Genomic DNA, 57,270 nt, shown 5'->3' on the forward strand with positions numbered 1-57,270 from the left:
AATTGAATTTAGACGGTAGGATTTCACTGGCTACAAAGGAAGTACAACGCTACGCTTCGGCCCTTCGCCAGGGCTTTTTGCGAATAAGCCAGGCCGGGGTGATCACCCGCCGTCACATTCTGGACATACAGGCCGAACTTGAACAAAACAATGCAGGTGTAAGAGCCATTCCTGGTACCCAACTAAAAAACGACCGTACGGGAGAGGTGATTTATACGCCCCCACAGCATCCTGCGGAAATTAATCGGCTGATTGACAACCTGCTGGAATTCATCAACGACAATGAATTATCAGATTTGGACCCATTGGTAAAGATGGCCGTGATCCACCACCAGTTTGAATCCATACACCCCTTTTACGACGGCAATGGGAGGACGGGGCGCATTCTGAACATTCTGTACCTGGTCAATCAGGGCCTGCTGGACTTGCCTATCCTGTACTTGAGCCAGTACATTATTCAGAACAAACAGGAATACTATCACCTGCTACAAAAGGTGCGTGACGAAGGCGATTGGGAAACTTGGATAACCTACATAGTACGTGGAGTTACGGCTACAGCGGCAGATACGATACGCTTGACCCGCGACTTAAAGTCCTTAATGCAGGAATACAAGGTCACGCTGAGGAGACAGGAGCCACGGATCTACTCGCAGGATTTGTTAAACAATATTTTCCGCCACCCCTACACGAAGATTGAATTCGTGATGAATGATTTACGCGTAAGCCGCCCCACGGCGACCGCTTACCTCGGTAAACTATCAGGTTTGGGCATTCTGACCAAGCATAAACTTGGTCGCAGTCATTTCTATGTCAACGACCGACTAGTCAGCTTGCTCACCGACCGCTAACTGCAACGCTTTCACTCTTAGGACGCTACCTTCCACGCCCCCAACCCCCGCTCGAACATCAGCGCCTCCGTACCCCAGGTCACCAGGTCGAAGCCGCGCTCCCGCATGACGCGCGCGTCCTCGGGGCGCACCGTAAAGATGCCGGTAAATAAGCCGTGCTCCTGCCCGAGGGCAAGCACCCGATCCATCACCTCCTTCAGTTTAGAGTCGGCCAGGTTCCCCTTCTGTTCCAGGCCCAGGCTGACGCTCAGGTCCCACGGACCAATATAGAGCCCGTCCAGGCCCGGTACGGCCGCGATGGCGGTCAGGTTGTCAACGGCGGCGGCGGTCTCCACCATCGCGAAGCAGACCGTAGCGTCGTTGGCATCCGCGAAATAGTCACCCTCGTGCAGCATCCCGGCCCGGAAGGGACCGAACGAGCGATTTCCCGCCGGTGGGTACTTCGCGGCCCGCACGAAGGCCGCCACGTCGTCCGCGGTCTCGATCATCGGGCAGATCAGCCCCTCCACGCCGTAGTCCAGCGCGTTCATAATCAGCTCCGGGCGGTTCCAGGCCAGCCGCGCCAGGGCCGGTACTCCGCCCGCCGTGATGGCCTGCACCATGCCCAGCAGGTCACCGTTCTCGATGTAGCCGTGCTGCAGGTCCAGGGTCACGGTATCCAGGCCCGCACGGCCCATCCGTTCCGCAAGGAGGGGGACCGGCAGCGTCATGAACACGTTACTGACGGCATCCGGCCCGCACAGTCGTTTCTTCAGAGTCACCGGACTAGCGCTTGGAGGGCGTAGCGGGTACCACCGGCACCCGGACCACGCTGGGGTACTCGGCCGAGTGGTGGATGGTGTTGTGGGCGATCACGCCCTCCCGCTCGCTGTGATTGTCGCCGCCGGTGTTCAGGTTGCGCTCGAAACGGGGGAAGTTGGAACTGCTTACCTCGATACGCAGCCGCTGTCCGGCCTTGAACAGGTTGCTGGTACTTAGGGGCGTTAGGTCTACCTTGTATACATTGCCTTCTTCCATGAAGACCTCCTTGTCGTAGCCCTCGCGGTAGCGCACGCGCTGGATGGTTTCGTCGAGGTTGTAAGCACCGCCGTCCTCGTCGACCACGATCAGCTTGAGCGTCAGATCGGTGTCCTTTGCATCGCTGCTCAGGTACAGGGTGGATTCGATGGATCCGCTCACTTCGGTGTCCTCGGCGAAGGGTTCGGAGGTGTAGACCAGCACGTCGTTGCGGGTTTCCATGCGGCGCTGGTCCATGGATCCGCCCTCCACGGCATCGCCGGTGCAGCAGACGTTGCCGCCGTAGCTGTACACGGGGTTCATGGGATCGTAGAGGTAGTTGTCGGCATTATCCTTCTTCGGTGCCTCCGTGACCAGGCGGCCGTCGCCGTACAGCGTGTTGGCGCCGCCGTCGCTGTCGAGGTAGTAGCTCACCATCTCGGCGCTGGGCGGGGGCCAGGCGGAGGTGGTCTGCCACTCGTTGCTGCCCATGGTGTAGTAGGTCACGCGGGCGAGGGTATCGATGATTTCGGCGGCCGGCTCCTCCTTCAACCACTTATCGAACCAGCCGTAGATGAGGGCGTCGTAGTCGTAGCGGGCATCGCCTACGCTGCGCTCGCCCACGATGGTATTCTCCGTGGCGCGGGTATAGGCGCAGTGCAGCGTGGGCGCGATCCAGACGTACTGGTTTTCGCGGGACTCCTCGGATTCGGCGTTCGCGTGCACGTGGTTGAAGAGGGCCAGGTTGGGACTGATCGAGACGTCGTACCAGCTTGTGAACCAGAAGGTGGGCACGTCGAAGGGCATATCATCGTGGTAGAGCCCACCCTCGTACCAGGCCGGGTCGTTGGGCTTGCGCTTGATCATCCCCTCGTAGATTCCCTTAGGGCCGTGATTGCCGGCGATGACCGAGTCTACCGGCAGGGTGCTCAGCATTTCCATCGAGGAGATTTCGGGGTACTCGGGCGACATATCGTAGTAACGTTGCAGGCGCAGGATGTCCTCCCGCGGCAGTCCCTCGGCCAGGCGCGGCGCGGCGGGGTCGTGCTGCACGTGGTACAGCCAGCTGGTGAAGAGCATCTGGTGGGCACCGCCGCGGTACCAGTTGCCCTGCTCCATGAACTCCCCTACCCTGCCCACGCCGGCTCCGTAGCCCATCGGCACCATGGCCTTGAGGGCGGGGTGGCCCAGGCTGGCGACGGCCATCTGCCACTCGGCGGTGGAGCTGCAGCCGTAAAGGCCCACGTTACCGTTGCTCCAGGGCTGGGTGCTCATCCATTCGATGGCGTCGTAGCCGTCGGTGAGGGGTACGCCGAGGATGTCCCATTCGCCCTCGCTGTAGTAGCGGCCGCGCTCGTTCTGCACCACGTAGGCGTAGCCGCGCTTGACGGCTTCGTAGGCATTTTGGTACAGGCGCTCCTGCTCCTCACCGTCAACCCAACCGTTGAACTGGTAGGGCGTACGGACGAAGATGATGGGTGCCTTGGCTACGTCCTTTGGCCGGTAGACGTCGGTGGCCAGTCGCTTGCCGTCGCGCATCGGCACCATGATCTTCTGTTCGATATCGGCGATGGCGGCAAGCTCCCGGTAGGCCTCCGATTCCTGGGCGCGGACGCAGGTGCAGAGTAAAAGCAGAAGCAGGAGGAGGTGGTTTCGCATGGCTGTGTGATTCGATTGGGGCGGGAAGATACGGGCTACGTGACCGGCGTGGATGGTGAATGCGTCACTTGCCGAGCGTGTCGATGCCCGCGTACCGTGGCCGTTTCTGCCCCACCGGATGTCATGCCGCACAACGGGTAGGTCAACTCACGCCCGTCGGCAGTCACCCGGAGCCGGTCCTGCGGCTAAGACCGGGAGACATGCAATTATAATATATGTCTACCTAAGCCGAACAACATTTTTTAATTTTATAAAATTCTAAAATATAAATATATATTCTGCATTATTTTTTATTTACCGAACATAAGCCTACTCCAGCCGGATATATAGTCTTAGTTCCCCGTACCGTCGCGGGAGTCTTTTAACCCATGTAAACGTAAAACCCATGTTCAAAAAACAATACTGTATTCCGCTGCTATTTCTCTTGCTGCTGACATCCTGCGAGAAGGATTCTGTAGGGTCGGAAGTGCAAGCCCCCGCTGACCAAGACCTACTAATGGTCAACGAAGAGCTCGCCCGGATGGGCCTAATTTACCTGCCGGCCGAAAGCGAGCAGGCCGGTGAGATGTACTTCGGAGAAAAGGCAGATACTAAGTCAAGCGCTGCTACTTACTCCGTGTACGCCTATCAACCAAAAATTGGCCCTGGCAAAGCAATTACCTCCGGCGGCGGCACCCTCAATCCGGCTCCCACGGCCAAGGTTATTATACAAAAGGTCAACAACGTCAACTACAACACTTATCAATTCGTAGGAGATAAGGTAGAGCAGACGTCCCAGATAACCATATATGCGAAAAGCAACAACATGGTAGTTAACCTGACCGCTTCCAGACAGATCTACGAAATCGCCTTAAGTACCGGCAGTATCAATCCGTACCGGTACCCCACTGGCGTGGACGCTCCCGTGAATAAATCGCTCGGCCCCCGCAGAAACGGAGAGACCTTCGGTGGTTGCTTCAGCCGCAATTGGATGTCTTTTTGTGACGATTTCAGTTCCTGCATGGCACAGGCCACCAGCCCGGTGGCCGTCGGTGCTGCCATCGCTATCTCCTGTATTTAACTTCGGCAACATGAAACGCCTCCTCACCCTGCTAGTGGCATCCTCCCTGCTAATCACGGTCGGCGCCTACCTCAAGGTCTCCTCTCCCAGCGCGGCCGGCTACGCTAGCTACGTCATGGGCTTCGGTTTACTAATGCTCGCGTTCTGCCTCGGCGCGATGATAACGCGGGATCGTACTTCAACGCAAAGATCACGCTGACCGTCCGAAAACCTCTTGCTAGCATACGGCGGCTGACGAGAAAGGACGTCAGGGAAAAACGCCCCTCTGGTATGGAATACCCACCCCGAAAGTGATCGGGGTGGGTATTCCTGTCCGACCGCGACGAGCGATGACCAATTTCGGCCAATAAGCGAAGACGCTTACCTCAGGTCGTATTTCAGAAATGTACTCCCATACGCAGTTCAACGCCGGCGACTCCGGCGGGTCGGGCGTAGTTCGTCCGAAACGGCGGCGTCAGTTCCGGTAGCGGCTCGTTCAGCTTACCCAAGCTGAAGACCGGGCCCAACTCCAAATAGGCGGGCCGACGGGCATCGCGTGAGCTCCGCAGTCCCAGTCCAATACCAACGATCGATACCAGAGAACGGGCCCGTAATTCTCCAGGATAACGGCTAACCTCATTTCCACCGCTATCACGTCCTACTTCCGCTCCGCTTACACTAGCGTTCAGGTTGATCAGCAACGTGTGGTGCACCACCCCGTAGAGTTTGTCGGCGGGCGCCCGAAAGCGTATCTCCAGATCCGTCGGGAGGGATAGGTACTGCATCGTCATTTCGACGTTGAGGGGCTGCGGCGGGATCATACAGTCCTGGCCGATTAGCCGACAGGCTACGGTTCCGGCATCCGACCGTTGGCCGACGTTGTACAGGGCATAGCCCACTCCGGCCCGGACCGCCACCTGCTCGCCGATGGGTATGCGCCGCTGTAACTCGACTGCGATGTCTAATCCACCGCCGTAGGGATTGGCGTAAGCAACATCCTTCAATCCGCTAGCCCACACTACACCAACATTCAGCTGGGCGGTGAAACTGCCGGGATAGATATTAGGCGGGTCGGCCTGAGCGTACAGCGGGCGAACGGCAAAAGCGAGCAGCACCGCGAACATCAAAAAGAGACGAAAGCGCATCAGCCAGGGGATTTGATCCTTTAATATAGCGTCCTGCGGACGGCCACCCCCCGGTGCCTTACCACGGTAGTAAAAGCTTAACACCACTGGAGCGATGTGCCCGCAAGCCTACAGGTCCCAGCCAGTGAATTTATGGGTGTCGCCTTCCCTCTCCGTCACCCCCCGGTTTTCGGGCTTCGCCCCTAGTCCGCCACCCGGAAGACCAGGTAATCCCCCACCCGGTGCAGGGCCTCGGAGTCTATTTCCGGAGGAAGCGGCTCACCCGAGCTGGTCACGTAGTAGCGGAGCGGGGCACCGCCCCACAGTCCGGCCCCTTCGGATTCGCGTTGCTCCCACAGGTATCGCGGATAAAATGCCTCGTCGGAGAAGCTTGCCGGGGAGCCCGCAGGTAAATCTTCCAGCAATTCCGTGGCGGCACGGTACCCACCGGCCATATCGTAGTAGTACAGGTGCAGGTTGAATTGCGCCGGCACCCGGGCAACCAGCAGGGAGGTACCCAGCAGCGCGGTGACGGTGGCCGTACCCGCTCCGACCTGCCGGGCCAGACTCACGATCAGGAATACCAGCCCGAAGCTCGCCTGTAGTGGAAGCGTGCGGTGGAAGGGGACGGCGCGCATCCCGACCGCGGTGAAGACCACTGCCAACCAAAGCAGTATCCAGAGGGTAGCCAGCCTGCTTGCTTTTTGGTCAGCCCCCAGCCACCCGCGCGCCGCCGCCGCCAACAGCACCAGCGGCAGGAGGAAAGGCCACCCGTTCAGCGGCTCGGGCGAGATATAGTTAAGGTAGCCCGGCACCGTAGGGAGAAACCGCAGTGCAAAATCCAGAAGCCCCTCCGGCACGGCACTAACGTAGCGGTTGGCGACGAAGGCCCTGTCCCCCGAGTAGGTCAGCGCGGGCAGGTGAAATACCAGGACGGCAACCATGGTGGCGACCTGCCAGCGGAGAAACCGCGGGGCCCACGACCGCGCCGATAGCCAGGCGAGGCCGATCCAGACCAGCAGGGCCAGGTGTACGTACAGAAACACCGGTACCGAAGCGTAACCTCCCACACACCCCAGGCTGAACAGCGCCAGGGCTCCCGCGCCGCCTCCGGTGCGGTAGCGCCATAGCCCCACCACCGCCATCCAGGAAAAGAGGTAGAGCAGGCCGTAGCCCCGCGCCTGGGCGGCAAAGCCCCAGACCGGTAGCGTGGCCGACACCAGAAGCACCGTGGCTACCGCCCCGGCCCGACTCCCCAGCAGGCCGCGCAGCCACCCGTACTGCAGGCCGCCGACGACCAGCAGGGAGAGCAGCGAAAGCAGGCGACCCGTGGCGACCAGATCGCCCGTCCACCCGAAAAGGGCGCCGTTGATGACGTTGAATAACAGGTGGTTATTGGGCAGCATGTAGTAACTGAGCGCCCGCCACGGGCCTACCCCCGCGGCGTGGACGGCGGAGAACGCTTCGTCGTAGGCCAACGGAAGCCGGTCCACCGCGTACCCCCACAGACCGGCCTGAACGGCTACCTGCACCAGGAGGTACGGTAGGTCGGCGCGACCGAACGGCAGGATCAGGGGCCGCCGGCCAAATCCCCGTCGCCACCGGCGATATATGAAGTACAGAACGGGGAGTCCCGCGGCGATCACCAGCAGGCACCACCCGTTGCCCCGTTGCTTGGTGAGGGGAGTAAAGAATTCGTCGTCCCAGACCGTCGACCGATAGAAGGGTTCCCCCGCGAGGTAGCCGGCCCGCAGGGAATCGTAATCCTGCAGCAGGTACCAGCCGGCGTACGTGATTCCCGTCAGCAGAAGCAGGGCACCGCCGGCCAAGGCCAGCCGTCCCAAAAACGCGCGTGAGCCGCCGGGTAGGCGCATGGGTTTTCAGGCTAAGGTACTTCCCGGGGTGCCGAAGCCGTACGGCCGGCGGCGGTGATCGATGTTGGAGGGTTCTAAAAGGTGTGGCCCACCCCGACCGAAAAGCGGAATTCCCGGAACCGAAAGCGGTAGTCGGTATTGTCGACGGCCACCGTATGCTGGCCGGCCATCAGCGGCAATTCGACCTCGAGCTGCAGGTTCAGTAGCCGTCCGCGTGTCCGGGCCCCGGCGAGGAGCGAGGGACTGAGCCGGGGATGTACCGCGCGGTAGATCGCGTACTGCAATCCGCTGAGGTCGCCCCGGCCGTAGTTGGCATTGATCCGCAGCATCCCCCCGGCGTAGAATCCGCTGGAGCGGTTGGCGTCGGTACGGTGGGCGCGGTGGGTTCCATAGAACACCCGCACCGGCACGGCCAGGGACGTCAGGTACCCGCCCTGTATCCGCCCCCGACGCTCGACGCCCCCGGACGCCGATGGGGTGGGCGCCCCGAACCGGATGGTCTTAAAATTGCGGGACGACAGGCGGACGCCGGTTTCGAACGACCACTTGCCAAAGCCGTACCGCCGGTAATTCACCTCCGCCGCGATTGCGGAATTCGGTTGGTAGAACTGCACCCGGTCGGTGCCGAAGGCCTGCTCCTCCCCATTGTTCTCCATCACCGATCCTATTAGAAAGGTGGACCAGGCGGTGGACTGACCGCTGGCGGCCACGGAAAGCGTAACAAGGAGGGCGCACAGCGCCAGGAAGCGAGCAACATTCATATCCTCCGAACGAATGTACCCCCGCCGGATAGTTCTAAGGGCTTGTTAAAGCGGAAAAGTAGGAGACCGCAGTCAGTAGTCTCCCGCCGGATTCTCCGTCTCGCTCAGGAAGCGCTCGGTCTTGGCGCGCTCCACCTTATTGTAGAGGCGTTCGGATTCGTGGCGGTCGCGGACCACCTTGGCCAGCGTAAAGCAGGCGCTGACGGTAAAGACGAAGCCCATGGCCAGGAATCCCTTGGTGGCCGGCGGGGCGGCGAGGAGAATGATGCCCGCCAGCGTGCCCCCGCAGGCCAGCACGAAGGCGATCCAGGCCATACTGTGGAAGGCCCTGCTGTTGGAATGGTCGATGAGGGTATGCGACATGTCGGTTGCGTTAGGTTCCGGATTGGATGATCGGGGAAAGGTGGGTAGCTGACCGGGCGACCCCTTCCGTTTATCGACCGAAACGGGTTCCAGCCCGACGGAAATCGTCGCACCCGCGCCCCGCCGCGAAAAACCTACACGCGTTACGTGCCGTTTTCCCTCTTTGCCCCTTTACCAAAAACAACTGCATGCGTTTCCTGCTCCCCCTCCTGTTGCTGCTCGCTACCCCCCTGCTGGCCCAGCAACAGCGCCCCATCACCCTCGAGGATATTTGGGCTACCTACACCTTTAATCCCGCGGGCGTAGCCGGCTTCAACTTTCTGCAGGACGGTCGCTCCTACGCCCGCCTGGAGGGCAATGCGGTAGTCACTTACGACATCACCACGGGCAACGCCACCGACACCCTCGTCGAGGGCAGCGCGCTACCCACGGAGGGGGGCTTCAATGGCAGCATCGATAATTATACGCTCAGCGACGACGAGGACCGTATCCTCATCAGCAGCGCGACGGATCAGCTGTTTCGCCGCAGCTCGGAATCCTTCTTCTACGTATACGACCGGTCCGCCGGCACCCTCACCCCCGTGTACCCCGATGCCAAGATCCGCCTGGCCACCCTGGACCCCGCCGGAGAACGGGTCGCCTTCGTGGTCGACAACAACATCTACATCCGCGACCTGAGCAGCGGCGACCTTACGCAGGTGACCGAGGACGGCGAGACCAACACCATCATCAACGGTGCCAGCGACTGGGTCTACGAGGAAGAATTCGGCTTCAGCAAGGCGCTGTACTGGAACGCCGACGGCAGCCGGCTGGCCTACCTCAAGTTTGACGAGCGGGCGGTTCCCGAGTTTACCTACACCAACTTCCGGGGCGACATGTACCCCGAGTACGAAACCTTCAAGTACCCCAAGGTCGGGGAGGAAAACAGCACGGTCAGCCTGCACGTCTACGCCCCCGAGACCGCCTCGACTACCGATCTCCTGACCGTCAACGGGGCCAACAGCGGCGACTGGCACTACCTGCCCCGCGTACAGTGGACCCTCGACCCCGACGAGCTGACCGCCCAGCGCATGAACCGCCACCAGAACGACCTGGAATTGCTGCTCTTCGACCTCGGCAGCGGCGAGCAGCGTACGCTGCTCGAAGAGAAGAACAAGTACTACGTGGACGTGACCGACAACCTGACCTTCCTGGAAGACGGCTTCATCTGGACCAGCGAGCAGGACGGCTTCAACCAGATCTACTACTACAATATGGACGGCGGCAAGCCGCAGCAGCTGACCTCCGCGAAGTTCGACGTCACGGAGTTTTACGGGGTGCACGACGGGCGCATCTACTTCCAGGCGGCCGGGCGCGACCCGATGCAGCGGGAGGTGTACACCAAGAGTCTGAAGGGGCGCGACCTGCCCGGCCCCATAGCGGACGAACGCGGCTACAACGATGCACAATTCTCCGGCACCTACGACTACTTCGTCCTTACCCACTCCACCATCAACGAGCCGCCAACGGTGCGGGTGATGGACAGCCGGGGCAGCGAGGTCCGCGAAATAATCAGCAACGATGCCCTGCGCCAGAAGATCCGGGCCTACGGCTACCAGCCCGTTGATTTCTTTACCTTCACCACGGAGGAGGGCACCGAGCTGAACGGCTACATGATCAAGCCGGCAAACATGGACTCCACCGTTCAGCATCCGCTGCTGATGCACGTCTACGGCGGCCCCGGCAGTCAGCAGGTGCTCGACAACTGGCGCGGACAAAACATGGCCTGGTTCCAGCTGCTGGCCCAGAAGGGGTTCGTGGTGGCCGTAGTGGACAACCGCGGCACCGGTGCCCGCGGGCAGGAGATGAAGAAGCAGACCTACCTCACGCTGGGCAAACAGGAGACCGAGGACCAGATCAGCGCCGCCCGCTACCTGGGTTCTCTGCCCTACATCAATAAGGACAAGATCGGCATCTTCGGCTGGAGCTACGGTGGATTCATGGCGCTGCACGGCATCCTGCAAGGCAACGACGTATTCGCCGCGGCCATCGCCGTAGCGCCGGTGACCAACTGGAAGTGGTACGACTCGATCTACACCGAGCGGTACATGCGGACCTACGCCGAAAACAAGGAGGGGTACGAGAAGAACAGTCCGATCAACTACGCCGACCGCCTGAAGGGCGACCTCCTGCTGGTACACGGGATGGGCGACGACAACGTCCACTTCCAGCACACCGCGGAGATGGCCAACGCCCTGATCATGAACAACAAGCAGTTTGAAACCTACTTCTACCCGAACCGAAATCACGGCATCTATGGCGGTCCCACCCGGCTGCACCTCTACACCAAGATGACCAATTTCCTGCTGAACAGCATCGGGCCGGATGCTCCTACCAAGTAATTTCTGCCCGCCGCCACCGAACTACGGCCTTCGCCGCCGGGTTAGCAAGGGGCAGTAAAAGTTTTACTTATCCAGAAAGGCTACCGTCATGACCCGGCGTAGCCTTTCTTTTTTATATTACCCTATGGCCAAGAAGAACAAGGAAAAAGAGTTCGTCAACCGCAAGGCGCGGTTCGAGTACGAGTTCTTGGAAAGTGTCGAGGCCGGTATCAAACTGGCCGGCACCGAGATCAAGAGCATCCGCGCCGGTCACGTGAACCTCCGCGACGGCTACTGCGTGTTTGAGCGCGGGGAGATGTACCTGCGCTCCCTCTACATCGGAGAATACAAGGAAGGTAACCAGTTCAACCACGAGGAGCGCCGCCCCCGCAAGCTGCTGATGAAACGGCAGGAGATCCGCAAGTGGGAAAAGAAGGTCAAGGAAAAGGGCCTCACCATCATTCCGTACCGCGTCTACATCAACGAGCGGGGTCTGGCGAAGGTGGAAGTGGTGCTGGTACAGGGCAAGAAAGTGTACGACAAGCGCGATACCATCCGCCAGCGCGAGAACAAGCGTCAGATGGACCGGGTCCGGAAGCAGTATCTGTAGGTTGTGGGGAAGAGGTTACGGGTTACGGGTAACCCGCAACCCGTAACCCGTAACCCGTAACCCGCAACCCACCTAAAGACTAGCCACCGCGCGGTACCGGTCGAAGAAGGTGATGAGCAGGCTTTCGCGCAGCGCAACGAAACTCCAGACCGGTTGCTGGTAGACCAGGGATTCGGCGTTCACCCCCAGCAGGATACGGATGGGATCGTACCCCATGATCGTAGCCGTGGCGTAAGCCGCCTCCAGGTTCTCGTCGCGCGGAAGCTCGACCAGGTTTTCCCGGCCCCAGAGGAAGCGCTGTACGGCTTGCTTCTTGTGGGAGGGCACCCGCAGGCGGTAGCCTACACCCCGCGAGGGAATGTAGCCCTGTACGAAGTTGGGATTGAGTCGCCGCAGGGTAGAAAGCCGCAGGTCACACTCGCGGGCGATCTTGTTCAGGGACATATAGCGATGAACGAACACGTAGTCGATGACCTCCGTCTCGTGTGGTACCAGTCCGTGGTCACCGTAGTAGTTCACGGCGTAGGCCGCGGCAACGTAATTGGCCACGTACCGCTGGGTTTCCGAGGGAAGGAAGCGAGCTACCTTTTCGTATTTGCGGGAGTTGGCGGCGCGGATAGCCTGACGAACCCGGCCGTCGCCACAGTTGTAGGCGGCCAGCGCCAGGTGCCAGTCGTCGAACTGCCCGTGTAGACGCTTAAGCATCAGCACGGCGGCCTCGGTACTGCGGTACAGGTCAAGACGCTCGTCGACGATGGAGTCGACCCGCAGGCCCATTTCACGGGCGGTAGCGGGCATCAGCTGCCAGAGTCCGGCCGCACTAGCGGAGGAGACGGCACCGGGTACCAGCATCGACTCGGCCACGGCCAGGTACTTCAGGCTGGCCGGCATGTGGTGCTTGCGCAGGTAGTAATCGAAGATCGGAAAGTACTGATTAGCCCGGCCGAGCATACGTTCGGTGCTCCGATGGCCTAATTCTAAATAATCGGCGATTTTTCGCTTGGTAAAATCATCTGCAGTTGCTACATTTAGCGGCAGATTCAGAAGTTGTACGCGGGATACGATTTTAGAGCGCGTATTCTCGTTAACAGGGGTGGCAGGGGACGCAAAAGCGTCAGCTTGGAAGGGGAGGAGTACCAGTTGCAATAGCATTAACTGGCACAGCACCTTGTGCAAATTGCTCATTTGTTAGTGTCTCGTGAAAAAATACGCCCCCGCCATCAGGCGGGAAGGCGTTGCTGGGATCCTAATCTGCCCCGGCAAATACCTTACAGTGGGTGAAAACCCGATTGCTGTACTTGCAAAGCTAGTGGTGTCGACCCACGCCAATCAAGGGCGGAAGCCGTCAGTTTGTCTTTTTAACAGACTACTTACGTTGGGGGTTCGTCTTTTGGATTTGGGCGACGAAACAACAATCCGACGGAAGGCCCGTAATCCGGCCTCCCTACCCTACTTCTGCCCACCTCTGGTTGCCTTACCGAATTATATTCCCCCGCTGCACTCGGATGGAAGGGGTGGATTTTGCCGTGCGAAAAAGTGTTAAAGTTTTCGTAACCAGTCCGTTTTAACACTTGTTAAGGCCAAAAACCTCTTTCGACGGCGGGGCGTAGCTTTGCGAATCAAGCCATACCCCCATGCTCAAAATCGGATTGATCGGCGTCGGCCACCTCGGCAAGATCCACCTCAAGTGCATCCGCCAGGCCGCCGCGGCCTACGAACTCGTCGGTATATATGACGCCGATGCCGCCCTGGCGTCCCGCGTAGCCGCCGAAGCGGGCGTGCATGCGTTCGCGCGCAGGGAGGACCTGATCGCCGCCGCCGAGGTCGTCGACGTGGTCACGCCGACCTCTACGCACCACGAAGTGGTGCGCGCGGCCCTGCAGGGAGGATGCCACGTCTTCGTGGAGAAACCGCTCACCTCTACCCTGCAGCAGGCCGAAGACCTGATCGCCCTGAGCCGGGAAGTCGGCAAGCTCGTACAGGTGGGCCACGTGGAGCGCTTTAATCCCGCCCTGCTTGCCCTGGGCGACGTACCCGTGCAACCTTACTTCATCGAGGCCCACCGCCTGGCGCTCTTCAACCCGCGGGGCACCGACGTAAGCGTGGTGCTCGACCTCATGATCCACGACCTGGATATCGTACTCAAGCTGGCCAACGACGAAGTAGCCGAGGTTCGGGCCAGCGGCGTGGCGGTGCTCAGCGAGACCCCCGACATCGTCAATGCCCGCGTGGAATTCTGTAACGGAGCGGTAGCCAACCTCACAGCCTCGCGCGTTAGCCTCAAAAACATGCGCAAGGTGCGGCTCTTCCAACGCGATGCCTACATCAGCCTCGACCTCCTGGAAAAGGAAAGCCAGGTCGTGCGCCTCTTCGGCGCGGACGCCACCGACGTACCCGCCGGAGGGCAGCAGTTTCCGCTCGACACGCCGCGCGGCCCCCGTATCATTCACGTGGACAATCCCGCCAGCGGCCCCGTGAATGCCATCCAGATGGAGCTGGAAAGCCTCGCGCACAGCATCACCAACGGTCAGGAGCCCGCCGTGAGCATCGAAGACGGCTACCGCGCCCTGGCCCTGGCCCAGCGCATTTCGGATGCGGTGGCGGAGAACCAGTCGCGCCTCCCCCACCCGCTCGCCTGACGCCATGCTCTACCGTTACCTCCTCCTGCTGTTGCCGGTCCTGTTGCTGACCGCCTGCCCCGCCGACCTGGAAGTGGAGCCTGCTTTCGTGACGGTGGACGGATTTCAGCTGGAAGCGGGGCCCGGTCGGGGAGCCGCCACCATGGACGTGCGGGAGGTCTGGGCCTTCGCGGACGGCGAATTCATCGGCGTGTTTCCCCTACCGGCGCGCATCCCGCTGTACCGGGTAGGGCCGGTTAACCTGCGGCTCGAGGCGGGCATCCGGCAGGACGGGCGTAGCGTCACCCCCGACATTTACCCCTTCTATACGCCCTTCGAGCGGTCCGTCGACCTGCAGAGCGGCGTAACGCAGGAGTTGGGGGAATTGCCCGTCACCTACCGCCCCGAAACCGTTTTCGGCTTCGTGGAGGACTTCGAAGCGACCACCCCCCGCGTCTTCACCGAGGTACTGGCGGGAGCGGGCGGCATCACGGTACAGACCGACGTGGTACGGTCCGGCGCGGCCGCGGGTGCGGTGATTCTGTCGGACACCAGTACGCTCGTGGAGGTAGCTACCCAACGCAGCTACGCTGGCCTCAGCGAAACCCCGGTCAACGTATGGCTGGAGGTCGACTACCGCGGCGATGGCCTGGGCCTCTTCGGCGTGGTGGGTACGCAGGGCGGGCTCCCGGTGCGGGTATTCGACCCGGGATTTTTGCCCCGCGATACGTGGACCAAGTTGTACGTAAACCTGAGTCCCGTAGTGGGGTCGTCGGGCCTGGCGGAGTTGCGGGTGGCCCTGTCCACGGTGCTGCCTCCGGAGCTTGCCCGGGGTACCGTGTACCTTGATAACCTCAAACTACTGTATTTCCCGTCCCGATGACTCCGCCCCTGGAACGAACCACCGCCCTGCAGCCGGATACGGCCGGCCGCCGTCTCCGGCACCGGTACGGCTATGTGGTAGCCGATTTCCTGGCGGCGTGGGCGGCGTGGGCCATCTTCGCTTGGCGTCACGCCGGCGAGGTGACCGGCCCCGCGGCGCTGGGCCCGCTCGTAGCCGTGGCCTGGCTATTGCTGTACGCTCTCTTCGACCAGTACCGCGATATTTATCGCCTCAGCCGCGTCACTACGCTGGTACAAACCCTGGGCCTGTCGGTGGGCGGGGCGCTGCTGCTCTTTTTCCTGCTCCCCCTCGAGTCGTCTTCCCTGAGCTTTGATGCCCGGGAACCGGGGCTCCTCGTTTACCTGACCTGCCACTTCCTGCTGACGGCCTTCGTGCGTATGTACCTGCTCACGCGGGCCAGCCGACGGCTGAAGGCCGGTGAGGTCGCCTTCAACACGCTGATCATCGGGGGTGGCGAACAGGCGGTCGGCCTCTACCAGGACATCGTCGGCCAGCCCAAGGGGCTGGGTTACCGGTTCATCGGGTTCGTGGACGGGCGGGGCCGCCGCGCGCCGGTGTTGCAGGAGTACCTTCCCCTGCTGGGGGGCCTGGGGGAGCTCGACGAACTCATCCAGACGCGCAACGTCGAGGAGGTGATCATCGCCATCGACACCAGCCAGCACGACCGGCTGGGCGAACTGCTCGGCGTCCTGGCCCAGTACGAGCGGCAACTGCTGGTGAAGGTCATCCCCGACATGTACGACATCATGCTCGGAACCGTAAAGATGAACCACGTCTTCGGCGCGGTACTCATCGAGATCCGCCAAAACCTGATGCCGCGCTGGCAGCGCATCGTGAAGCGCCTCCTCGATATTTGCTGCTCCCTCCTGCTGCTGGTGGTGTTGTCCCCCCTGTACGCCTACGTAGCCCTGCGGGTACGCCTGTCGTCGCCCGGCCCCGTGTTCTACACACAGGAGCGTATCGGACAAAACGGCGTCCCCTTCCGGATCATCAAATTTCGCTCCATGCACGCCGACGCCGAGCGGAGCGGCCCGCAACTGAGCCGCGACGAGGACGAGCGCTGCACCCCCTGGGGAGCCACGATGCGCAAGTGGCGGCTCGACGAGCTGCCGCAGTTCTGGAACGTGCTGGTAGGTGAGATGTCGCTGGTCGGTCCGCGCCCGGAGCGGCAGTACTACATCGACCTCATCAGCGCCCGCGAACCCCATTACCGCCACCTGCTGCGCGTTCGGCCGGGTATCACGAGCTGGGGGCAGGTGAAGTACGGCTACGCCAGCAACGTGGACGAAATGATCCAGCGCCTCAAGTTCGACATCCTCTATATAGAGAACCGGTCTCTGAGTCTCGACTTCAAGATCATGATCTATACCCTCATGGTCCTCGTGCAGGGCAAGGGTAAATGAGCCCCCGGGGTCACGCTAATTTTTCGAACATTTAAGATATGTAGCAACATGTGACAAGGTAACCTTTTATGTACCTATACACTATGTATTGCAACCAACCTCATATGCGAACCGCTTTTGCCCCGCACCTGCGCTCCGCCGCCCTTTTCCTGGCGTTTCTCTTCTGTTTCGTGCCCGTGCTCGATGCACAGAATAACGGAAAGAAGGAACTGATGCAAAGCGGCCCGAAAATCTCCACCAAAAAGCCGCTCGATATCCGCCCTACCGGCGACGCTCCGGAGTGGGCCCCCGATATCGACCCGCAGATGCAGGCCGTGATCGAGCAACTCATGTCGTACGAGGCGCCCCCCTTTACCGAGCTCACCGCCTTCCAGGTGCGCAACGCGAAGCTGCCCGCCGAAGCCGTTGCCGATATCCTGAAAAAGACGGGACTGCCCAGTGCCACGCCCAAAGTGGACATATCCCACCGGCTGTTGCCCGTCGGCTCCGACGACGGCACGCTGGTACGGATCTACAACCCCCTCAACGTGCAGGGAACCCTTCCGGTCATTGTATACTACCACGGTGGCGGCTGGGTGATCGCGGACCTGGAAACCTACGAGGCCGGCGCGATGGCCCTGGCGGAAAAGGCCGGTGCGATCGTCGTATCGGTAGCCTACCGGCAGGCCCCCGAGCACGTCTTCCCGACCGCCCACGAGGATGCTTTCGCGGCGTACCAGTGGATCGTGGAGAATACCGACAGCCTGGGGGGTGACCCCAACCGCATCGCCACGGCGGGCGAGAGTGCCGGCGGCAACCTGGCCGTGGCCGTCAGCCTGATGGCCCGGGAGCGTAACGTGAAACTGCCCGTGCACATCCTCTCCGTATACCCCATCGCCGACGGCGACACCGAGTCGGACAGCTACACCAAGTACGCCAAGGCCCTGCCGCTGAGCAAGCCCTTCATGGCGTGGTTCTTCGACTATTACTACCCCAACTGGAAAACCGAGAGCACCCCGTGGATCAGCCTTACCTCCGCCGACCTGAGTGGACTGCCCCCGGTCACCATCATCAACGCCCAGATCGACCCGCTGGAGTCCGAGGGCGGTGAGCTCGCCAAGAAATTCGAACAGGCGGGTATCGACGTGGAGCGCCGCGTGTACGACGGCGTCACCCACGAATTCTTCGGAATGGCCGCCGTACTGGAGCAGGCCGTAGACGCACAGGCCTTCGCCGTCGACCGGCTTAAGGCAGCGTTCAAGAAGAAGTAGCGACCGGATCTCTAACCGTTTACCGTACCGCGCCCGGGGGAATCCATTCCTCCGGGCGCGGGTGGTTTACCCCCGACGGAGGCTGCTGCACAGGATACCCGCGGCCACGGCGGCGTTGAGGCTCTCGGCGTCGCGACCGGGTGCGCGGGGGATGGTCAGCCACCGGCCGACGTGGGGGCGGGTTTCGGGCCGGATGCCGGGCCCCTCGGCTCCGATCACCAGGATACCTGCCGGGGGCGGGTCGAGGGCGTAGATACTCTGTCCCTCCAGATCGGCCCCGAAGACCGGCAGGTCGGGGGCGGCGGCGACCACGTCGGCCAAGGTACCGACCCGGTACTCCACGCGGAGGAAGGAACCCATACTGGCCTGAATGCTTTTGGCATTGTAGAGGTCGGCGGTCCCCGGTCCGCCCGTGATGCGGGAAAACCCGAACCAGTCGGCGATCCGCAGCAGCGCGCCGAGGTTACTGGGTGACTGTACGCCGTCCAGGTAAAGCGACCAGCCAGTGTCCTGCACCGGGGGCGCCACTTCGGGTAGATCGACGACGGCCAAGACCTGGTTGGGGGTGGTGAGCTGACTGATGCGGCCCAGTTCCCGGGGCGTGACCCGGGTAAGCGGAACATCGAAATCCGGTCCCACGTTATGTTCCCAGCTTTCCAGGGCGTACAGGTGATCGACGCGGTAGCGGGACTGCCGCAGCAGCTCTCCGACGATCCGGGTGCCCTCGGCCGTGAATTTGTGGTAATTTTGCCTGACCTTTTTCTGACGTAGGCTGCTTATGAACTTAATGGTACCGGAGCTGATGGGCATGCTGGGAGGGGGTCTGCGCCGCGTAGGTCCGGTCCTGGCGGTGGCCGTCTTGCTGACGTCCTGCAATGTTACGAAATACCTCTCTGAGGACCAGGAGCTCCTCACCGCCCAGCGGGTGGAGCTGGGCAAGGGGAATAAGCTGGACAACCGGACCGAAGTCGCCTACGAGTTATCCTTACTCACGCAGCAAACCCCGAACGGGAACTTCCTCTTCCTCTTTCCCCGTGAGCACTTCTTCCTGGCCAATAGCAAGCCCCGCGATACCACGCGTATCGATCGCTTCCTGCGCAATACTATCGGCCAGCCGCCCACCATTTACAGCGACAGCCTGTCGCGGCGCTCGAGCGCGCTGATGGAAGACTTCCTGCGGTACCGCGGTTACTTCAACGCCACGGCCTACCACGAGCCCGACCGCCGGCGGGAGAAGAAGGTGAAACTGATCTACCACGTGGATCCGGGAATCCGCTACTACATCGATAGCGTGGCGTACAGCAGTCCGGAGGCCGAGATCGACAGCCTGCTGCAGGTACTGGTGACCGACAGCCCCCTGCAGCCGGGTGCGCCCCTCGACCTCAACGCCTTCGACGAGGAAAAGGCCCGCATCAGCCGCTACCTGCGTAATGCCGGATACGCTTACTTCTCCAACAACTACTTTGACAAGCTGGAGATCGATACGACGCATCGCCCCGGCTTCGCCAACATTTACCTCTCCATCCTGCCCCCCCAGCAGGAAGACGCCTACCGGAAGTACCGGATCGGCTCCGTTACGGTGTTGACGGACTACTCGCCCGCCCGCGAAGCCGCCGGCGAGGAATACCTGGCGGATACGACGGTCTCCGGCATCCGCTTCCTCTCGCCCACCGCCGATTTCCGGATGCGCCCGGAGCTGCTGGCGGAAAATATCTTTCTCGACACCGACAGCCTCTACAGCCGCGAAGCCTACGAAAAGACAAATCTCTCGCTTGGCGGACTGGGCATATACCGCTTCGTCCGGATCAATCAGTTGGTGGATCCCAACGATTCGACCGTACTGAATTACGAGATACAGCTGTCGCCGGATAAGCGGATGTCCATCGGGGTCGACCTCGATCTTAACTATACCAACCGCAGTCAGCTGCTCGACAACGACAATACCACCGCTTCCGCCTACAGCAACAACCTGATCGGCGTAAGCGTGAGCCCCAATTTCCGCAACCGCAACGTCTTCGGCGGGGCCGAGCTGCTGTCGGTGGCCCTGCGGGCGGGCGTGGAGGTGAATCCCGGGGCCGACGCGTCCAGCCGCTTCTTCAACACGATCGACCTGGCGGCGGAGGCCACCCTCAACCTGCCGCGCTTCCGCGATTTCGGATTTTACGCGCTGGCCAACCGTACCGGCCTGCTGTCCGATAACTTCTACCGGCAGCTGCGGGAGCGGGCAAGTACCCGGTACAGCCTGGCCTATGAGTACCTGCTGATCCGGACCTTCTACGCCTACACTACGGCCAATGCCCGCCTCGGCTACGACTTCCGGCAGTCGTCCACGACCACCTACCGGATCAACCACGCGGCGCTGGACATCCTCAATTTCGGCATCGAGCCCCAGTTCGAGCGCATCCTGGAAAACAACCAGCGACTGCGGCGCAGCATCAGCGACCAGTACTTCTTCAGTGCCCTGTTCCGCAACCTGGAATACACCCGGGTGGGGCGCCCCGACCGCCTAGGGCGGTCGGTGACCCTCAACGGCCAGTTCGAGCTCACCGGTGGGGAGGTCTGGCTGGCGCGGCAGGCCGTCAGCGGCCTCGACCCCGGCAACGATTTCGCGCAGTACGCCCTGGCGGTAGCCGATACGCGGTACTACAAGCAATTCAGCCCCCTGCGCAGCTTTGCCACCCGCCTGCTGATGGGCGTGGCCCGGCCCATGGAAGTCAACCAGGAAGTGCCCTACGTCAAGCAATTCTTCGCCGGCGGAGCCAATTCCATGCGTGCCTGGGCCCCGCGGGGACTCGGCCCGGGCGGCTATGTCGACAGCCTGAGCATCGACCTGACCAGCGGCACCTTCAACAACAACCTGCGCCTGTACCAGACCGGTGACCTGCAACTGGAGCTCAACCTGGAGTACCGGTTCAACCTGTTTTCCTTCGTGCGTGGAGCCCTCTTCACCGACATCGGTAACGTGTGGACCATCGAGGATGACCCCGACCGGCCCGGTTCCCAGTTCCTGTTCAAGGGGGAACTGCGTCAGCGGGAGGGGGCCGACCCCTTCTACCACCAGCCCTTCTACCGGCAGCTGGCCGTTGCGGGCGGCACCGGCATCCGGATCGACCTGAGCTACTTCATTTTCCGACTGGACGCGGCCATCCCCCTCCGGTACAATTATCCGCAGCAGGGCAACGGCGACCCCATTTCCCCCCGGGAGCCCATCAGCTACCCCGAAAGCGCCTACTGGCGAAACTTTCAGTCTTTCGGCTTCAGCGAGATTACGTTCCAGCTGGGACTGGGCTACCCCTTCTGATCAGTTTTCCACCACTACCGTTACCGTGGTCAGGCGACCGCTTTCGGCAATCCGCAGCGCGTAGGCCCCCCCCGGCAGCCCGTCCAGGGGCAGCGTAAGCCGGCGGGTACCGCCGGTGACCGCCCGCTCCCAGCCGGTCACGCGCCGGCCATCCGCGGCGAACAGGTCGATCCGCAGCGCTTCCGGTCCGTCGGTGGAGAGCGCTACGTTCAGCTGCGTCGAGGCCGGGTTCGGAAATACGCGTACGCTGTGGTTCGCCGGTAGCGCCGCCGCTACCGCTACGGTTCCTCCGGCCGAGGCGTTGATCACTACGCCGGGGCCGGCCACGCTGCTGCTGTCGCGGCTGCCGCTGGTGGACGCGAGACGAACCAGCCCGTCGTAGGCCGTCAGCACAGGAAGGAGCTCGATATTGTCCACGTACCAACCTTCCCCTTCCCCCTCCGCGTCGGAGACGAAGCGGAAGCGGAGGTAGACCGACTGCCCCCGGTAAGTGCTCAGGTCAACGATCGCCTCCCGGTAGCCGTCGCTGTTTCCCCAGAAGGTCGCGCGGCCCCGCAGGGTCGGCTTGCCCCGTGAATCGATCGGGCCCCGGTAGCCGAACCGCAGGAAGCGATCGGCCACCCCTTCCCAGGTTTCTCCGTCGGTACTCACCTCGAGCAGTCCCGCGTCGAAGCCGGGTTCCGTTTCGTACCGGGTAAAGAACCGCAGGGCGGGCGCGGGGCCGGTCAGCTCGATCGGCTCACGCGTTTGCAGTACCTGGTCCTGGTCGGTCGCTACCTTAGGGACAAACCAGGCAGCAGAACCCGAAAACGCATTTGAGTCGACACGTTCCCAGGTCCGGTTTCCCTCCAGGGCACGTACGTCCCATTGCGTGGGGTCATCGGCCTCGGCGCCCGAAAAGAACAGGTTCTCCGGATACCGGGCCGGATCGGTACGGGCGGAGTACCGCACCGTAGCCGATTCGCCCGCTTCGAGGTTCGGCAGGTCGAATACGATGCGGTCCGCCGTGATGGATACCTCCGCACCGCCCCGCACGGTAGCGGGCAGCAGATCGAGGCCCAGGGGCAGCTCATCGGTAACGACGAGCCCGGTAGCCGTGGAATCGGTATCGTTGCGCAGGCGAATGGTGAAGGTGACGGTATCACCGGCGTCGGTATACAGGTTATCCACCTCCTTGCTCACCTTGACCGTGGGGATGCAGGTGGGCGACAGGTCGAACGCCTCCCGGTTATCGTTGCTGAGGTCCTGTTCTCCCTGCGTAGCGGATGCTCCCAGGCCCCGCCGGCGGAAGACGTCCCAGAGCAGGCACTGATTGGCGCCGTCGTTGGTCAGTTGGTCGGCGATCAGGAGCGCGTCGCGGGCGTCGAGGAAACCGGGATCACACGGGGTATACTTCATGCCCTCGATGACCAGGCGTACCGCGGCGTTATTGCCGCCCGTACCGTGGATAAGGTCTTTATCGAAACCGTAGACGTCTACCAGCCGCCAGTATACGTCCCAGAGCGTAGCCGCCCAGATTTCCCCCACGCCGTGCGGTATGGCGGCGGTGATGATCCGGTCGTAGGTCAGGTTGTTGATGGTGCTGTCGGTAGAGTAAAATTGGGAGCGGAACCCGCCCTCTCCGTCACCCGCCGAGGTGGAGTAAAGGCCTACGCCCCGCGCCTCCCGGCCGGTAGGCTGCTCACCCGCCGTCAAAGGCGTGGAGGCAAGCAGGAAAAAATCGGACCATCCCTCGCCCATTTGCTCGTCGTTGAGCAGGCAAGTGTTGGCACCGGGCCCGCCGACCAGCCGGATGCTGACGCCGTGCGCGTACTCGTGGGCTACCACGCCGTTGTCGAAGGCCCCGTCCAGGGGCGGGTCTCCCCGGTCGGCGAGGGTCACCGTGACGGTGCCGCCGTTGCCGACCCGGCTACGCAGGGGGGAGCAGTCGCTCTCGCGGAGCATGACCACCGGTATGGTGACGGGAAAGTCACCATCGTCACTACCCGCCATGGTGATCAGGTCATTTTCGGGGTTGCAGATGATCACCCCGACGGCACCGGCCTGTTCGGCATAGTAGGCCTTTTCCTGAAAGGTACAACTGCCCCGGTCCAGCAGGACGATCTTCCCGGCCAGGGAAGCCGGGTCGGTGAGGGGCCCGCAGCCCAGGGTTGGATTTGCGCTGCCGTCGCGGCCGAGAGCCAGTTCGGCGGTCACACCGGTCGCATCCAGGATAGCTCCGAAGGTCGCCCCGCTGCTGGGCAGGCGACCGGCCAGGTCGTCGGGGCCGGTGATCTCGACCAGGTAACTCGTGGTGCTCCAGAGCGAGAGCTGCATCCGCCCGGATCCGCCGTCGGCGGGTGCGAAGAAGGTCGCGTTGTTGGGGGTGGCGGCATTCTGGGCCTCGGCGAGAACCGGATCGCCCCCCTTTCCTCCTTCGCCGTAGGTATTGTGCTGAAAATTGCCCGCCGCTGGGGTGAATCCATGGTGGTAGGTCCAGTCGTGGAGGGCGTTGGTGCTGTAGAACAGCTGTACGATCGAGGCCGGGACGATGCTGTCCGGCGAAGCCTCCGGCGTGAAGGGAAAGTCGAAGTCCAGTTCGGGGCCCCCATCGGGCCGGAAACCCGGATCGGGCTGGTTGGGTATCGTATCCGCGTCGCGGTAGGCGTAGGCATTGTTGCCCCGCGTATAGGTGAATTCCGGGCCCGGCTCTCCGTTGGTGTCGTGCCAGCCGTAAGGGGAAGCTTCCGGGTCGGCCGGGTCAACGACCAGCGTGCGGGGCCCATCGCGCGGGGATTCCAGGCCGAAGGGATACACGAAGTAGGCCGCGCCGTCCGTAAAGACGGGTGCCGTGGCCGCGGCGGAGGTTTCGAAGATCGTTGCACCCGCGCCGGCCGCCCCGTCTACCGTAGCCGGGTGGCACTGCAGGCTGAGGGTCTCGCGGAGAAGCTCGGCGGAAGTCCCGGCGTCGATCAAACTCAGGTAATGCAGTCCGTCGGTAGCATCTTCGAAGGTGAGCTGCCAGGCGAGGCGCAGGGGGCCGGTCTCGGAGGTGGGATAGTACGTCAGGTCGGATGCTTCCAGCCGTCCGCGGCCACCGGCCAAAGCGACCCGAAAGGCCTGCTGATCCGTAATGGCCGGCGCCGTGGCTACGGAGCGCCCCAGCAAGTCGGCTTGCAGCCGGGAGGTGTGGTACACTACCCGTTCCCCGCGGAGGTGGACGGCCGCCTGGGCGTTGAATACGGGCGTGCCGTACAGCAACTGGGCCACGTATACGTGGTCGGTTCCATCGGGGGAGGCGTAGTGGTCGGTCTCGCGGAGCTGCCGCACGTCGGCCGCTTCAACGCCGAAGGCGTCCGGGTGGTCGCGGATAAAGTCCAGGGCGGGCAACCTTCCCTCCTGGGCGGGAAGGGCGGTCAGGAAAAAGAGCAGGGCAAGGGTGAGCGAGAGACGGGGCATGACCGTAAGATACCGACCCCGGAGGCACTGCGGAACGGTCCCGGCCCACTGCGTCGGGTGCCGGACGCGTGTACACCCTACCGCTCCACGAATACCACCTGTTCGTCTTCCAGCAGCGGTTTACGCTGATACCGGAGGAAAAGCTGGGCGGTGGCGAGCACGTCCTTTTCGCAGTACACGGCGATGCGCTCCACGTCGTCCTCTTCCCAGAACACCCGCCCCACGTCGCTGCCGTCGATATCGTCCTTCGGGCTGGGAAAGCCGAGGATCCCCGCGAGGAGCTTCAGGGAAACGTAAGACTTGCGGTCCCCGAATTTCCACAGTTCCATGGTGTCCACGAGGTGCTTGGTTTCCCAGGGCTTTTTGCCGGAGATGTCAAGCAGGACCGGCATCGGCAACTGGTGGACGACGATGCGGCGGCACATATACGGCACGTCGAATTCCTTGATGTTGTGGCCGCAGATATAGAATTTGTTAACGTCCCCGTAGTATTGGTCTATCATCTCGCTGAATTCCTCCAGCAACTGTTTTTCGTCGCGGCCGGCGAAGGACTTCAGGCGCAATTTCAGCTGCCGGGAATTATCTCGGTACACGGCACCTACGCTGATGCAGACGATCTTGCCGAACTCCGCGAAGATGCCGGCCTTGTCGTCGTACGCGGCCTCCAGTTCGTCTTCGGTCAGGGTCTCGCCGTAACGCTTGAGGGCGGAGGGGGCCTTATACGACCAGAGCTGCTGCAGGTTTTCGTCGAGACTGGTGTAGTTCGGGGAGCCGCTCACCGTCTCGATGTCGAGAAACAGGACTTTCGTAATATCGATCTGATCTACCATAATGCTACCGTAAGAACCCCAAAGGTATAGCTTTTTTGATACAAATTGTTGTTTTGTACGCGAAATGTTTACTCGTTGATGTCGGTTGCCCGCTCCAGGGAACGCAGCAGGTTGGCGACGCTGCTGGTGAATACGAAGTCGATACGCCGGTTAGCGAAGCGCCCTTCTTCGGTAGCATTACTGCGGGTGGGACCATACTCGCCCTGGCTGGCGGCTACCAGGCGGTTGGGGCTCACGTAATAGGCGGTGGCGAGGTCATCGGCCAGTTTGGTGGCCCGCATGGCTCCGTACTGCCAGTTGTTGGTGCCGCGCACGGGATTGGGCTGGTTGTCGGTGTGCCCGACGATGCGGAGTTTGAGAAGGGGATTGTCTTGCAGGGCCTTCGTGACGGCGTTGAGTACGGCCTCGTTTCCGTTGGCGAGGTAGGCCATCGAGCGGGGGCGGAACAGTACGCTCTCCTGCACGCTCAGTACGAGTTCGCCCGGCACCTCGTAGATCTCGTAGAGGTTGCTGTCGACCTTGGTTTCCAGCGAGTCACTCAGCTGGTTACCGGCACTGGTGAGGCCCCCCGCGTAATCGCCGACAATGCGCTCCTGGGTCCGGACCAGGGAATCGCGCAGCCGCTCGCTGCGGCTCAGTTCGGCACGCAGCTCGGTCACCCGCTCGCCCATTTCGGAGCTGGTGGAGTTGAGGTCCTGCTCCAGGGCCTCGATGCGGTCGTCCTGCTCGATGAGCCGATCCTGCAGGCGGTTCTGGGTTTCGAGGAGCATATCGTTGCCGCCGCGGCTCCGTTCGAGGGCCAGGGTAAGCCGGTAGATGGAGTCGGCACGCACGTTGGCGAGGCTGTCCAGGGAGTCGATTTGCGGCTGGTAGCGCTCGGCGGCTTTCTTGGGGGAGATACAGGCCGTTACGGCCAGGGCCAGCAGGCCGATCATTAGTAGACGCATGGGGTAAAATTAGCCTAATACTAACGGATCGAAACGCAGGCTGTTGCCGTGCTCGCGCAGCCATTCGTCGTAGTCGCGGTAGTCGGGCAGGGCCCGGGCTACTTCGGCCCAGAAGCGGGGGGAGTGATCGGCTACCACCAGGTGCGCCAGTTCGTGAATGATCACGGCGTCGAGTACCGGTGGCGGCGCGAGCAAGAGGCGGGTCGCCAGGTTGATGTTCCCGCGGTGGGAGCAGGACCCCCACCGGCTGTAGGTATCACTCAGTTTTACCGCATTGATCGGGCGCCCGAAGTGGGCGGCGTTGAGGGCGTGAACACGTTCGGTCACCTCGGACAGGCAGCGGCCGGCAAAGTGGCGGGCCAGCAACTTGGGAATGACCCGCTGGGGGTGGCGGCGGGCGTCGCGGGTGCTGAGGTGTACCGCAAGCCCGTCGTCTCCGTCGGTTACCAGCCGGTGCGTGGCCCCGTTGTGGTGGCCCATCGTGATCCGGTATTCCCGCTCGCCAAAGGGAAAGGTGTACACGCTGGCGGGCGGCGGCGGCGCGAAATGGGCGAAGGCCTCTGGTTTCTCCTCCGCGGTGCGGCGGGCCCAGGCCAGCATTTCGGTGAGGCGGGTCTCCCGCTCGCGGCTGCTCAGGCCGGCGGGCAGGCGGATGTAGAGGGCCCGCTGCCGCACCGAGGCGATGGTCGACCGGCGGCCCCGCTCGGTGATGATGCGCAGCGGCACGGGGATTCCGTTCAGCTCGAGGGTGGTACGTTGCTCGCCGGTCTTGCGGGTGCGGGGCATGGCGCTAAGGTAGTGCGCACCCGCCGGCTACTCTACCGTGAAGCCTAGGCCGGCCAGATCACGGTAGAAGTCCGGATAGCTCTTCTCGACCACCTCCGGGTTCTCGATCGCCACCGGATGCAGGAGGGCCAGCGGCGCGAGGGCCATCGCCATGCGGTGGTCATGGTAGGTAGCGAAGGTCGGCGTACCGCCCGCGAAGTCGGCCTGCCCCTCCTGGGCGAAGTAGCGGATACCGGTCTTGCCGGTCATGTGGGGCGGAATCTTGTAGAGGCTCACGCCTACCTTTCCAAGTTCGGTTTTCATGGCCTTCACCCGGTCGGTTTCCTTGATGAACAGCGTTTGCAGTCCGGAGTATAGTCCCTGCACCCCCAGTCCCGCACAGGTGCCCATCAGGGTCTGGGCCACGTCAGGGCACTCCACGAAATCGTGCTCGAAGAGAGCCGGCGGCTGGATACCCGCGGGTTTGGTCAGGTGTACTCCCGTGTCGGTGAAGGTCGTGGACACCCCGAATTCCTCGTACAGCCGGTGCACCACGCTATCGCCCTGAAGGCTGTCCGCGAACAGGCCATCGATGCGCAGGTCCGAGGAATCGGCCAGGGCAGCCAGGCTGTAGTAGTAGCTGGCGGCCGACCAGTCTGCCTCGACCGTGAAGTCGCGCCCCTGGTATACCTGGGGGTTGATGACGATCGTCTGCCCCTCCCAGTGGTGCTTGATGCCGAAGTGGCCCATCAGCGCCAGGGTCATCTTGATGTAGGGCAGGCTTACCACCTCGCCCTCCAGGGTGAGTTTCAGCCCGGTGGGCAGGGTCGGGGCCAGCATGAGCAGGCTCGAGATATACTGGCTGCTGGTATCGGCGGCGATCGACACCCGGTCGCTTTTGTCCAGGGCGCTGTAGCCGATCCGCAACGGCGGGTAGCCCTCCTTTTCGGCGTATTCGATGTCGGCGCCCAGCGTGCGCAGTGCGTCCACCAGGATGCCGATCGGGCGCTCCTTCATCCGCTGGCTGCCGGTGAGTAACTGGGTCCCCTGCCGGCGGCACAGGTAGCCGGTAAGGAAGCGGTAGGTCGTGCCGGCCGGCCCGCAGTCGAGTGTTTCGTCCTCGCTCGCCAGCAGTCGCTGCATCCGTACGGTATCGTCGGCCGCCGCCAGTCCGTTGATGGTAAAGCCGCCCGGCGTCAGCGCCTGAATGAGCAGGGCACGGTTGGCGATGGATTTGGAACCGGTAAGGCGGAGGTGGCCTTCGAGGGGGCCGCCGGGGTAGCTGAGCGTCATAACCGCAAAGGTAAACCGGGTAGGAATTAACGAGCGGTGATCGCCCCTACCCTACAGCTTCACCACGCGGATGGCTCCGCCGGGGTGCAGTAGGTAGTAGTTGCCGGGCGTCAGCGCGGACACGTCGAGCCGGAAGGCCGTCTCCGAGATCCGGACCGGAGCGAGCCGCCCCGCCTGCCGCCCGTAGGTATCGACCAGCTTAAAGGGCCCCGCCGCACCCGTGATTAGGATATGGTCGGAAGCCGGGTTGGGGGCGGCCGAAACCGCCGATGCCGCTGCCCCCGCCCGCACCGTCCGTACGGCCGAGTAAGTGGCCGTACCATCGTAATCAACCTGCCGCAGGCGGTAGTAGGTCGGGCCGGTAAGCGGAACATAGTCGACGGCGGAATACTGCCGGGCCAGGGAGGTGTTGCCGGCGCCCGGCAGCGAGAGCATGGACCGCCAGGTAGCCGCATCGTCGGACCGCTCCACCGAAAAGTAAGCGTTATCCACCTCGCTTGTGGTTTCCCACGACAGTTCCACGCCGTCAAAGCGCCGATTGGCTTCGAAGTAGGTGAGCTCGACCGGCAACGCCGGGGAGGCGGCCGGAGTAAAACGGGCAAATACGAGGTTGTCCAGGATCACGCGGTTGTTGCCCGTGGCGTCCAGGGATGTGCCGATGAGAAAGGGGGTGTTGGCCTCCCAGACAAGGCCTCTTCCCGGGGTTTTGACGGGATTGGTCCACATTTCCACGCCGTCAACCGTCAACGTCGCGCTGCCGCTGAGGGGATTGTAAGTGAACCGCGTGGTCTGCAGGACGTGGGTACTTCCGTTATAGGGATAGCTGCCGGATACCACTTCGGTGTAGCCGCCGTTGCCGTTCTCCACCCGGTACTTCACGTACGCACGGTCCGCTTGCCCGAAAACGAAGCCGTTACCCCGGCTCAGAATGGTCCCCACCGCCTCGTCGCGCTGGTAATCGTAGGATACATCAACGCCAACAACGTCAAAATCCCGGTGGTACGGATAACTTAGGTTTAGGTCGGCGACTTCGTTGGCGGGGCCTTTTCCCGGATTTAGGCCGTTGGTCCCCTTCGCGCCGCCGGGGCTGACCTTTGCGTAGGGACTGGCAGTCGTGGCGGCTTTGCCGGCCGGACTAATGTCGGGTTGGGTGACCGAGTTATCCCAGGAGAAGTAGAGGAGGGTATCCTGTGCCGGGAGATTGCCGGACAGTACCGATATACCTACCACAGCTAGGACCTTGAGGATAGTGCGAGTCCGTGGACGTCCGGTTTGGCGGGTAAGCGTCGAAGAATAAGATGAATTGGTCCGCGCAAACGGGGACCGGAGACGGCAGACGCCGTCTGGTGAAATCGATTTGTTCATTGCAGTGTCTTAATCCAAAAAAAACATATCGACCGCGTCTTGCTGGCACCAAATACTAGCCATAGTAGGTACACCAGGAAGCGGCGCTTCAATAGAAGCGGCATGCGGTCGCGCAACCCCGATACACATCGGTGTTGTGGTGATATAACTTTCTAATCAAGAAGGCCAGTATGGCTTCTCTCCTTTTTAACACTAAGCTTGTAGGAGGACCCGGATTTACTCCCGGTAGCGTTGCAATTCCTCCAGGCTGATGCGCCCTTCGTAGATCGCCTTACCCACGATGACGCCGTAGCAGTCCAGCTTTTCGAGGGCATCCAGATCGTCGGTCGTGGTTACGCCGCCGCTGGCGATCAGCTTTACCTCGGGCTGTTCCCGGCGGATGCGGGCGTAGAGTTCGCGGGCGGTCCCCTGCAGCAGTCCGTCCTTGCTCACGTCGGTACAGATAGTGTAGCGCACGCCCTGTTTTACGTAGTCCGCCAAAAACTCGAACAGCTCCCGGTCGCTGGCTTCCTCCCAGCCGCTCACCGCGATCTTGTCCCCCCGCACGTCGGTACCGAGGATGATCCGCTCGGGCCCGTACTTCTCCAGCCATCCCAGGAAGACCTCCGGCCGCTTCACCGCGATGGTGCCGCCCGTGACCTGGTGGGCGCCGGCCTCAAACGCCACGCGCAGGTCCTCGTCGCTCTTCATGCCGCCGCCCCAGTCGATCCTGAGATTGGTACCGCCGGCAATCCGTTCCAGCACCCGGTGATTGACGATGCCGCCGCCGCGGGCGCCGTCCAGGTCCACCACGTGGAGTCGCTCGATTCCCGCCGCTTCGAACTCGCGGGCCACGGCCAGGGGGTCTTCATTGTATACGGTCTTCTGCGCGTAGTCGCCCTGGGTCAGCCGGACGCACTTGCCGTCGATCAGGTCTATGGCTGGGATGATGTGCATGGCGCTAAGGTAGTTCTGTAGTACGGTAGTTCTGTAGTCGCACGTACTAACCTTGAGGCTACAGAACTACCGTACTACAGAACTAATTCACCACCACCGTCCACTCCTTCACCCACCACTTGGTGATGAGCCCCTTGCGCACGTAGGGGTCGGCTTCGGCGAAGGCGCGGGCCACGTTGTCGGTTTCGCCTTCGAAGACGAGCAGGGCGCCGCCGGCGTCGGCGTAGGCACCGGCCATGATAAGCTCACCGCGTTCGCGGTATTCCTTGGCGAGGCGGAGGTGGCTGTCCCGGTAGGGTTGCCGTTTATCGACGTAGCCGTCGACGGTTTCGTAGAAGAGCAGGTAATGGGCCATGCTGCTATATCGCCGCAAGGGAAGTCAGGGTTCGCAATTGAAGAGCCGCTCCTTTACTACCTCCCGGTAACTGCCCCCGATCGGGATGCGGGCGTCCCCGATGTGGAGCTGGTTGCCGTCGAGTACTTCCACCTTATCGGTGGCCACGATGTAGGATTTATGCACCCGCAGAAAGCCGGGCGGCAGGCTCTCCTCGAGCTGCTTGAGCGATCCGAGCGCTACCCGGCGGCCGTCCCGGGTGTGGTACCCTACGTACTCCCGCAGGCTCTCGATGTACAGGATGTCCGCGTAGGGCAGGCGGTAGGTCTTGCGGTCGGCCTTCACGAGCAGGAAGGGCGGCGGGGCGCCGGTGCCGGGGGCATCCGCAAACCGGTAATCCCGGGCTTTCCCCACGGCGCGCACGAATCGATCGAAGGCGAAGGGCTTGAGCAGGTAATCCACCACGTCGAGCTCGAAGCCCTCCACGGCGTAATCGGCGTAGGCCGTCGTGAGGATCACCGCGGGCGGACGGCCCAGGCTGCGCAGGAAGTCGAGTCCCGTCATTTCCGGCATCTGAATGTCGAGGAAGAGCAGATCCACCGCCCGCTCCCGCAGTAGGGTCCGGGCCGCCAGAGGGTGGGCGGCCTCCCCCGCCACCCGCAGGTCGGGCAGCCGTTCGCAGTAGGCACGCACCAGGCGGCGCGCCAGTTCCTCGTCGTCCACGATGAGGCAATTCAGTACGCTCATGGCAGGTCAAGCTTCAGTTCTACGGTAAAGGTGTTCCCCCCCGGCAGGATACGGAGGTGGTGGCGGCCGGGGTACAGGAGCTCCAGCCGCTTGCGCACGTTCTCCAGCCCGATGCCCCCGACCCGGTCGGCCGGTGACGTCCGTGCCGGTACGCTGTTGACCACGGAAAAGGTGAGCACCACATCGGATGTGCTCCGCACATCCGATGTGGTGAGCTTGATTTTCACATACCCGTCCTCCAGGTCCTCCACCCGACTGTGCTTGAAGGCGTTCTCCACGAAAGGGATAAGTAATAAGGGGGCGATACGCAGCTCGGGCCACCGGTCGTCCAGTTCCACGCGGATATCCATCCCGCGGCTGTCCTTGAGCCGCCGCAACGCGATGAAGTCCCGGATGTAGGCAATCTCCCGGCCCAGTGCCACCGACTCCGTCTCCGAGTCGTAGAGCATGTAGCGGAGCATGCCCGAGAGGCGCAGGAGGCTTTCGGGTGCCTTTTCGTCGTGCAGGAGGGTGAGGGTGTAGATGTTGTTGAGACTGTTGAACAGGAAATGCGGATTGACCTGCGACTTCAGGAACTTCAGCTCGGTCGCCAACTGCTCGCGCTGGGCCCGTACCGCCTCCCGCTCGCGGAAGCCGGCGTAGCGCATCACCTCGAAGACCACCGATCCCAGAAGCGAGGTGGCAATGGGCAGTGCGTACCGCAGGGTGCCCAGCCCGAGGGAACGATTGCGCGACATACGCTCGTACAGGACTGGAAAGCGGCGGCCGGAGAAGCCCGCGTTCTGCGCCACCAGGGTAGCCACGATCACCAGCAGGACGGCCGCCAGCAGGTACCCGCCGCGCCGGCCGCGGAAGTACAGTCTCGGCAGCAACACCAAACCGTTGAGCGCCACCACTACACCGATCGTAGCGAGGAGGGGCAACAGGCGCCGCAGCGACCGGCCCGGCGAAGCCACGTCCCCGCCCAGGACGAGGAAGACGAGGGCCCACAGCCCCACCCAGGCCAGGACCTGCAGCGTAAGACGGGAAAGCCGGAGTCGTTCCATGGGGCCAAAGATCGCCCGCCCCGGTCGGCGGTGAAAGGCCGGACCGGGGTGTACGTTGAAGAAACGGGGCCGTTCGTTGAAAAGAGTTGCGGCGCGGGCACCGGAGCGGCACTTTTGTATCCTACCCCGGCGGCAGCGTCCCCCGGCTTATTCATCATCACAACCCGAATTACCATGCCTACCAAAGCCATATTATTCACCCTCCTCGTCCTCGCCGCCGGCACCGCCGATGCCCAGCGCGCCGCCGGGGACCGGCCCGCCCCCGCCGAGCGGGCCGCCAAACAGACCGAACGCCTCGCCACCGTCCTGGACCTCAGCCCCGAGCAGCAAGAGCGCGTCGGCGAGATCAACCTGCGCTTCGCCGAGGACATCCGGGAGGCCCGCGCCGACCGCGAGGCGGAACGCGCCGCCGCCCGCGCGGAACTGCAAGCCGCCAACGATAAGCGGAAAGCCGAGATGAAGGCCGTGCTCACCGAGGAGCAGTACGCCAAGCTGGAAGCCCTGCAGGAACGCCGCCGCGACCGCAGGGAAGATGGCCACCGCCGGGGACGCCGCGGCGGAGACCGCAACTAGAGGATAGCCGGAGCCAAAAGCTCCGGCTATTGTCGTACAGACACGGCACCTGCGGCCCCGCCCGCTAAACCAATTGCCCCCCGCCCGCGTCCTATTGGCTTAAACCTAGCTTTAATGCAACGATTGACCCTGTCGGGCCTGCTGGCCACCCTCCTGCTCGCCGCCAGCTGTACCACCACCCGCACGGCGAGCACCAGCCCCACCACTACCCCCGAGGAGCCGGTAGCCATGGTAGATACCACGGAGCTGCGTAACCTGGATACGATGACCGTCAGTCCCGCCACCAACGGCGTGATCACGGAGGAGGAAATGGACGGCACGAACGAAGCTCCGATCCCCACCACCCTGCCCCGGCGCGCCGTCGCCTTCAACCGCGTACACGACCTGCTGCACACCAAGCTGGAGGTCAGCTTCAACTGGGATAAGGAAATGGTGATGGGCGTGGCCACCCTGCGCCTCAAGCCCCTCTTCCGCCCCACCAACGAGCTGACGCTGGACGCCAAGAATTTTACCTTCAACTCCATCACCCTCGCCGACGGGACCGCGCTGGACTACACCTACGAAGGCGACCAGCAGCAAGTGACGATCGAGCTCGACCGCACCTACACCCGGGGAGAGGAATTCACCGTTGTGCTCGACTACACGGCCACCCCGGCCGAAGCCGGTACCGCCGGCGGAGCCATCACCTCCGACAAGGGACTGTTCTTTATCAATCCCCGCGGCGAGGACGGCGACAAGCCCCGGCAGATCTGGACGCAGGGCGAAACCGAAAACAACAGCCGCTGGTTTCCCACTATCGATAAGCCCAACGAGCGCTGTACCCAGGAAATCTACGTGACCGTCGACGACGAATACGAGACCCTCTCCAACGGCGTGCTGGTGAGCTCGGAGCCCGCCGGCAACGGCCAGCGGACCGATTACTGGAAGATGGACCTGCCCCACGCCCCCTACCTCTTCGCCCTCGTGGTCGGTGACTTCGATATCGTGGAGGACGAAGACTGGAACGGCATCCCCGTCAATTACTACATGGAAAAGGAGTACGCCGACTACGCCACCTCCATTTTCCCCTACACGCCGGAGCTGCTCACCTTCTTCAGCGACCTGACCGGAGTCGACTACCCCTGGCCGAAGTACAGCCAGGTAGCCGTCCGCGACTACGTGAGCGGCGCCATGGAGAACACCACCGCCGTGATCTTCGGCGAGTTCATGAACGGCACGGACCGCGACCTGATCGACGTGGACTACAACCAGAAAGTAGTGGCCCACGAGATGTTCCACCACTGGTTCGGTGACCTGGTGACCTGCGAAAGCTGGGCCCAGCTTACCCTCAACGAGGGCTTCGCCAACTACAGCGAGTACCTCTGGATGGAGCACAAGCACGGTCGCGACGCCGCCGACTATCACTTGCTGGAGGAATGGCAGGGCTACTTCGGCTCGGTACAGAATAATCCGCCCCACGAGCTGATCTGGTACGACTACCCCGACAAGGAGGCCATGTTCGACGCCCACAGCTACAACAAGGGCGGCGCCGTCCTCCACATGCTGCGCAACTACGTGGGCGACGAGGCCTTCTTCACCAGCCTCAAAAACTACCTGGAGCGCTACAAGTACAGCCCCGTTGAGATCGATGAGCTGCGCATGGCCTTCGAGGATACGACCGGTGAGGACCTGGCCTGGTTCTTCGACCAGTGGTACCTCAGCGCCGGCCACCCCCGCTTGCAGATCACTACCGACTACAGCGACGGCAGCGTCTCCGTGAACGTAGCCCAGGTGCAGGACACCGACGACAACGTACCGGCGGTCTTCAAGATCCCCGTCGACGTTGATGTCTACACCAACGGAATCGCCGAGCGGCACCGTATTACCATCGACCAGCGCGAACAGACCTTTACGTTTCCCGCTACCGCCGCGCCGGACGTGGTCATTTTCGATCCGGAGCACCAGCTGCTTTCCCAGACCGAATACAACAAGTCGCCCGAGGAACTCGCCGCCCAGTTCCGCTACGCCCCCGCCTTCCTGGACCGCTACGAGGCCGTAGGACTGATCGGCAGCCTGGACGACCACGCCGAAATGAAGGACGAGATCCTCACCGCCGCGCTTCGCGATACCTTCTACGCCATACGTGGCGTGGCCCTGCAGAGCCTGGAGGCCCCCACCCCCGGCCAGCTGGAAGCCCTGCGGGAGATCGCGCGTACCGACGACCACTCGCAGGTGCGGGCCAGTGCCATCGACCTGCTGACCCAGCTCGAAGACGATGAATTGCCCGCCATCGCCCGCGCCGCCATGGACGCCCGCCCCTACGCCGTGGTAGCCGCCGGCCTGCAGGCCCTGGTAGCCGCCGACCCCGTAGCCGCCAGCCAGGCCGCTGCCCAGCTGGAGGAGGTAGACAATCAGGACATCAGCAACGCCCTCGCCGGGCTATACTCCGAGTCGGGTGACGTGAGCAAACTGCCCTTCTTCGAGGATCGGCTGAACAAAGCCGAAGGGTACGGTGCCATCAGCCTCTACACGGCCTACCAGGCCCTGTTGGCCAAGGGACAGGCCGCCGATCAGACCGCCGGTGTGGCCCGCCTCAAGGAGATTGCCCTGGATCAGTCACAGAACCCCTGGCGCCGACTCGCCGCTACCAAGGCCATCAGTGACCTGCGGAACGACGTGGCCGACCGCGCGGAGGAGTTCGACGACCCCGACGCCATGAACAAGCTCATTATGGAGATGGGGACCAGCCTGGAAACGATAAAGGCCACGGAAACCAACGCCGACCTGAAAAGCATCTACCAGCAGTTCTAGGAGCGGTTCCCCATGGATGGGGTGAGCGTCGTGGGTGGTATAGCTATCTTTGCGCCTGCTAATGCTCACCCCAGCCATCATTACCCTGCTCGTCGCGCTCGGCGCGGTGATCCTCTTCGTTACGGAGTGGTTGTCGGTCGACCTGATCGCCATGCTGATCGTAGTGGCCCTGGTCGTCGGAGGGGTGATCAGTCCCCAGGAGGGCCTGGCCGGCTTCAGCAACGATGCTACCCTCACGGTGGCCTTTATGTTCGTGCTGTCGGCCGCCCTGCTCAAGACCGGAGCCCTGCAACAGATTGCCGGCACCATGGCCATGGGCTTTCGCCGGCGGCCGCGGCGCTCCCTGTTCCAGCTCATCCTGGTGGTGGCCTTCAGCTCGGCCTTCATCAACAACACCCCGGTGGTCGCCGTCTTTATCCCGGTCATCATTCGCATCGCCGCCACGGCGAAGATCCGGCCGTCAAAACTGCTTATCCCTCTTTCCTACGCCAGCATCTTCGGTGGGCTGTGTACCCTCATCGGCACGTCGACCAACATTCTGATCAGTGGCGTGGCGACTACCCACGGCCTGGCGGGGCTCGATATGTTCACCATCACCCCCATCGGCCTAGTGTTGCTGGGTATCGGGGCCATGTACCTTACGTACTTCAGCTCGCGCCTCCTGCCCGACCGGGAAACGGAGGGCAACCTTGAGGATAAATTCTCCCTTCACGACTACCTGGCCGAGATCGTCATTCTCAATCACCCCGATCTCGCGGGCAAGCGCATCATGGATTCGCCCCTGGTACGGGAACTGGATATGGACATCATCGAGGTCCGCCGCGAGAACCAGTCCTTCGTACTACCCCCGGGCGACTTTCGCCTCGTGATGGGGGATACCCTGAAGGTGCGTTGCGACCGGAAAAAGATTCTTGGACTAAAGGACTGGGTCCGCCTCGTGGACAACTCCGGCAGCGTGCGGGTGATGGGCACGGGCCTGGAGCGCGACAACAGCAGCTTGGTAGAGATGGTGGTCACCCCCAATTCCGAGTTCGTGGGTAAGACCCTGCGCGAGGTGGACTTCCGCCGCAGCTACCGGGCCGTCCCCCTGGCGATCCGCCAACGGGAGGAAACGCTACACGAGCACCTTTACCGCCTGCAACTGACGCCCGGCGACGTGATCCTCGCGGAGGTGAAAAGCCACTACGTATCCGAGTTGCAGCACATCGAGCAGGAGCAGGACAGTCCGTTCATCCTCTTGTCGAGCGATACCATCGCCGACTTCCACCGCGGGCGGTTCTACTTCGTGTCCGCCCTGATCCTCGGCGTTATCACCATCGCCACCCTCGGCCTGCTGCCGATCAGTATCGCCGCCCTCCTGGGCGTATGCGTGCTGGTACTGGCCCGCACGATCAACATGTCCGAGGCCTACGAGGCCATCGACTGGAAGATCGTCTTCCTGCTGGCGGGAGCCCTCAGCCTGGGCCGCGCCATGAGCAATAGCGGCCTCGACGATACGGTCGCCGCCCTGCTGACGGGGCGTATCTTCGAATGGGGACCCTACGCGCTCATCGCCGCCCTCTACCTCAGCACCACTCTCCTGACCGAGGTGATGAGCAACAACGCTACGGCCGCCCTGCTCGCCCCGGTAGCAATTGCCGCCGCCGAGCAGGTGGGCATCGATCCGCTGCCCTTGCTGGTCACGGTGGCCGTAGCTGCATCCGCGAGCTTCCTCACGCCGGTGGGCTACCAGACCAACGCGATGGTCTACAGCGCGGGCCGCTACAAGTTTATGGACTTTACCCGTATCGGGGCCCCGCTGAGCCTGATCTTCTGGGTGGTGACCACCCTGGCCGTACCGCTGCTGTTCGGCCTGTAGGCGCGGACGCAGGTGCAAAGAAAAAGCCAGGAAGCGGGGCTTCCTGGCTTAGGTCGGGATGACTGGATTCGAACCAGCGGCCTCGTCGTCCCGAACGACGCGCGCTACCGGGCTGCGCTACATCCCGCAATCGGTCGGCAAAGATAAGCCTTCCTAGGAAACCTTGCACATCGGATGTGGCGGACATCGGATGTCGGGTAACTTTTTCGGCGCGAGCGTTACTATAGGACAAACAACGCTACCATGGCCTCCTCCTAAACCTCCGCCGCGTTTATGCAGGGGTACGCCCCGCTCCACGAGCGCTTCGCCCGTTATTGCGCTGGCCGGTCCCTTGGGCTGGACAGTGCCGACGATATCGCCCAGGACGCCATCCTGAGCGCCCTCGAGCAGTGGGACAACCTGGAAAAGAAAGACTGCCTACTCAGCTATATGATTGGCATCGTCAACAACAGGATGCGGAACGCCCTGCGCTCCCGCCGGGTGCATCGCCGCTTCCTGGAACACCGCCAACAGCTGCTTTCGGAGCGGATTCCCGCGCGTCCGGAACTGGCTCTCGACCTTCATTTCCTTCTGCGGGCCGTCGATCAGCTTCTCGAGCAGAGCCGGGAAGCTCTGCTGCTGACGGCGGTCAGCGGCTTCTCGGTACGCGAGGTAGCCGAGATCCAGCATTCCACCGAAGGAGCGGTGAAAACACGCATCAGTCGCGCGCGCCGGCAATTACACGACACCTTCGCCGAGGATGGCCGTGAGCTGCGGCTCGCCGAGCGCCTCCGGATTTACCGTTCAATACTGCTGCTGTGAATTCCCCTACCGACCGCCTCCTGCGTGAGCTGCCCGAAGTACTGCCCCCTCCCTTCTCACTTCAACAAGTAGAAGGTTGGGTCGAAGTCGGCAGGCCACGAAGGCGCTTCCATGCATTCGTCTGGCTAAGCCGCGTTTTCCGCTTCTCCCTCAGCTAACCGCTCCATATCGCCAATCATCTTTCATCTCCGTGAGGGGAGCGATCCCCCCCATGGCAATACCATTCCGTTATGCAAGATTTCTTTCGCTATGCCGCCCTGGACCATGGCCTGGATGCAGCTTCGATCAGCCGGGTCGCTTCCGCCTCCATTAATCCAACCATCATTGAGGAGCGGCAACTCAACGTAGCCCAGCTCGACGTATTCAGCCGCCTGATGATGGACCGCATCATCTTTTTGGGTACGGAAGTGAACGTCTACGTGGCCAACGTCATCCAGGCCCAGTTCCTGTTCCTGAACAGCGTGGATCCCCAACGGGAGATCACCCTGTACATCAATTCGCCGGGAGGGTCGGTCATAGCCGGGCTGGGCATCTACGATACGATGCAGCATATCAGCTGTCCGGTAGCCACCACCTGTACGAGTCTTGCAGCCAGTATGGCCGCGGTGCTCCTCTGCGCCGGTGAGAAAGGTAAACGGACGGTACTACCCCACGCGAGGGGAATGATCCACCAGCCCTCCGGGGGCATGCAGGGCAAGGTATCCGATATGGAGATCAACTACCGGCTGATCCTCGAATTGCAGGATGAACTATACGAGATCATGAGCCGGCACACCAGGCTGGAAAAAGAAGAGGTACGCCGCAACGCAGACCGCGATCACTGGATGAAAGCGGAACGTGCGCTCGAGTGGGGCTTCGTCGACGAGATTGTAGGCTAAAATGACAAAAGGCCGGCAGCTCTGGGAGCTGCCGGCCTTCTTTGCCGTGGAATAAAGGGGAGGTATTACTCGAGCTGGAATTTCACGGGCAGGTTGAACTGGACGCGAACCGCGCGACCACCCTGCTTACCGGGAATCCACTGAATACCCTTATCGTTCATAAGGTTGACTACGCGGAGGGCTTCCTCACCGGTCTTGGCGCCCGGGTTGCGGACCACCTTGGCATCGGTAACGGTACCGTCCTTCTCGACTACGAAAGAAACTACTGCCATTCCTTCCACACCGTTCTCACGCGCGATGGCGGGGTACTTGATGTTTCCATAGATGAACTCGAGCATCTTCTTGTCGGCGCAGGCCTTCTTTTCGGCGTAGCTGCCAAGGTCCTCACATCCGGGGAACAGCGGCATATTTTCTACGACCTTGAAGATCTCTTCCACTTCGGGAGCGGGCGGCGGTGGCGGCGGCGGTGGCGGGGGGGGCGGTGCCTTGTCCTCCTTCACTTCCGGCGGAGCTTCTTTGATGATAGTCTCCTCGTCGATGGACGTATCCTCGAATTCGGGGGGATCCTCTTCGATCAGTTCTTCTTCCGGCACCTCCTCAATGACGGGGGGCGGCGGGGGCGGAGGCGGGGGCGGCGGCTCAGCCGTCCGCGGGGGCTCCATCTCGATCTCTTCGTCGAGTTCGAGTGCACCTTCGGGAATGACGATCTCTGCTTCGTACTGCGTCCAGGCGAAAGCGAGGAGCGACAGGCCGACAGCCAGGGCGAGACCGAAATTGAAGAAGGTGGAGCTCAGGCCGAAGACATCCACGCGCTCGTACTTGGCACGGTTGTCCAGGTAAGAGTTGTGTTGCTCGGCTTCGGAGTGGAATTCTCCGGCGATGCCCTTTTCGGTCCGGGACTTGTACACGTTCCGCATCAGTACGATGAGGCCGATGAACAAGAGGAGGATGGCTCCGAAGGCAATCGCCAGGGTACCACCTGTAATAGATAGTTGGTCCATGGCAAAAGTTTAAAAAGTTATCGCTACGACCCCGCCGGAGCGAGGTACTTAGTCAAAAGGGGGCGGAGCAGCAGTATTAACGCGGCTCCCAGCAAAGCTCCAATCAGATTGGCTACCATATCGACGGGATCGAAATCACGACCGGTCCCGGCGATGCCCTGCAGGAATTCCATCAGAACTCCAAAAAGGGCGGCGGCCAGGGCGGCCGTTGCCGCCCGCTTCCGGTAGGAAGCCGTGCCTATTGAGAAAGACAATAATACTGCAAAAAAGGCGTAAGCGCCAAAATGTGCAATCTTATCCGGTGAAATTAGCTTGCTCCAGTCAAAAATAGTCGGGATGCGTTGTCCCGGCGCCAGGCTGACGTAAACAAGTAACAGGGTGTAAGCCCCGGTTATCCAACGGCTGTACTGCCTTACTCGAAGGTAAGATGCGGCAGGAGGGGATTTTGGTGGCAGGGGGAAATTTTTTAGGAAATTAATTCCGTGTAGGCCGCCGCGTCCAGCAGGCCTTCCCGGTCTTCGGGGTCGTTCAGCTCGATCTTTACGATCCAGCCCTTGCCGTAGGGATCCTCATTGACGAGCGTGGGATTGTCCCCCGATCCTTCGTCGAGTTCGCTGTTGAATTCGATGACCTTGCCGGCCACGGGCATGAAGAGTTCACTGGTCGTCTTTACCGCTTCCACGGTGCCGAATTCCTCGTTGCGGTTGAGGGTTTCCCCTACCGTATCGACTTCTACGTAGACGAGCTCGTCGAGCTGTTCCTGCGCGAAATCGGTGATGCCTACCGTGGCTACATTGCCTTCGATGAGCACCCACTCGTGCTCTTCGGTGTACAGGAGATTACCGGGTACATTCATGGTACTGCCTTCTTGTAACGTTTATTTTACCTGATTCTTGATCCACTCGCTGGTAACCGACTTGGGACGCTCGAGGGGCATACCCAGAGCACGGCTCCAGATGCCCGCGGCAAGCACGCCTAGGGCACGGCTCACGCCGAACAATACGGTGTAGTAGCTGAACTCGCTGAAGCCATAGTGCACCAGCAAAGCACCGGAGTGCGCGTCGACGTTCGGCCAGGGATTCTTGACCTTACCGAGCGACTGCAGAATGGGAGGTACCACATCGAAGATCTTCCAAACGGTGGAGATCAGGTCGCTGTCCTTGATGTACTGCTCGGCAAACCTGCGCTGGGCGGTAAAGCGGGGGTCGGGCTCACGCAGCACCGCGTGACCGTAACCGGGGATAACTTTGCCCTCGTCCAGCGTGCGCTGCACGTAGTCGGCGATCTCCTCTTCGGTGGGTGTCTTGGTGCCCAGGTTGTCGATCATCTCGAAGATCCACTTGATCACCTCCTGGTTGGCGAGGCCGTGCAGGGGGCCGGCAAGCGCATTCATACCGGCCGCGAATGACAGGTAGGGATCGCTCAGGGTGGAGCCTACCAGGTGCACGGTGTGCGCCGAGGCGTTTCCTCCCTCGTGGTCGGCGTGGATGGTGAGGTAAAGCCGCATCAGACTCCGGAAGTCCTCATCGTCGCTACCCAGCATGTGGGCGAAGTTAGCGCTGTAGTCGAGACTGGTGTCCGGCTCGATGTGCTGTCCGTCCTTGAAGGCCCGGCGGTAGATGTACGCGGCCACGCGGGGCAGCCGTGCGATAAGGTTCATGCTGTCTTCGTAGACCGCATCCCAGTAATCCGACTTCGGGAGCCCCTCGGAGTACCGCCGAGAGAAAACACTCTCCGGCTGCATGGCCATGATACCGATGGTAAACTGGGTCATCGGATGGGTATCGGCGGGCAGGCTGTCCAGCGTGGTGAAGACGGCCTGAGGTACCTCGGCACGGCGCTGCCATTCCTTGGTCAGGGCGTCGACTTCCTCGGCGGTAGGGATCTCGCCGGTCAGCATGAGCCAGAATAGTCCCTCGGGCTTGGGTTCCCCCTGGGGACCGCTGGGCAGGGATTCTTTGATTTCGGGGATCGAATAGCCACGGAACCGGATACCCTTATTCGGATCGAGCTGACTCGTTTCCCAGAGCATCATCTTGATGCCCCGTGCCCCTCCGAGAACCTGGCTTAGGGTTACCTCGTCAATTTTTTGACCGCCGTGCTCCTTGGAGGTGGCGCGAAGTTCTTGATAAAGGGAAAGGGCCTTGTCGGCGAATTTCTGTTTAAGGGCTTCCATCGAGTGGGTAGAGAGTTTGAGTTTAGTGCGTTGCGGAGGTTAGCAAGCTAACGTTATGGGTGGTGGAGGGTTGTACGGGTTTGTCGGACTGGCAAGAAACGAAAATCCGCCGGTACCGCGCCCGCGCCCGCGCCGGGGCTCAGTCATCGTCGTCGGGCTCGCGCATCCGTTCCCGCTCCCGCTTGAATTGGTCGGTATCCTTATGCTCCTCCTGGTACAGGTCCACCACCTGGCGGTCCGGGTGGGCGATGCGGATAATGTCGCGCGCCGATTGGTACAGCAGCAGGATGATGGTGATCATAAAGCCCCCGATCAGGGCCGTATACACCAGCATCACGTAGTACACCACGTTGTAAAAGCCCGCCAGCGCCTCACGGGCGTTGCTGATGGGGACGTTCAGGCTCATCAGCAGGATAAGCGCCGCAATAAAGATTCCCGCGGCGAAGCGGGCGATCCACCAGATACGGTCGTAGTGGTAGCCCTTGAGCCGGCGGTCCGTTTGCTCGGTGAATGATAGCAACGTAAGCATCAGGGCCAGAATCGTAGAGGTGGCCGTCATCGATCCGCTCGCCGTAAAGCGCAGGGTGGGACGTATTTCCTTGAGATTCTCGATGGCCTCGCGGTCGGAAATGCTACCCAGTAAGTAGGTCCCCACGAAAATCACCACCGCGGCCAGCAGACCGCCGATCAGGGCAGACCGAACCAGGGAAAAGTGGGATTGGGGCATGTGGCGGGGGCGGGCGAAGGCCAGGGCTGTTTCCATCGCTACCTTGCCACCTGCACCGATGTTCGCTACTTCGCGGCAAATTCCCGCGGGTCCGGACCGAATCGCTTGCCGCGCTCGAGTTCGTCGATGGCCCTCATATCGTCTTCCGAAAGCTCGAAGTCGAAGAGTTGTCCGTTTTCGACGATCCGGCTGCGGTGCACGCTTTTGGGGATCACGATTATGTCGTTCTGCAGGCACCACCGCAGTACTACCTGCGCCGCCGTCTTGTCATAACGCTCCCCGATCTGCGCGAAGAGCGGCTCCTTCAGAAAGTTACCCTGCATGAGCGGCGACCAGGCCGTAATGGCGATGTCGTGCTCGTCACACTTCGAAATGGCGTCGGCCTGCGCAAGATAGGGGTGGTACTCGATCTGGTTAACCGCCGGCACGATGCTGCCCGCGTCCAGCACTTCCTGAATGTCGGACTCCAGGAAGTTACTCAGGCCGATACTGCGGGCTTTCCCCTGCTCGAGGGCGCGTTCCAGGGCTTGCCAGGCTTCTACCCGACCGGGAACGGGCCAGTGCAGCAGGAGCAGGTCGACGTAATCGGTGCCGAGGCGCTCCAGGCTTTTGTCCAGGGCTTCGCTTGCCCGCCCCTCCCGGATGTCGTCGTTCCAGATCTTGGTCGTCAGCCACACGTCCGCCCGGGGCACCGACGCGGTGCGGAGGGCTTTGCCGACGGCCTCTTCGTTGCCGTAGATCTTGGCCGTGTCCACGTGCCGGTACCCGGCTTCGAGGGCCCAGTGGATAGCGTCGATGGTTTCCTTGCCATTTTCGCTCTGCCAAACGCCGAGTCCGAGGCGCGGCATCTGCAGGCCGTTGTTAAGTTGGTAGTTTTTCATACCGTGCTAACTCTGCAGGCCCGCCGGAGTTCTAGTGGTCGGCGTGGGAGAGGTAGCGGCCGAAGCGGTTCATCACCCATTTATGGGCCGGTGCCTGGGTGAGGACGTACAGGTACCAGGGCAGCGCGGGGACGAACTCGTGGATGGCCGAGATGATGTAGCGGTCGTCGAGCACGCTCCGGAACTCCAGCCAGCCCTTGTCCTTGCGTCCCGCGAGCAGTCCGCCCACGATGTAGAAGAGCTGGCGATGGTCGTCGCTCCGGCTGGGGATAAAGGTGAGCTTGAGCAGGGGCACCCCGACGACCTGGAACGTGGAATTTTCCCCCCGCGACTTCACCCCGATCAGCGCCCTGAAGAATACGGGCAACCAACGCTGGTAGAGGCGGGCCACGTAGGTAGCCGTGTGCCTGCGCGGATTGGGAAGCCGCTGCACGCTCCGGACTGTATTCTTTTCCGCGGGGGGAGCGGGCTGTCGCGGCGGGAGCGGCGGCAAACGGTCCCCCGCTTCCAGTGCCCGGCCGGCCGACTCGCGGAAGCTTTCCCGTTCCGGGAAGGCCCGGAGGACGTCGTTGTCGCGCGCCACCATGCGGTGGCGCAAACTCTCCACCAGGGGCTTTACCAGATCCTGGGAGGTATTCGTGATCTTGCTTACCCAGAGGGTCGACAGGCCCGCCGTGAAAAAGCGGACCGGGCGGATGACCCGTCGCTTGCCCCGCAATTCGGCTACCGTGGATAGCATATCCATGTAGGTTGTTACCTCCGATCCGCCGATGTCAATGGCCCGGTCGTAGGTGTCCGGGCGATCGAGGCAGTAATCGATAATGGCGAGGGTATCGTCCAGCCCGATGGGGTGGGTTTCCGACTGGCACCAGGCCGGACAGATAAGCATCGGCAATCGCCGGACCAGCTTGTCGATCATCCGGAACGAGGAGCCCCCGGGCCCTACGATGATACCGGCCCGGAGGGTGGTCACCGGCACTTCGGTGGAGGCGAGCGTCAATTCCACTTCGCGGCGGCTGCGCAGGTGCCGGCTAAGTCCGTCAACGCTTTCCTCCTCTGGCAGTATCCCGCCTACGAACAGGATCTGCCGAAGCCCCTGGTTGCGACAGGCCCGGGCAAAGTTGTCGGCGAGTAGCAGGTCGGTATCCTCGAAATTACCCTGAGAAAGCCGGGCGGAGGGTGACATGGAATGGACCAGGTACAGGGCCAGATCGGCCCCGGCGATCCCCTCCTCGGTACTGGTGACGGAGTAAAGCTCTACCTGTCGCCACTCGGCCTTATCGTACCCCGGCTCGGGCTGCATGGCACTGCGGCTGAGCGCGATGATGCGGTACGCGTGGTGATACCGTTCGATGAACCAGCGGCCGAGAAAGCCGGTGGCTCCCGCAATAACGAGGGTGGGCCGTTCCATATGCTACCAACGGCTGCCGCGTCAGCTTGTTAACCCCGCACCTGCGGTTTGCGCTAACTATATCCGCGGCGGCGGCGCGCTAGAAGCGGAGGTCCTCGACGTGATAGCCGGGAAACTGGGCGGCGTCGAAGGTGAAGTTGTTGTCGGCCAGCGTCGTATTGCCCCGGGTGTTGTCGAGGAAGAAGGTATAGCTGCTGCCGTCGCGGCTGAAGGCCTTGACGGAAACGATCTCGCGGGCCTGCCGGTCGACGATCAGGCGCAGCTTAGTAAAGTCGCTGGCATCGCGGTCGACGGGCTTCATTTCTATGGTCTGCAACTTGCGGCCGTCGACCACCTCCTCGCGCTGAAGGGCAAGGACGTACTGCTCTCCTTCGTAAAAATTGAAGAGGTTCTGGGGGGTAAGCATACCCGTGGTTTCACCCGGCTCGGGCAAGTCGTTGATTTGTACTTCCTTGCTACCGTGCAGGATGAAGTAGGCGGCATCGTGGTTGATGATGCCCTCCTGGTTGCCCAGTTTGAAGCGGACCAGGTCACCCTTGCGGCTCAGGCTGCCGCGCTGTACTTCCAGGGGCTGGCCGGGAAAGGCGAGCTCCAACCGAAAATCGGCGGTAAGGGTGGTGAAACCATCGTACTTCTTGCGTATGCTCTCCAAAATCTGTCGGGCCGCGGGATCGCTTTGCGAAGCCTCGGTGTAGGGATTGTTTTGGGATACTACAGGGAAGGCCAGTAGCAACAGCAGCAACAGGGATAAGGAGCGAACGAAAATTCTCATGCGAAACGATTGATGCTTGCATAACGCGGGGGAGGTGGCAGCGGACGTAGACGTTGTCTTAATTTGACGTTAAAGCGGAACACCCTCGCCAGGGTTTCAGCGATGACCATCAGAAAAGATTGGCCTGGCAACTAATTGAGCTGATTTGCTGAAATATGAGAATCCCAATGCGTTTTTTGCTACCTTTGGATGTAGCTTCGGGTTCTGATCCGGAGTAAGACAATCTATAACCCCATGAGCATTACCGGTAGGCAAAACGATAACCCCAAAAAGATCGTGTCCGACGATCAGTTCCGGGAGCTCCGGTTTAACTTACTGCACAGCTGTAGCTGGATAAACAACGGGATGCGGCAATTTTTGCTGCCGCACGCGATCACGCCGAAGCAGTACAGTATACTGCGCATACTGAACGAGCGTCAACCCGAATCGCTTTCGATCCAGGAGATCCGCGACATGCTCGCCGATAAGATGTCCGACGCCAGCCGGCTGGTGGACCGCCTGGAAAAGAAGGGCCTGCTGGATAAGTTCCCTTCCGACCAGGACCGACGCAGCAACCGGGCGCGCATCACCACTCAGGGGATTGAGTTGCTGACCCTGATCCATAAGAACCGGGGACAACTTGATGCCATCATCAGCGACCGCCTCTCCGAGACCGACATCGATCACCTGAACGAGCTGCTCGAGCGCCTGCGGTAAAACGCTGCGGCGTCTGCTACCCCGCCCTACCCTAACTTTGCGGCATGAACCTTTCCGCGCGGATGGCGTGGCGCTATCTCTTTGCCCGCAAGTCCACCAACGCCATCAACATCATCACCTTCGTGGCCGCCTTTGGGGTGGCCATCGGGGCCGCCTCGCTGATCATCGCGTTAAGCGTTTTCAATGGCTTTGAGGACATCTTCGTGAGTCTGTTCAACAACCTCAACCCGGACGTACGGATCACCGCGGCTGAGGGGAAGACGTTCGAAGCGACGGACGATCTCCTGGCGCGGGTGCGCCGCACCGAGGGCGTACGCGTGATCGCCGAAACCCTGGAGGAAACCGCCCGCTTCCAGTACCTGGGCCACCAGGCCTTCGGTCCGCTCAAGGGCGTGGACCACGAATATGCCCGGATCAACGGCATCGACACCATGATCGAGGAGGGGAAGTACGACCTGCTCGTCCCCCAGATGAATGCCCTCGGTGCGATCGTGGGGCAAAACTTGGCGCGGGAACTGCTTATCGACCCGGTGAACCAGATCAACCTGCTGTCCATCTACGTTCCCCGCCCACGCACCCGCGGGGGCGGCAGCGTCCTGTCCTCCGGCTTGCTGCCCTACCAGATACGGGAGGTACTACCCGTGGGGGTGGTCCGCAGCCAGGAGGCCTTCGAGAACCAGGCCGTGCTTATCGACATTGGACTGGCACGCGAGATCATGGGGGTGGAAGCTCCTACCGTTTCCTCCCTGGAACTGAAGCTCGCGCCGGAATTTGAGACCGAACGGACCTACCGCGCCCTGCGCGAGGCCCTGGGGGAAGCGTATGTGGTGCGAAACCGGTTCGAGCAGGAGAACAGCATTCTGAAGCTGATGCGGGTGGAAAAGTACGTGGCCTACGCGATTGTCACCCTCATGGTCATCCTCATCAGCTTCAACCTGGTGGGTGCGCTATGGATGATCGTGCTGGAGAAGCGGAAAGACATCGTCATCCTCCAGAGCCTGGGCATGGTCGGCAGCGAGATCCGGAACGTCTTTCTGCGGGTGGGGCTGCTGATCTCGGGAATCGGACTGTTCTCCGGATTCGGCCTGGCGATCCTCATCTACCTCATCCAAACCCATTTCGGGATTATCGGACTCCCCGGCACCCTGGCCGATGCTTACCCCATGTCGTTGCGGACCGGGGACTTTCTGGTGGTTACCGCCACGGTACTCGTGATCGGCTTTCTGGCGTCCATCCTACCAGCAAGAAGGGCGGAGAACGTGTCCTCCGCCCCTAATAAAGTGGTCGATTAGCTAGTTGTCGGTCCTGAAACTCAGGCGGCAAGCTTGTGGTCTTCGCCCCGGTAGAATTCCCGGAAAGAAACCATCCGCTGCTTTTCTTCGTCCCACAGCTTGTTGAACATCAACGGTAGGCTCTGCAGGAAGGTGATCTTGGTCACATGGCGCTGAAGAACGGGGTTCTCGTTAGCGCAGCGACGCAGGTTGTAATTGGGAATACGGCTGCTCAGGTGGTGAATGTGGTGGTAGCCGATGTTGCCGGTCAAAAAGTGCATGAAGCGCGGCAGCTTGTAAAAGGTAGCTCCTTTTATGGCTGCAGTCAGGTAATCCCAGTTCTTGCTCCACTGCATGTAGGTATGATCGTGCTGGTGCTGTACGTAGAAGAACCAGAAGGCGATGATGCCGAAGAAGAAGATGATGCTGCCCTGAACGATAAAGAATGCCTTCCAGCCTACCAGGAAACCGAGACCTACGTAGGCAGCGAGGATCAGCAGGTTGTTGAGGTGCATCTTACGGTGGATCGGCGACCAACCGGGGAAATTGATGCGCGGAACGCGCAATACCACACCGAGGTAAAGCATGGGAAGCACTACGAAGAGTACGACGGGGTTACGGAAGATCCGGTACTTGAGGCGGCCCCAGGAGTTGAGCTTCCGGAATTCCTCCACGGTCAGAAAGTCGATGTCGCCGATGTCACGGTGCTCCAGCTGACCAGTGTGGCCATGGTGGAAACTGTGTACGCGCGCCCAGTAGGTGTAGGGGATCGAACTAAAGAAAGAGCATACGAAACCCAGGGCGTCGTTGACCTTCCGCTTGCTGAAGAAGGAATAGTGGCCGCAATCGTGCTGGATGATGAAGATGCGGACCAGGAAGAACGCGTTGACCATGCCGAGCAGCAGGGTCAGCCAGATGGAGTAACCGACGGTGAAGTACATAGCTACCCACAGCGCCAGGAATGGGCCAAAGCTGCTGAACAGCTGCCCCACCGCGCGCCAGGTATTGGCCTGCTGGTACTGGGAGATAATGGTCTTCCAGTTTTTGAGCGACTGGTGGATGTCGTCTACCGTATTTTGAAATTGTACTTGCACTTGAATTATTTTATGGGAAGTCCCCGCATTGCTTGTGGAAAAGGGAGAAACAAATATGGATCGTATTGATACATGCGCGCCTTCCTGCCCGCTAAGCTAACCGGTCAGGGGGGCATAGTGTTATGATGCGGTAGTTATAGTTTCGTCAAATTAACCGTCCGGTTACGACGCCGAAGGCGCTATTGCTGCTGCGTGAAACCGTACAGCAGCTTCATTTTGTCAAAAATAGCAGTGTTTTCGTAAATCCCCGAGAACTGCTCGGCACCGGGTCCGTAGGCGAATACCGGAATCAGGTCCGCCGTGTGGTAATCGCTGGTGAAGGCCCCCTCGATGTGCCCGAGGGAAGAACCGTTCTGAATGGCGTACCCGCCGGTTTCGTGGTCGGCGGTAACGATGACCAGTGTCTCTCCGTCGCGCTGGGCGAAGTCGAGAACGGCTCCGATGGCCTGGTCGAAGTCGATCACCTCCGAAATAATGTAGTCGCTGTCGTTGCTATGTCCGCCCCAGTCGATCTGCGAGCCTTCGATCATGAGGAAGAATCCCCGGTCCGCCGTGTCGCGTTCGCTAAGGAAATTGACCGCCAGCTCGCTCGCCTCCACGAGGTAGTTCCGCCCCTGGTTGAAGGGCAGGGGCTCACTTTCGGCGGTGTAATAGCCCAGGTTCTTGGCCCGGTCGACCTGCAGGTCTTTCAGGTCCGTGTTGACGAAAGACTCGACTACATTGCCGCGCGTACGCAGCTCTTCGCTCAGGTTGCGGGAATCTCCCTCCCGCCGCTCGAAGAACTTCGCTCCGCCACCGATAAACAGATCGATATCGGTGTTCATCAGGTCGGCGGCGATCTCCTCGTAGTTCTTGCGCAGGTTGGCGTGGGCGTAAAAGGAAGCAGGCGTGGCGTGCACGATGGAGGAAGTAGCTACCAAGCCGGTCGGCAGGCCGGCGGACTCCGCCATTTCCAGGATAGTGGTGACCGGAACGGTGTCGATGTCCACGCCAATGGCTCCGTTGTAAGTTTTCACTCCAGCGGAAAAGGCGGTGGCGCCGGCGGCAGAATCGGTGATAAGGTTATCCCCGCTGTAGCTCTTATGGAGCCCGACCACCGGAAAACGCTCGAGATTCAGGTGATTATCGTTGCTGTACAACCCCGCGGAAATCTGGGTCACGCCCATTCCGTCACCGATCATCAGGATGATGTTCTTCGGCCCGCGGCCGGCACGGACGTAGGGGGTTGATGAACTGCCGGAAGTGGGGGGGGCCATCTCCTGGCCGGCCGGGGCCGGCCGGTTGGCGATCGTTTCCCGGGGGGCGGGGGGACAGGCGGTGAGCAGTACCGCCGCGGCGAGACCGCTAAGGACGTGAAGCTTATTCATGCGGCAAAGATATGGGATAGGGGGGTGCGATAGCCGTCACGGAAGCGTCGGAAAATCATCCACTCGCCAACCGGTAGCGGTGTCCGGGCAGGGCCGCCACGACATCGCGCATCTCCAACCCCAGCAGCAGGCCGGAAAGGTGGGCGGGGGGAACCGCAACTTGCCGGATAAGCTGATCCAGGGATAGCTGCCCGCCCTCCCGTAGGTGATCGACCACCCGCTTTTCCTCCGCCGTGAGCCCCTCAAATAACTGCAGCTGCCGATCGCCACTGCCGTCCGGCGCCCAATTCAACAGATTCACGAGGTCTTCCGCCCCTTCCACGAGATAGGCCTTTCCCGCCTTGATCAGCGCGTTACAGCCGGCCGTGCGGACGTCTCCGCCCCGCCCCGGACAGGCCCCCACCTTCCGCCCGTAGGCGTGCGCCATGTTGGCCGTGATAATCGACCCGCCGGACTCGCCGGATTCCACGACGACCACCAGCTGGGATAACATAGCTACGATCCGGTTGCGGGCCGGAAAATGTTCCCGCTCCGGCTTCTGCCAGTAGGGATACTCGGTGAGCACTCCCCCACCCCGCTCCGCCATCCGGCGGGCAATCGCCTGGTGGGCGTGTGGATATATATGATCCAGACCGCTTCCCAGCACTCCCAGCGTGGGCAGCCCCAAATTCAGGGCGCGACGGTGGGCGGCTACGTCCACGCCGTACGCCAGACCGCTCACGACGAGGGGGGCGTAGGGCACCAGCGGATCGAGCAACCGTTCGATCTGCCGCGTTCCCTGCTCACTCATACGGCGGGTACCTACTACGGCCAGCGGTCGTGGATTCCCGAACTTCGTAGTACCGCGGTGGTAAAGTACTGCCGGGGCGGATGCAAACTCCCGCAGGGCCGGGGGATAGTCCTCCCCGTCTGCGTGAAGGATTCGCACGGCGTGGCGCTCGGCATGACGCAGAATATCCTCAGCCTCCCGCAGGTGCCGGTCGCCGGCAAAGTGGGCGGCCGTTTGTGTGGCAATACCCCGAACGGCCCGAAGTTCGCGTACCGAAGCCGCCAGCGTATCGCGGGCGGAACCGAAATGGGCAAGCAGAGTACGGTAAAGACCGGCACCGATAGATGGCACGCGACTGAGCGCGACCGCGAAGTATTCCTCCGAAGACATAACAAACGGGATAGTGGAAAAAAGGAGGCCACGGACAGGGAATGGGGGGAGGGAGAAACCAGAAAACGTCGGATAGCGTGGCTCGCCAAAGATAGCACATTACCAACAAATTGTTTGCCACGCGCATAATTTTGCCCGTCCGCTTGGTGGGTTCCGCTTACCAATGGTAACTTTGCGGAGTCTTACAGCACCCGGAGGATTGGCGGAGCTGGCTGAACGTGCCTGATTCGAAATCAGGTGTACCCTTACGGGTACCGGGGGTTCGAATCCCTCATCCTCCGCAAACGGGCCCTGCCCCGATCAGCGAAGCTGATCGAACGCGAGAACCCCTCCCCCGCCCGAAGCCGCAGGTTTCGGTAAGGGGGAGGGGTTCTCGCGTTTTAGCCCGGAGGGCGGGGCAGGGAACGTTTGCCGCCCCCCCCCAAAAGGGATCACAAAGTAATCCCCCGTCCAGCGCCGCAGGTTTCGCTAGGGGGGAGGGGGTCTCGCGTTCTAGCCCGGAGGGCGGGGCAGGGAACGTTTACCGCCGCCCCAAAAGGGATCACGAGGTAATCCCCCGTCCAACGCCGCAAATTCCGGTGAGTGTGAGGGCTTCTCGCACTGAAGCCCAAGCAAACCGAACTAGCCCAAAAAGCAAGACCCGGCACGGTAAACCGTGCTGGGTCACTGCCTCAGGCTATTCTGTAGCCGCTAGTTGGCCATCTCACTCAGGAACTTGATTCGTACCAGCTTGATCTCCTCCAGGGTCACGTCGTCCTCCTGCAGGGTTTGGTAGGCTACGTCGGGATCGTCGGTATCCGCCCCCATGAAGTACTCGTATGCGTCTTCCAGGCTGTATTCATCCACTTCCTCTTCTACGTAGTAGTCGATGTTGAGCTTGGTGCCCGAGGAGACGATCACGACCATCTCGTTGAGCAATTCATCCATACTCAGCTGGTTGCCGGCAGCAATATCCTCCAGCGGTAGCTTGCGATCAACGCCCTGGATGATATTGACTTTCGTCTTTGATTTGTTGGCCACCTGCTTCACGACGAAATCGGAGGGCCGGTCGATCTGGTTTTCCTCACAGTACTTCTCAATGAGCAAGAGGAAGGGCGTGGCGTAGCGCCGGGCCTTACCGATGCTGACCCCGTGAATGTTCTTCATCTCCTCCAGGTCGACCGGATAGCGGGTGGCCATGTCGGTGAGGGAAGGATCCTGGAAGATCACGAAAGGAGGGATACCAAGTCGCTTGGCTTCTTTTTTCCTAAGGTCTTTCAGCGCCCGGAGGAGCTGTTCGTCGAGCGTTACCAACTTGGCGTCATCTGCCTGACCCTGCATATCCTCGGCAAGCTCCTTCTCGAAATCGTGGTCGATCGGAATCTCGAACGCGTAGGGCTTCTTGATAAAGGCCGCGCCTTCCTCGGTAAGCTTGATGGTACCGTAGCTCTCGATGTCCTTGCGCACCAGGTTATTCAGCAACGCCTGCCGGAAGACGGAACTCCAGAATACCTCGTCCCGGTCTTTCCCGGTACCGAAGCCGGAGAGCTGCGTGAATCCGTAATCGTTCATCTGCTTGGTCTCCTTGCCCAGCACGAATTCGATCAGCGTCTTCAGGGGATAATTTTCGTCCAGCGACTGCACGGCCTTCAGCGCCTGCACCATCTGTCCGGTGACCTCCACGCGCTCGCGGGGGTGCCGGCAGTTGTCGCACATCTTGTTGCAGTTCACCTCATCGTACTCTTCCCCAAAGTAGTGGAGAAGGAAGCGCCGGCGGCAGGCGGTCGTCTCGGAGTAGGCCATGACCTCCTGCATGAGCTGGGCCCCCATTTCGCGCTCCATCAGCGGCTTATCCCGCAGGAATTTCTCGAGCTTGAGAATGTCTTTGTACGCGTAGAATGCGATGCACCGGCCCCCGAGGCCGTCGCGCCCGGCGCGGCCCGTTTCCTGGTAGTAGTTCTCGATGGACTTCGGAATGTCGTAGTGCATCACGAACCGTACGTCCGGTTTGTCTATGCCCATTCCGAAAGCGATGGTGGCACAGATCACGTCCACGTCCTCCATCAGGAACTGGTCCTGGGTGCGTGAGCGCGTCTTGGGGTCGAGACCGGCGTGGTAGGGTGCGGCCTTCACACCGTTGACCACCAGTGCCTGGGCGATCTCCTCGGCAGCCTTCCGGCTTTGTACGTAGATGATGCCCGACTGGTCCGGCATCTCCTTCACCAGCTGAATGATCTGGCGGAAGGTGTATTCTTTTTTCCCCTTCGGCCGTACCTCGTAGTACAGGTTGTCGCGGTTGAAGGAGGAAACGAAGGTGTTCTGGTCCTCCCCCATCCGGAGGTTCTTAACGATGTCCGATTGCACCTTGGGGGTGGCGGTCGCCGTGAGCGCGATGATCGGGATGTCGTGGCCGATCAGGTCGAGCATCTCGCGGATGCGCCGGTATTCGGGGCGGAAGTCGTGGCCCCACTCCGAGATACAGTGTGCTTCATCGATGGCGACGAAGGAGATGGTAGCCTCGCGGAAAAACTCGATATTTTCTTCCTTGGTCAGCGTTTCGGGAGCGACGAAGAGCAGTTTGGTCTTGCCGGAAGTGATGTCCTCCTTGACCTGACGCATCTGGGTCTTGGACAGGGAGCTGTTCAGGAAGTGGGCGATCTCGTCGCTGTCACCGTGCGACCGGATGGAATCCACCTGGTTCTTCATCAGGGCGATGAGGGGAGAGATCACCAAAGCACAACCATCCATCATGATGCCCGGCAGTTGGTAGCAGAGGCTTTTTCCGCCGCCGGTAGGCATGATTACGAAAGTGTCCTTACCGTCAAATAGCGACTGAATGATGGCTTCTTGGTTGCCCTTGAACGTATCGAATCCAAAATTTTCGGCGAGTGCCGCTTCAAGAAAATTAACTGACGCTTTTGCAGTCATTGGTTTTATCACTTTTATCGTCCTAAGCGGATAACCGTAGGCGCGTGCCTAAAATAACAAAACGCGGCTCAAACGGAAATTCGGTATGACGGTACGGATGTCGGGCCGTAAATATTGTAATAGGTTATTGCTCCCTTCCGGCGTTGTCGCGCTGTTCGGCTCGGCACCGCCCATAGGAAACCGGAGGTGCCTACCTTGCCACGCCTGTGGGACCGAAACATGAATCCGTGAAGCCATCCAGCCTGGTCGCCCAGACCGCAAGACAGACCCTAAAGATCGAGGCGGAAGCCTTGGACCACCTAGCGGACAGCATCGGTGAAGCATTTACCCGATGCGTTGAAACCATCTACCAGAGTGGTGGACGGATCATCGTTACCGGGATTGGGAAAACAGCCCCGGTAGCCCAAAAGATTGTGGCTACACTTAATTCCACGGGTTCCCCTGCCCTCTTTTTACACGCAGGAGACGCAATTCACGGCGACATCGGAATGGTACAACCCTCCGATGTAGTCCTGCTACTGAGTCGCAGCGGGGAAACCGCGGAGATCCGCGTGCTGAGCTTGCTCGTTCGCAACCTCGGTAATCTTGTCGTAGCCATGACCAGCCGGGCCGAATCCACCCTGGCCCGTATGGCCGACCACGTTCTGCTGACGCCGTTCGACCGGGAAGCCGATCCGAACCGCCTAGCACCGACCACCAGCACCACCCTGCAGATGGCTATGGGGGATGCCCTGGCAACCTCCCTCCTCGCACTGCGCGGCTTCTCGCCCGAAGACTTCGCCCGCTTCCACCCGGGCGGATCCCTGGGAAAGCAACTCTACCTACGGGTGCGCGACGTCTATCCCGGCAACCTGAAACCCGCCGTGGGCCCAGACAGCTCCCTGCACGATACCCTCTTCGAGATGACCAGCAAGTGCCTGGGAGCCACCGCCGTCACCGACCCGGACTCCGGAAGACTGCTGGGCATCATCACCGACGGCGACCTGCGGCGCCTGCTCAACCGGGGTGGCAGTATCGACGGAACTACCGCCCGCGACCTGATGTCCCCCAATCCGAAAACCATCGGTGCCGAGGAACTAGCCGTACAGGCCGTTGCCGTACTGCAGGACCACAGCATCACCCAACTCATCGTTACCGACAACGCGGGGAACTACCTGGGTTTCGTTCACCTTCACGATTTCGTCCGCGAAGGTCTCGTGTAACAGAAACGGGGATCCCGGGCGGTTGGCCGGCATCCCCGTATCGTAGTGGAAAAGTTGAACTGACGAACCGGTCCTACTCCTGAACGATCTCCATGTCCATCTCCTGTACCACTTCGGGGTGCAGGCGCATGGTGAACTGGTAAGTGCCGAGTTCCTTTGCCTCTTCGGGCAGGACGATCTTGCGGCGCTCTACGTCAACTCCGTACTGCTCCTGTAGGAGGTTACGGATCTGAAGCTGGGTGATGGAACCGAAAATGCGGCCGCTGGTACCGGATTTTGCACCCACGCGGAGCGTCTTGCCCTCCAGTTTCTTGGCGATTTCGCGGTAGACGTCCAGTTTCTTCTGCTCCTGGGCGTTCTCACGGCGGATCATCTCCTTGTGACGACCCATATTGGTCTTGTTGCCAATGATGGCCAGACCGCGGGGCAGCAGATAATTGCGGCCGAAGCCGTCCTTTACGTCGAGTACTTCGTGCTTATCGCCGACCTTATCGACGTCTTGCAGCATAATTACTTTCATGGTATGAAATTTTTGATCTCAAATTTCAAATCTGAAATCGATTATGTTGTCCCGGCCTTTCGGGGCGGTGCCCCATTTACGAACCGGTTAGAGGTTATAGTACGGCAGTACTGTAGTACAGTGGTCGGGTACTTCCCATAGGGAACTACCCGACTACAGGACTACCCTACTACTTAAGAAGGTCCGTTACGTACGGGAGCATAGCCAGGTGGCGGGCCCGCTTGATGGCGGAAGCAACCTTGCGCTGGTACTTCAGGGAGTTGCCGGTGATGCGGCGGGGAAGAATCTTGCCCTGCTCGTTCACAAAGGTGAGGAGGAAGTCAGGATCCTTGTAATCGATGTACTTGATGCCGAACCGACGGAAACGGCAGTATT

General features: G+C 61.3%; 50 protein-coding genes and 2 tRNA genes (2 of these 52 running past the window's edge). 19 read left to right on the plus strand and 33 right to left on the minus strand.

Annotated elements, in window-relative coordinates:
• On the plus strand, nt 1-848 hold the 3' portion of the coding sequence (locus tag DQG19_RS17460; RefSeq protein WP_116127584.1) for a Fic family protein. It extends 226 nt beyond the left edge of the window; the window shows 848 of its 1,074 coding nt (coding positions 227-1,074); its start codon lies beyond the left edge, outside the window; the stop codon is at nt 846-848.
• A 17-nt stretch (nt 849-865) separates the two neighbouring features.
• Here the strand turns inward: DQG19_RS17460 and DQG19_RS17465 are convergent, their stop codons facing one another.
• A complete protein-coding gene (locus DQG19_RS17465; protein ID WP_157974576.1) occupies nt 866-1,609 on the minus strand; it encodes an HpcH/HpaI aldolase family protein in 744 nt (247 codons plus the stop codon).
• A 4-nt stretch (nt 1,610-1,613) separates the two neighbouring features.
• On the minus strand, nt 1,614-3,503 hold the full coding sequence (locus tag DQG19_RS17470) for a CocE/NonD family hydrolase (RefSeq protein WP_116127586.1): 1,890 nt from the start codon (nt 3,501-3,503) through the stop codon (nt 1,614-1,616).
• A gap of 385 nt (nt 3,504-3,888) precedes the next feature.
• Between DQG19_RS17470 and DQG19_RS17475 the strand changes: the two genes are divergently transcribed.
• Both DQG19_RS17475 and DQG19_RS17480 read left to right on the plus strand, forming a co-directional pair.
• Entirely contained in the window at nt 3,889-4,563 is a 675-nt protein-coding gene (locus tag DQG19_RS17475) for a hypothetical protein (protein WP_116127587.1), read from the plus strand.
• 10 nt (nt 4,564-4,573) lie between these two features.
• Entirely contained in the window at nt 4,574-4,762 is a 189-nt protein-coding gene (locus DQG19_RS17480) for a hypothetical protein (RefSeq protein WP_116127588.1), read from the plus strand.
• Nucleotides 4,763-4,940: 178 nt separating this feature from the next.
• On the opposite strand, the gene DQG19_RS17485 is transcribed toward DQG19_RS17480, so the two are convergent.
• From DQG19_RS17485 to DQG19_RS17500, 4 genes are all read right to left on the minus strand, one after another.
• Complete coding sequence (locus DQG19_RS17485) at nt 4,941-5,687, minus strand: hypothetical protein (protein ID WP_116127589.1); 747 nt, start codon at nt 5,685-5,687, stop codon at nt 4,941-4,943.
• 182 nt (nt 5,688-5,869) lie between these two features.
• Complete coding sequence (locus DQG19_RS17490) at nt 5,870-7,540, minus strand: hypothetical protein (protein WP_116127590.1); 1,671 nt, start codon at nt 7,538-7,540, stop codon at nt 5,870-5,872.
• A 74-nt stretch (nt 7,541-7,614) separates the two neighbouring features.
• Complete coding sequence (locus DQG19_RS17495; protein ID WP_116127591.1) at nt 7,615-8,301, minus strand: hypothetical protein; 687 nt, start codon at nt 8,299-8,301, stop codon at nt 7,615-7,617.
• 72 nt (nt 8,302-8,373) lie between these two features.
• On the minus strand, nt 8,374-8,664 hold the full coding sequence (locus DQG19_RS17500; RefSeq protein ID WP_116127592.1) for a YiaA/YiaB family inner membrane protein: 291 nt from the start codon (nt 8,662-8,664) through the stop codon (nt 8,374-8,376).
• A gap of 188 nt (nt 8,665-8,852) precedes the next feature.
• On the opposite strand from DQG19_RS17500, the gene DQG19_RS17505 reads away from it, so the two are divergent.
• Complete coding sequence (locus tag DQG19_RS17505) at nt 8,853-11,045, plus strand: S9 family peptidase (RefSeq protein WP_116127593.1); 2,193 nt, start codon at nt 8,853-8,855, stop codon at nt 11,043-11,045.
• A 124-nt stretch (nt 11,046-11,169) separates the two neighbouring features.
• Entirely contained in the window at nt 11,170-11,634 is a 465-nt protein-coding gene (smpB, locus tag DQG19_RS17510; RefSeq protein ID WP_116127594.1) for an SsrA-binding protein SmpB, read from the plus strand.
• Between the two features lie 72 nt (nt 11,635-11,706).
• Here smpB and DQG19_RS17515 read toward each other — a convergent pair whose 3' ends face one another.
• Entirely contained in the window at nt 11,707-12,585 is an 879-nt protein-coding gene (locus tag DQG19_RS17515) for a lytic transglycosylase domain-containing protein (protein ID WP_157974577.1), read from the minus strand.
• Nucleotides 12,586-13,268: 683 nt separating this feature from the next.
• Between DQG19_RS17515 and DQG19_RS17520 the strand changes: the two genes are divergently transcribed.
• The 4 genes from DQG19_RS17520 (at nt 13,269) to DQG19_RS17535 (ending at nt 17,809) form a co-directional block, all read left to right on the plus strand.
• Nucleotides 13,269-14,273 carry a Gfo/Idh/MocA family protein gene (locus tag DQG19_RS17520; protein WP_116127596.1) on the plus strand — a complete coding sequence of 335 codons (1,005 nt, stop codon included), beginning with the start codon at nt 13,269-13,271 and terminating at the stop codon, nt 14,271-14,273.
• A 4-nt stretch (nt 14,274-14,277) separates the two neighbouring features.
• Nucleotides 14,278-15,135, plus strand: a complete 858-nt coding sequence (locus tag DQG19_RS17525) for a hypothetical protein (RefSeq protein WP_116127597.1) — start codon at nt 14,278-14,280, stop codon at nt 15,133-15,135.
• A complete protein-coding gene (locus DQG19_RS17530; RefSeq protein ID WP_116127598.1) occupies nt 15,132-16,559 on the plus strand; it encodes a sugar transferase in 1,428 nt (475 codons plus the stop codon). The genes DQG19_RS17525 and DQG19_RS17530 overlap by 4 nt, the downstream gene beginning before the upstream one ends.
• A gap of 104 nt (nt 16,560-16,663) precedes the next feature.
• Nucleotides 16,664-17,809, plus strand: a complete 1,146-nt coding sequence (locus tag DQG19_RS17535; protein WP_198661796.1) for an alpha/beta hydrolase — start codon at nt 16,664-16,666, stop codon at nt 17,807-17,809.
• 66 nt (nt 17,810-17,875) lie between these two features.
• Here the strand turns inward: DQG19_RS17535 and DQG19_RS17540 are convergent, their stop codons facing one another.
• The gene (locus DQG19_RS17540) at nt 17,876-18,619 is read right to left on the minus strand and encodes a TrmH family RNA methyltransferase (RefSeq protein WP_116127600.1); all 744 of its coding nucleotides are present in this window, start codon (nt 18,617-18,619) and stop codon (nt 17,876-17,878) included.
• Here DQG19_RS17540 and DQG19_RS17545 point away from each other — a divergent pair.
• Nucleotides 18,588-21,110, plus strand: a complete 2,523-nt coding sequence (locus DQG19_RS17545) for a BamA/TamA family outer membrane protein (RefSeq protein WP_116127601.1) — start codon at nt 18,588-18,590, stop codon at nt 21,108-21,110. The genes DQG19_RS17540 and DQG19_RS17545 overlap by 32 nt on opposite strands.
• Here the strand turns inward: DQG19_RS17545 and DQG19_RS17550 are convergent, their stop codons facing one another.
• The 10 genes from DQG19_RS17550 to DQG19_RS17595 all read right to left on the minus strand — a co-directional run bounded on the left by DQG19_RS17550 (nt 21,111) and on the right by DQG19_RS17595 (nt 32,811).
• Nucleotides 21,111-24,548, minus strand: a complete 3,438-nt coding sequence (locus DQG19_RS17550) for a M36 family metallopeptidase (protein WP_116127602.1) — start codon at nt 24,546-24,548, stop codon at nt 21,111-21,113.
• 77 nt (nt 24,549-24,625) lie between these two features.
• Entirely contained in the window at nt 24,626-25,378 is a 753-nt protein-coding gene (locus tag DQG19_RS17555; RefSeq protein WP_116127603.1) for a ribonuclease H-like domain-containing protein, read from the minus strand.
• 68 nt (nt 25,379-25,446) lie between these two features.
• Nucleotides 25,447-26,325, minus strand: coding sequence for a flagellar motor protein MotB (locus tag DQG19_RS17560; protein WP_116127604.1), 879 nt, complete (start codon nt 26,323-26,325; stop codon nt 25,447-25,449).
• Nucleotides 26,326-26,334: 9 nt separating this feature from the next.
• Nucleotides 26,335-27,111, minus strand: a complete 777-nt coding sequence (locus tag DQG19_RS17565) for a M48 family metallopeptidase (RefSeq protein WP_116127605.1) — start codon at nt 27,109-27,111, stop codon at nt 26,335-26,337.
• Nucleotides 27,112-27,138: 27 nt separating this feature from the next.
• Complete coding sequence (locus tag DQG19_RS17570) at nt 27,139-28,383, minus strand: 3-phosphoshikimate 1-carboxyvinyltransferase (protein WP_116127606.1); 1,245 nt, start codon at nt 28,381-28,383, stop codon at nt 27,139-27,141.
• A gap of 51 nt (nt 28,384-28,434) precedes the next feature.
• A complete protein-coding gene (locus tag DQG19_RS17575) occupies nt 28,435-29,613 on the minus strand; it encodes a hypothetical protein (protein WP_116127607.1) in 1,179 nt (392 codons plus the stop codon).
• A gap of 351 nt (nt 29,614-29,964) precedes the next feature.
• Nucleotides 29,965-30,684 carry a 1-(5-phosphoribosyl)-5-[(5-phosphoribosylamino)methylideneamino]imidazole-4-carboxamide isomerase gene (hisA, locus tag DQG19_RS17580; RefSeq protein ID WP_116127608.1) on the minus strand — a complete coding sequence of 240 codons (720 nt, stop codon included), beginning with the start codon at nt 30,682-30,684 and terminating at the stop codon, nt 29,965-29,967.
• Between the two features lie 82 nt (nt 30,685-30,766).
• The gene (locus DQG19_RS17585; protein WP_116127609.1) at nt 30,767-31,039 is read right to left on the minus strand and encodes a YciI-like protein; all 273 of its coding nucleotides are present in this window, start codon (nt 31,037-31,039) and stop codon (nt 30,767-30,769) included.
• A 24-nt stretch (nt 31,040-31,063) separates the two neighbouring features.
• Entirely contained in the window at nt 31,064-31,765 is a 702-nt protein-coding gene (locus DQG19_RS17590; RefSeq protein WP_116127610.1) for a LytR/AlgR family response regulator transcription factor, read from the minus strand.
• On the minus strand, nt 31,762-32,811 hold the full coding sequence (locus DQG19_RS17595; protein WP_116127611.1) for a sensor histidine kinase: 1,050 nt from the start codon (nt 32,809-32,811) through the stop codon (nt 31,762-31,764). Before DQG19_RS17595 ends, DQG19_RS17590 begins: the two co-directional genes overlap by 4 nt.
• Before the next feature lie 174 nt (nt 32,812-32,985).
• Here DQG19_RS17595 and DQG19_RS17600 point away from each other — a divergent pair, with 174 nt between their 5' ends.
• The 3 genes from DQG19_RS17600 to DQG19_RS17610 all read left to right on the plus strand — a co-directional run bounded on the left by DQG19_RS17600 (nt 32,986) and on the right by DQG19_RS17610 (nt 38,032).
• Nucleotides 32,986-33,384 carry a DUF4890 domain-containing protein gene (locus DQG19_RS17600; RefSeq protein WP_116127612.1) on the plus strand — a complete coding sequence of 133 codons (399 nt, stop codon included), beginning with the start codon at nt 32,986-32,988 and terminating at the stop codon, nt 33,382-33,384.
• A 114-nt stretch (nt 33,385-33,498) separates the two neighbouring features.
• Nucleotides 33,499-36,174, plus strand: a complete 2,676-nt coding sequence (locus DQG19_RS17605; protein ID WP_198661797.1) for a M1 family metallopeptidase — start codon at nt 33,499-33,501, stop codon at nt 36,172-36,174.
• 61 nt (nt 36,175-36,235) lie between these two features.
• Nucleotides 36,236-38,032, plus strand: coding sequence for an SLC13 family permease (locus DQG19_RS17610; RefSeq protein ID WP_116127613.1), 1,797 nt, complete (start codon nt 36,236-36,238; stop codon nt 38,030-38,032).
• Between the two features lie 53 nt (nt 38,033-38,085).
• On the opposite strand, the gene DQG19_RS17615 is transcribed toward DQG19_RS17610, so the two are convergent.
• Nucleotides 38,086-38,159 (minus strand) — tRNA-Pro (locus tag DQG19_RS17615).
• A gap of 146 nt (nt 38,160-38,305) precedes the next feature.
• Here DQG19_RS17615 and DQG19_RS17620 point away from each other — a divergent pair.
• Entirely contained in the window at nt 38,306-38,833 is a 528-nt protein-coding gene (locus DQG19_RS17620) for an RNA polymerase sigma factor (protein WP_116127614.1), read from the plus strand.
• 230 nt (nt 38,834-39,063) lie between these two features.
• Nucleotides 39,064-39,711 carry an ATP-dependent Clp protease proteolytic subunit gene (locus DQG19_RS17625; RefSeq protein ID WP_116127615.1) on the plus strand — a complete coding sequence of 216 codons (648 nt, stop codon included), beginning with the start codon at nt 39,064-39,066 and terminating at the stop codon, nt 39,709-39,711.
• Nucleotides 39,712-39,776: 65 nt separating this feature from the next.
• Here DQG19_RS17625 and DQG19_RS17630 read toward each other — a convergent pair whose 3' ends face one another.
• The 8 genes from DQG19_RS17630 to DQG19_RS17665 form a co-directional block, all read right to left on the minus strand.
• Nucleotides 39,777-40,712 (minus strand): energy transducer TonB, encoded by a 936-nt coding sequence (locus DQG19_RS17630; protein ID WP_116127616.1) that lies wholly within the window; start codon nt 40,710-40,712, stop codon nt 39,777-39,779.
• Between the two features lie 23 nt (nt 40,713-40,735).
• Entirely contained in the window at nt 40,736-41,263 is a 528-nt protein-coding gene (locus tag DQG19_RS21680) for a VanZ family protein (protein WP_116127617.1), read from the minus strand.
• Nucleotides 41,179-41,568, minus strand: coding sequence for a glycine cleavage system protein GcvH (gene gcvH / locus DQG19_RS17640; RefSeq protein WP_116127618.1), 390 nt, complete (start codon nt 41,566-41,568; stop codon nt 41,179-41,181). The genes DQG19_RS21680 and gcvH overlap by 85 nt, the downstream gene beginning before the upstream one ends.
• A 21-nt stretch (nt 41,569-41,589) precedes the next feature.
• Nucleotides 41,590-42,888 carry a citrate (Si)-synthase gene (locus DQG19_RS17645; protein ID WP_116127619.1) on the minus strand — a complete coding sequence of 433 codons (1,299 nt, stop codon included), beginning with the start codon at nt 42,886-42,888 and terminating at the stop codon, nt 41,590-41,592.
• Nucleotides 42,889-43,027: 139 nt separating this feature from the next.
• Entirely contained in the window at nt 43,028-43,651 is a 624-nt protein-coding gene (locus tag DQG19_RS17650) for a hypothetical protein (protein ID WP_116127620.1), read from the minus strand.
• A 29-nt stretch (nt 43,652-43,680) separates the two neighbouring features.
• Nucleotides 43,681-44,496: an aldo/keto reductase gene (locus DQG19_RS17655; protein WP_116127621.1), complete on the minus strand. Its 816-nt coding sequence runs from the start codon at nt 44,494-44,496 to the stop codon at nt 43,681-43,683.
• 31 nt (nt 44,497-44,527) lie between these two features.
• Entirely contained in the window at nt 44,528-45,907 is a 1,380-nt protein-coding gene (locus tag DQG19_RS17660) for an NAD-dependent epimerase/dehydratase family protein (protein WP_116127622.1), read from the minus strand.
• A gap of 79 nt (nt 45,908-45,986) precedes the next feature.
• Complete coding sequence (locus tag DQG19_RS17665; protein ID WP_157974578.1) at nt 45,987-46,679, minus strand: LolA family protein; 693 nt, start codon at nt 46,677-46,679, stop codon at nt 45,987-45,989.
• Nucleotides 46,680-46,913: 234 nt separating this feature from the next.
• Between DQG19_RS17665 and DQG19_RS17670 the strand changes: the two genes are divergently transcribed.
• Both DQG19_RS17670 and DQG19_RS17675 read left to right on the plus strand, forming a co-directional pair.
• A complete protein-coding gene (locus DQG19_RS17670; protein WP_116127624.1) occupies nt 46,914-47,375 on the plus strand; it encodes a MarR family winged helix-turn-helix transcriptional regulator in 462 nt (153 codons plus the stop codon).
• 44 nt (nt 47,376-47,419) lie between these two features.
• Nucleotides 47,420-48,667, plus strand: coding sequence for an FtsX-like permease family protein (locus DQG19_RS17675; protein WP_116127625.1), 1,248 nt, complete (start codon nt 47,420-47,422; stop codon nt 48,665-48,667).
• 20 nt (nt 48,668-48,687) lie between these two features.
• On the opposite strand, the gene DQG19_RS17680 is transcribed toward DQG19_RS17675, so the two are convergent.
• The 3 genes from DQG19_RS17680 to dprA all read right to left on the minus strand — a co-directional run bounded on the left by DQG19_RS17680 (nt 48,688) and on the right by dprA (nt 52,266).
• Nucleotides 48,688-49,740: a fatty acid desaturase gene (locus tag DQG19_RS17680; protein ID WP_116127626.1), complete on the minus strand. Its 1,053-nt coding sequence runs from the start codon at nt 49,738-49,740 to the stop codon at nt 48,688-48,690.
• Between the two features lie 179 nt (nt 49,741-49,919).
• Entirely contained in the window at nt 49,920-51,107 is a 1,188-nt protein-coding gene (locus DQG19_RS17685; protein WP_232826552.1) for an alkaline phosphatase, read from the minus strand.
• 55 nt (nt 51,108-51,162) lie between these two features.
• The gene (dprA, locus tag DQG19_RS17690) at nt 51,163-52,266 is read right to left on the minus strand and encodes a DNA-processing protein DprA (RefSeq protein WP_116127627.1); all 1,104 of its coding nucleotides are present in this window, start codon (nt 52,264-52,266) and stop codon (nt 51,163-51,165) included.
• A 193-nt stretch (nt 52,267-52,459) separates the two neighbouring features.
• Between dprA and DQG19_RS17695 the strand changes: the two genes are divergently transcribed.
• Nucleotides 52,460-52,547, plus strand: a tRNA-Ser gene (locus DQG19_RS17695).
• Nucleotides 52,548-52,956: 409 nt separating this feature from the next.
• Here the strand turns inward: DQG19_RS17695 and DQG19_RS17700 are convergent.
• Nucleotides 52,957-55,173, minus strand: a complete 2,217-nt coding sequence (locus DQG19_RS17700; protein WP_116127628.1) for a RecQ family ATP-dependent DNA helicase — start codon at nt 55,171-55,173, stop codon at nt 52,957-52,959.
• 227 nt (nt 55,174-55,400) lie between these two features.
• On the opposite strand from DQG19_RS17700, the gene DQG19_RS17705 reads away from it, so the two are divergent.
• Complete coding sequence (locus DQG19_RS17705) at nt 55,401-56,375, plus strand: SIS domain-containing protein (protein WP_116127629.1); 975 nt, start codon at nt 55,401-55,403, stop codon at nt 56,373-56,375.
• Nucleotides 56,376-56,448: 73 nt separating this feature from the next.
• Here the strand turns inward: DQG19_RS17705 and rplI are convergent, their stop codons facing one another.
• Both rplI and rpsR read right to left on the minus strand, forming a co-directional pair.
• Nucleotides 56,449-56,895: a 50S ribosomal protein L9 gene (gene rplI / locus DQG19_RS17710; RefSeq protein ID WP_116127630.1), complete on the minus strand. Its 447-nt coding sequence runs from the start codon at nt 56,893-56,895 to the stop codon at nt 56,449-56,451.
• A 169-nt stretch (nt 56,896-57,064) separates the two neighbouring features.
• A protein-coding gene (gene rpsR / locus DQG19_RS17715; protein ID WP_116127631.1) for a 30S ribosomal protein S18 crosses the window boundary here: on the minus strand, nt 57,065-57,270 show its 3' portion. It continues 61 nt past the right edge of the window; 206 of the gene's 267 nt are visible here — the last part of the coding sequence; the start codon falls outside the window, past its right edge; it ends in the stop codon at nt 57,065-57,067.

This window comes from Lewinella sp. IMCC34183 (assembly GCF_003390915.1).
Classification (GTDB): Bacteria; Bacteroidota; Bacteroidia; order Chitinophagales; family Saprospiraceae; genus Neolewinella.

Coding starts and splice junctions, on each gene's coding strand:
- DQG19_RS17470 (WP_116127586.1), bottom strand. CDS start 3,503: ATGCGAAACCACCTCCTCCTGCTTCTGCTTTTACTCTGCACCTGCGTC.
- DQG19_RS17475 (WP_116127587.1), top strand. CDS start 3,889: ATGTTCAAAAAACAATACTGTATTCCGCTGCTATTTCTCTTGCTGCTG.
- DQG19_RS17480 (WP_116127588.1), top strand. CDS start 4,574: ATGAAACGCCTCCTCACCCTGCTAGTGGCATCCTCCCTGCTAATCACG.
- DQG19_RS17485 (WP_116127589.1), bottom strand. CDS start 5,687: ATGCGCTTTCGTCTCTTTTTGATGTTCGCGGTGCTGCTCGCTTTTGCC.
- DQG19_RS17490 (WP_116127590.1), bottom strand. CDS start 7,540: ATGCGCCTACCCGGCGGCTCACGCGCGTTTTTGGGACGGCTGGCCTTG.
- DQG19_RS17495 (WP_116127591.1), bottom strand. CDS start 8,301: ATGAATGTTGCTCGCTTCCTGGCGCTGTGCGCCCTCCTTGTTACGCTT.
- DQG19_RS17500 (WP_116127592.1), bottom strand. CDS start 8,664: ATGTCGCATACCCTCATCGACCATTCCAACAGCAGGGCCTTCCACAGT.
- DQG19_RS17505 (WP_116127593.1), top strand. CDS start 8,853: ATGCGTTTCCTGCTCCCCCTCCTGTTGCTGCTCGCTACCCCCCTGCTG.
- smpB (WP_116127594.1), top strand. CDS start 11,170: ATGGCCAAGAAGAACAAGGAAAAAGAGTTCGTCAACCGCAAGGCGCGG.
- DQG19_RS17515 (WP_157974577.1), bottom strand. CDS start 12,585: ATGCTCGGCCGGGCTAATCAGTACTTTCCGATCTTCGATTACTACCTG.
- DQG19_RS17520 (WP_116127596.1), top strand. CDS start 13,269: ATGCTCAAAATCGGATTGATCGGCGTCGGCCACCTCGGCAAGATCCAC.
- DQG19_RS17525 (WP_116127597.1), top strand. CDS start 14,278: ATGCTCTACCGTTACCTCCTCCTGCTGTTGCCGGTCCTGTTGCTGACC.
- DQG19_RS17530 (WP_116127598.1), top strand. CDS start 15,132: ATGACTCCGCCCCTGGAACGAACCACCGCCCTGCAGCCGGATACGGCC.
- DQG19_RS17535 (WP_198661796.1), top strand. CDS start 16,664: ATGCGAACCGCTTTTGCCCCGCACCTGCGCTCCGCCGCCCTTTTCCTG.
- DQG19_RS17545 (WP_116127601.1), top strand. CDS start 18,588: ATGAACTTAATGGTACCGGAGCTGATGGGCATGCTGGGAGGGGGTCTG.
- DQG19_RS17540 (WP_116127600.1), bottom strand. CDS start 18,619: ATGCCCATCAGCTCCGGTACCATTAAGTTCATAAGCAGCCTACGTCAG.
- DQG19_RS17550 (WP_116127602.1), bottom strand. CDS start 24,548: ATGCCCCGTCTCTCGCTCACCCTTGCCCTGCTCTTTTTCCTGACCGCC.
- DQG19_RS17555 (WP_116127603.1), bottom strand. CDS start 25,378: ATGGTAGATCAGATCGATATTACGAAAGTCCTGTTTCTCGACATCGAG.
- DQG19_RS17560 (WP_116127604.1), bottom strand. CDS start 26,325: ATGCGTCTACTAATGATCGGCCTGCTGGCCCTGGCCGTAACGGCCTGT.
- DQG19_RS17565 (WP_116127605.1), bottom strand. CDS start 27,111: ATGCCCCGCACCCGCAAGACCGGCGAGCAACGTACCACCCTCGAGCTG.
- DQG19_RS17570 (WP_116127606.1), bottom strand. CDS start 28,383: ATGACGCTCAGCTACCCCGGCGGCCCCCTCGAAGGCCACCTCCGCCTT.
- hisA (WP_116127608.1), bottom strand. CDS start 30,684: ATGCACATCATCCCAGCCATAGACCTGATCGACGGCAAGTGCGTCCGG.
- DQG19_RS17585 (WP_116127609.1), bottom strand. CDS start 31,039: ATGGCCCATTACCTGCTCTTCTACGAAACCGTCGACGGCTACGTCGAT.
- DQG19_RS17590 (WP_116127610.1), bottom strand. CDS start 31,765: ATGAGCGTACTGAATTGCCTCATCGTGGACGACGAGGAACTGGCGCGC.
- DQG19_RS17595 (WP_116127611.1), bottom strand. CDS start 32,811: ATGGAACGACTCCGGCTTTCCCGTCTTACGCTGCAGGTCCTGGCCTGG.
- DQG19_RS17600 (WP_116127612.1), top strand. CDS start 32,986: ATGCCTACCAAAGCCATATTATTCACCCTCCTCGTCCTCGCCGCCGGC.
- DQG19_RS17605 (WP_198661797.1), top strand. CDS start 33,499: ATGCAACGATTGACCCTGTCGGGCCTGCTGGCCACCCTCCTGCTCGCC.
- DQG19_RS17610 (WP_116127613.1), top strand. CDS start 36,236: ATGCTCACCCCAGCCATCATTACCCTGCTCGTCGCGCTCGGCGCGGTG.
- DQG19_RS17620 (WP_116127614.1), top strand. CDS start 38,306: ATGCAGGGGTACGCCCCGCTCCACGAGCGCTTCGCCCGTTATTGCGCT.
- DQG19_RS17625 (WP_116127615.1), top strand. CDS start 39,064: ATGCAAGATTTCTTTCGCTATGCCGCCCTGGACCATGGCCTGGATGCA.
- DQG19_RS17630 (WP_116127616.1), bottom strand. CDS start 40,712: ATGGACCAACTATCTATTACAGGTGGTACCCTGGCGATTGCCTTCGGA.
- gcvH (WP_116127618.1), bottom strand. CDS start 41,568: ATGAATGTACCCGGTAATCTCCTGTACACCGAAGAGCACGAGTGGGTG.
- DQG19_RS17645 (WP_116127619.1), bottom strand. CDS start 42,888: ATGGAAGCCCTTAAACAGAAATTCGCCGACAAGGCCCTTTCCCTTTAT.
- DQG19_RS17650 (WP_116127620.1), bottom strand. CDS start 43,651: ATGGAAACAGCCCTGGCCTTCGCCCGCCCCCGCCACATGCCCCAATCC.
- DQG19_RS17655 (WP_116127621.1), bottom strand. CDS start 44,496: ATGAAAAACTACCAACTTAACAACGGCCTGCAGATGCCGCGCCTCGGA.
- DQG19_RS17660 (WP_116127622.1), bottom strand. CDS start 45,907: ATGGAACGGCCCACCCTCGTTATTGCGGGAGCCACCGGCTTTCTCGGC.
- DQG19_RS17665 (WP_157974578.1), bottom strand. CDS start 46,679: ATGAGAATTTTCGTTCGCTCCTTATCCCTGTTGCTGCTGTTGCTACTG.
- DQG19_RS17670 (WP_116127624.1), top strand. CDS start 46,914: ATGAGCATTACCGGTAGGCAAAACGATAACCCCAAAAAGATCGTGTCC.
- DQG19_RS17675 (WP_116127625.1), top strand. CDS start 47,420: ATGAACCTTTCCGCGCGGATGGCGTGGCGCTATCTCTTTGCCCGCAAG.
- DQG19_RS17685 (WP_232826552.1), bottom strand. CDS start 51,107: ATGAATAAGCTTCACGTCCTTAGCGGTCTCGCCGCGGCGGTACTGCTC.
- dprA (WP_116127627.1), bottom strand. CDS start 52,266: ATGTCTTCGGAGGAATACTTCGCGGTCGCGCTCAGTCGCGTGCCATCT.
- DQG19_RS17700 (WP_116127628.1), bottom strand. CDS start 55,173: ATGACTGCAAAAGCGTCAGTTAATTTTCTTGAAGCGGCACTCGCCGAA.
- rplI (WP_116127630.1), bottom strand. CDS start 56,895: ATGAAAGTAATTATGCTGCAAGACGTCGATAAGGTCGGCGATAAGCAC.